General features: G+C 73.6%; 52 protein-coding genes and 2 pseudogenes (2 of these 54 only partly in view). 30 read left to right on the top strand and 24 right to left on the bottom strand.

All coding sequences use genetic code 11. The features are described from left to right. Window positions 1-576, top strand: partial view of a rifamycin-inactivating phosphotransferase gene (gene rph / locus SM573_RS00795; RefSeq protein ID WP_474615186.1) — the 3' portion only. Its footprint begins 2022 nt before the window's first position; 576 of the gene's 2598 nt are visible here — the last part of the coding sequence; the start codon falls outside the window, past its left edge; the stop codon is at window positions 574-576. Between the two features lie 94 nt (window positions 577-670). Here rph and SM573_RS00790 read toward each other — a convergent pair whose 3' ends face one another. Both SM573_RS00790 and SM573_RS00785 read right to left on the bottom strand, forming a co-directional pair. After that, complete coding sequence (locus SM573_RS00790; RefSeq protein ID WP_474615710.1) at window positions 671-1564, bottom strand: alpha/beta hydrolase; 894 nt, start codon at window positions 1562-1564, stop codon at window positions 671-673. Window positions 1565-1786: 222 nt separating this feature from the next. After that, the gene (locus SM573_RS00785) at window positions 1787-2548 is read right to left on the bottom strand and encodes a helix-turn-helix domain-containing protein (RefSeq protein ID WP_474615185.1); all 762 of its coding nucleotides are present in this window, start codon (window positions 2546-2548) and stop codon (window positions 1787-1789) included. Window positions 2549-2838: 290 nt separating this feature from the next. On the opposite strand from SM573_RS00785, the gene SM573_RS00780 reads away from it, so the two are divergent. From SM573_RS00780 to SM573_RS00755, 6 genes are all read left to right on the top strand, one after another. Continuing rightward, complete coding sequence (locus tag SM573_RS00780) at window positions 2839-3711, top strand: alpha/beta fold hydrolase (RefSeq protein WP_474615184.1); 873 nt, start codon at window positions 2839-2841, stop codon at window positions 3709-3711. 174 nt (window positions 3712-3885) lie between these two features. Then, the gene (locus SM573_RS00775) at window positions 3886-4188 is read left to right on the top strand and encodes an ArsR/SmtB family transcription factor (protein WP_474612470.1); all 303 of its coding nucleotides are present in this window, start codon (window positions 3886-3888) and stop codon (window positions 4186-4188) included. Next, window positions 4185-4571 carry a VOC family protein gene (locus tag SM573_RS00770; protein ID WP_474612208.1) on the top strand — a complete coding sequence of 129 codons (387 nt, stop codon included), beginning with the start codon at window positions 4185-4187 and terminating at the stop codon, window positions 4569-4571. The genes SM573_RS00775 and SM573_RS00770 overlap by 4 nt, the downstream gene beginning before the upstream one ends. Window positions 4572-4698: 127 nt before the next feature. Further along, the gene (locus SM573_RS00765) at window positions 4699-5427 is read left to right on the top strand and encodes a tetratricopeptide repeat protein (RefSeq protein WP_474612207.1); all 729 of its coding nucleotides are present in this window, start codon (window positions 4699-4701) and stop codon (window positions 5425-5427) included. Window positions 5428-5551: 124 nt separating this feature from the next. After that, complete coding sequence (locus SM573_RS00760; RefSeq protein WP_474615183.1) at window positions 5552-6286, top strand: GNAT family N-acetyltransferase; 735 nt, start codon at window positions 5552-5554, stop codon at window positions 6284-6286. A 110-nt stretch (window positions 6287-6396) separates the two neighbouring features. Beyond that, window positions 6397-6840: an OsmC family protein gene (locus SM573_RS00755; protein WP_474612205.1), complete on the top strand. Its 444-nt coding sequence runs from the start codon at window positions 6397-6399 to the stop codon at window positions 6838-6840. 51 nt (window positions 6841-6891) lie between these two features. Here the strand turns inward: SM573_RS00755 and SM573_RS00750 are convergent, their stop codons facing one another. Genes SM573_RS00750 through SM573_RS00740 form a run of 3 tightly spaced genes read right to left on the bottom strand, consistent with a single transcriptional unit; the run spans window position 6892 to window position 10082 of the window. Then, complete coding sequence (locus SM573_RS00750; RefSeq protein WP_474615182.1) at window positions 6892-8631, bottom strand: multicopper oxidase family protein; 1740 nt, start codon at window positions 8629-8631, stop codon at window positions 6892-6894. Continuing rightward, window positions 8628-9083, bottom strand: a complete 456-nt coding sequence (locus SM573_RS00745) for a DUF6220 domain-containing protein (protein ID WP_474612203.1) — start codon at window positions 9081-9083, stop codon at window positions 8628-8630. The genes SM573_RS00750 and SM573_RS00745 overlap by 4 nt, the downstream gene beginning before the upstream one ends. A 9-nt stretch (window positions 9084-9092) precedes the next feature. Continuing rightward, a complete protein-coding gene (locus SM573_RS00740; RefSeq protein WP_474615181.1) occupies window positions 9093-10082 on the bottom strand; it encodes a carboxymuconolactone decarboxylase family protein in 990 nt (329 codons plus the stop codon). 144 nt (window positions 10083-10226) lie between these two features. Here SM573_RS00740 and SM573_RS00735 point away from each other — a divergent pair, with 144 nt between their 5' ends. The 5 genes from SM573_RS00735 (at window position 10227) to SM573_RS00715 (ending at window position 15209) form a co-directional block, all read left to right on the top strand. Then, on the top strand, window positions 10227-11357 hold the full coding sequence (locus SM573_RS00735) for a sensor histidine kinase (RefSeq protein WP_474612201.1): 1131 nt from the start codon (window positions 10227-10229) through the stop codon (window positions 11355-11357). 38 nt (window positions 11358-11395) lie between these two features. After that, the gene (locus SM573_RS00730; protein WP_474612469.1) at window positions 11396-12058 is read left to right on the top strand and encodes a response regulator; all 663 of its coding nucleotides are present in this window, start codon (window positions 11396-11398) and stop codon (window positions 12056-12058) included. A gap of 285 nt (window positions 12059-12343) precedes the next feature. Continuing rightward, the gene (locus tag SM573_RS00725) at window positions 12344-13252 is read left to right on the top strand and encodes an aminoglycoside phosphotransferase family protein (RefSeq protein WP_474615180.1); all 909 of its coding nucleotides are present in this window, start codon (window positions 12344-12346) and stop codon (window positions 13250-13252) included. Between the two features lie 67 nt (window positions 13253-13319). Beyond that, complete coding sequence (locus SM573_RS00720; protein ID WP_474612199.1) at window positions 13320-13973, top strand: GNAT family N-acetyltransferase; 654 nt, start codon at window positions 13320-13322, stop codon at window positions 13971-13973. A gap of 213 nt (window positions 13974-14186) precedes the next feature. Beyond that, a complete protein-coding gene (locus SM573_RS00715) occupies window positions 14187-15209 on the top strand; it encodes a zinc-dependent alcohol dehydrogenase family protein (RefSeq protein ID WP_474615179.1) in 1023 nt (340 codons plus the stop codon). Window positions 15210-15280: 71 nt separating this feature from the next. On the opposite strand, the gene SM573_RS00710 is transcribed toward SM573_RS00715, so the two are convergent. Further along, window positions 15281-15820: a sigma-70 family RNA polymerase sigma factor gene (locus SM573_RS00710; RefSeq protein ID WP_474615178.1), complete on the bottom strand. Its 540-nt coding sequence runs from the start codon at window positions 15818-15820 to the stop codon at window positions 15281-15283. A gap of 194 nt (window positions 15821-16014) precedes the next feature. Between SM573_RS00710 and SM573_RS00705 the strand changes: the two genes are divergently transcribed. Next, window positions 16015-18000: a copper resistance CopC family protein gene (locus tag SM573_RS00705; protein ID WP_474615177.1), complete on the top strand. Its 1986-nt coding sequence runs from the start codon at window positions 16015-16017 to the stop codon at window positions 17998-18000. A 19-nt stretch (window positions 18001-18019) separates the two neighbouring features. Here the strand turns inward: SM573_RS00705 and SM573_RS00700 are convergent, their stop codons facing one another. The 6 genes from SM573_RS00700 to SM573_RS00675 form a co-directional block, all read right to left on the bottom strand. Then, complete coding sequence (locus SM573_RS00700; RefSeq protein ID WP_474615176.1) at window positions 18020-20101, bottom strand: bifunctional copper resistance protein CopD/cytochrome c oxidase assembly protein; 2082 nt, start codon at window positions 20099-20101, stop codon at window positions 18020-18022. Between the two features lie 98 nt (window positions 20102-20199). After that, complete coding sequence (locus tag SM573_RS00695) at window positions 20200-20790, bottom strand: copper resistance CopC family protein (protein WP_474615175.1); 591 nt, start codon at window positions 20788-20790, stop codon at window positions 20200-20202. A 25-nt stretch (window positions 20791-20815) separates the two neighbouring features. After that, window positions 20816-22039 carry a Dyp-type peroxidase gene (locus tag SM573_RS00690; protein ID WP_474615174.1) on the bottom strand — a complete coding sequence of 408 codons (1224 nt, stop codon included), beginning with the start codon at window positions 22037-22039 and terminating at the stop codon, window positions 20816-20818. Further along, window positions 22036-22644, bottom strand: coding sequence for a copper chaperone PCu(A)C (locus SM573_RS00685; protein ID WP_474615173.1), 609 nt, complete (start codon window positions 22642-22644; stop codon window positions 22036-22038). Before SM573_RS00685 ends, SM573_RS00690 begins: the two co-directional genes overlap by 4 nt. Before the next feature lie 132 nt (window positions 22645-22776). Next, window positions 22777-23562, bottom strand: coding sequence for a zf-HC2 domain-containing protein (locus tag SM573_RS00680; RefSeq protein WP_474615172.1), 786 nt, complete (start codon window positions 23560-23562; stop codon window positions 22777-22779). 70 nt (window positions 23563-23632) lie between these two features. Then, a complete protein-coding gene (locus tag SM573_RS00675) occupies window positions 23633-24202 on the bottom strand; it encodes a sigma-70 family RNA polymerase sigma factor (RefSeq protein WP_474612190.1) in 570 nt (189 codons plus the stop codon). 395 nt (window positions 24203-24597) lie between these two features. Here SM573_RS00675 and SM573_RS00670 point away from each other — a divergent pair, with 395 nt between their 5' ends. Then, window positions 24598-25965 (top strand): NAD(P)/FAD-dependent oxidoreductase, encoded by a 1368-nt coding sequence (locus SM573_RS00670; protein ID WP_474612189.1) that lies wholly within the window; start codon window positions 24598-24600, stop codon window positions 25963-25965. A 47-nt stretch (window positions 25966-26012) separates the two neighbouring features. Here the strand turns inward: SM573_RS00670 and SM573_RS00665 are convergent, their stop codons facing one another. The 5 genes from SM573_RS00665 to SM573_RS00645 all read right to left on the bottom strand — a co-directional run bounded on the left by SM573_RS00665 (window position 26013) and on the right by SM573_RS00645 (window position 29510). Continuing rightward, a complete protein-coding gene (locus SM573_RS00665; RefSeq protein ID WP_474612188.1) occupies window positions 26013-26384 on the bottom strand; it encodes an ArsR/SmtB family transcription factor in 372 nt (123 codons plus the stop codon). 104 nt (window positions 26385-26488) lie between these two features. Then, the gene (locus tag SM573_RS00660) at window positions 26489-26668 is read right to left on the bottom strand and encodes a hypothetical protein (RefSeq protein WP_474615171.1); all 180 of its coding nucleotides are present in this window, start codon (window positions 26666-26668) and stop codon (window positions 26489-26491) included. A 15-nt stretch (window positions 26669-26683) separates the two neighbouring features. After that, complete coding sequence (locus tag SM573_RS00655; RefSeq protein WP_474612187.1) at window positions 26684-27394, bottom strand: NADPH-dependent F420 reductase; 711 nt, start codon at window positions 27392-27394, stop codon at window positions 26684-26686. Window positions 27395-27436: 42 nt separating this feature from the next. Continuing rightward, window positions 27437-28468 (bottom strand): LLM class flavin-dependent oxidoreductase, encoded by a 1032-nt coding sequence (locus SM573_RS00650; protein WP_474612186.1) that lies wholly within the window; start codon window positions 28466-28468, stop codon window positions 27437-27439. After that, entirely contained in the window at window positions 28461-29510 is a 1050-nt protein-coding gene (locus SM573_RS00645) for an LLM class flavin-dependent oxidoreductase (protein WP_474612185.1), read from the bottom strand. Before SM573_RS00645 ends, SM573_RS00650 begins: the two co-directional genes overlap by 8 nt. A 113-nt stretch (window positions 29511-29623) precedes the next feature. On the opposite strand from SM573_RS00645, the gene SM573_RS00640 reads away from it, so the two are divergent. Beyond that, window positions 29624-30127 (top strand): MarR family winged helix-turn-helix transcriptional regulator, encoded by a 504-nt coding sequence (locus tag SM573_RS00640; protein ID WP_474612184.1) that lies wholly within the window; start codon window positions 29624-29626, stop codon window positions 30125-30127. A 471-nt stretch (window positions 30128-30598) separates the two neighbouring features. Here SM573_RS00640 and SM573_RS00635 read toward each other — a convergent pair whose 3' ends face one another. From SM573_RS00635 to SM573_RS00625, 3 genes are all read right to left on the bottom strand, one after another. Next, window positions 30599-30898 (bottom strand): hypothetical protein, encoded by a 300-nt coding sequence (locus tag SM573_RS00635; RefSeq protein WP_474612183.1) that lies wholly within the window; start codon window positions 30896-30898, stop codon window positions 30599-30601. Between the two features lie 114 nt (window positions 30899-31012). Continuing rightward, window positions 31013-31477 (bottom strand): hypothetical protein, encoded by a 465-nt coding sequence (locus tag SM573_RS00630; RefSeq protein ID WP_474615170.1) that lies wholly within the window; start codon window positions 31475-31477, stop codon window positions 31013-31015. 126 nt (window positions 31478-31603) lie between these two features. Continuing rightward, the gene (locus tag SM573_RS00625) at window positions 31604-32752 is read right to left on the bottom strand and encodes a M14 family metallopeptidase (RefSeq protein ID WP_474615169.1); all 1149 of its coding nucleotides are present in this window, start codon (window positions 32750-32752) and stop codon (window positions 31604-31606) included. Between the two features lie 535 nt (window positions 32753-33287). On the opposite strand from SM573_RS00625, the gene SM573_RS00620 reads away from it, so the two are divergent. From SM573_RS00620 to SM573_RS00600, 5 genes are all read left to right on the top strand, one after another. Beyond that, window positions 33288-34532: a phospholipase D-like domain-containing protein gene (locus SM573_RS00620; RefSeq protein ID WP_474612181.1), complete on the top strand. Its 1245-nt coding sequence runs from the start codon at window positions 33288-33290 to the stop codon at window positions 34530-34532. A 233-nt stretch (window positions 34533-34765) separates the two neighbouring features. Further along, window positions 34766-35059 (top strand): hypothetical protein, encoded by a 294-nt coding sequence (locus SM573_RS00615; protein WP_474612180.1) that lies wholly within the window; start codon window positions 34766-34768, stop codon window positions 35057-35059. Further along, on the top strand, window positions 35056-36699 hold the full coding sequence (locus tag SM573_RS00610) for an amidase (RefSeq protein ID WP_474615168.1): 1644 nt from the start codon (window positions 35056-35058) through the stop codon (window positions 36697-36699). Before SM573_RS00615 ends, SM573_RS00610 begins: the two co-directional genes overlap by 4 nt. A 246-nt stretch (window positions 36700-36945) precedes the next feature. Further along, window positions 36946-39498, top strand: coding sequence for a M14 family metallopeptidase (locus tag SM573_RS00605; RefSeq protein WP_474615167.1), 2553 nt, complete (start codon window positions 36946-36948; stop codon window positions 39496-39498). 209 nt (window positions 39499-39707) lie between these two features. Further along, window positions 39708-45356, top strand: a complete 5649-nt coding sequence (locus SM573_RS00600) for a GH92 family glycosyl hydrolase (RefSeq protein ID WP_474615166.1) — start codon at window positions 39708-39710, stop codon at window positions 45354-45356. A 70-nt stretch (window positions 45357-45426) separates the two neighbouring features. On the opposite strand, the gene SM573_RS00595 is transcribed toward SM573_RS00600, so the two are convergent. Continuing rightward, window positions 45427-46770 carry a glycoside hydrolase family 18 protein gene (locus tag SM573_RS00595; protein WP_474612176.1) on the bottom strand — a complete coding sequence of 448 codons (1344 nt, stop codon included), beginning with the start codon at window positions 46768-46770 and terminating at the stop codon, window positions 45427-45429. Between the two features lie 210 nt (window positions 46771-46980). Between SM573_RS00595 and SM573_RS00590 the strand changes: the two genes are divergently transcribed. Next, window positions 46981-47409, top strand: coding sequence for a VOC family protein (locus tag SM573_RS00590; RefSeq protein WP_474612175.1), 429 nt, complete (start codon window positions 46981-46983; stop codon window positions 47407-47409). A 45-nt stretch (window positions 47410-47454) separates the two neighbouring features. On the opposite strand, the gene SM573_RS00585 is transcribed toward SM573_RS00590, so the two are convergent. Then, window positions 47455-48741 (bottom strand): vanadium-dependent haloperoxidase, encoded by a 1287-nt coding sequence (locus SM573_RS00585; protein WP_474615165.1) that lies wholly within the window; start codon window positions 48739-48741, stop codon window positions 47455-47457. 279 nt (window positions 48742-49020) lie between these two features. Between SM573_RS00585 and SM573_RS00580 the strand changes: the two genes are divergently transcribed. Then, window positions 49021-50397, top strand: a complete 1377-nt coding sequence (locus SM573_RS00580) for an FAD-dependent oxidoreductase (protein WP_474615164.1) — start codon at window positions 49021-49023, stop codon at window positions 50395-50397. A gap of 54 nt (window positions 50398-50451) precedes the next feature. Here the strand turns inward: SM573_RS00580 and SM573_RS00575 are convergent, their stop codons facing one another. Then, window positions 50452-51324: a helix-turn-helix transcriptional regulator gene (locus tag SM573_RS00575; protein WP_474612172.1), complete on the bottom strand. Its 873-nt coding sequence runs from the start codon at window positions 51322-51324 to the stop codon at window positions 50452-50454. Between the two features lie 94 nt (window positions 51325-51418). Between SM573_RS00575 and SM573_RS00570 the strand changes: the two genes are divergently transcribed. Next, window positions 51419-51787: a nuclear transport factor 2 family protein gene (locus tag SM573_RS00570; protein WP_474612171.1), complete on the top strand. Its 369-nt coding sequence runs from the start codon at window positions 51419-51421 to the stop codon at window positions 51785-51787. Between the two features lie 20 nt (window positions 51788-51807). After that, window positions 51808-52152: a DUF1330 domain-containing protein gene (locus SM573_RS00565; protein WP_474612170.1), complete on the top strand. Its 345-nt coding sequence runs from the start codon at window positions 51808-51810 to the stop codon at window positions 52150-52152. Window positions 52153-52210: 58 nt separating this feature from the next. Here the strand turns inward: SM573_RS00565 and SM573_RS00560 are convergent, their stop codons facing one another. Then, window positions 52211-52540, bottom strand: coding sequence for a nuclear transport factor 2 family protein (locus SM573_RS00560; protein ID WP_474615163.1), 330 nt, complete (start codon window positions 52538-52540; stop codon window positions 52211-52213). Between the two features lie 267 nt (window positions 52541-52807). Here SM573_RS00560 and SM573_RS00555 point away from each other — a divergent pair. The 6 genes and pseudogenes from SM573_RS00555 to SM573_RS00530 form a co-directional block, all read left to right on the top strand. Next, window positions 52808-54442: pseudogene (locus tag SM573_RS00555) on the top strand (serine/threonine-protein kinase); the annotation flags it as partial. A 102-nt stretch (window positions 54443-54544) separates the two neighbouring features. Further along, window positions 54545-54919: pseudogene (locus tag SM573_RS00550) on the top strand (RICIN domain-containing protein); the annotation flags it as partial. 156 nt (window positions 54920-55075) lie between these two features. Continuing rightward, a complete protein-coding gene (locus SM573_RS00545) occupies window positions 55076-55504 on the top strand; it encodes a YbaB/EbfC family nucleoid-associated protein (RefSeq protein ID WP_474612168.1) in 429 nt (142 codons plus the stop codon). Further along, on the top strand, window positions 55501-55830 hold the full coding sequence (locus tag SM573_RS00540; RefSeq protein WP_474615162.1) for a hypothetical protein: 330 nt from the start codon (window positions 55501-55503) through the stop codon (window positions 55828-55830). The genes SM573_RS00545 and SM573_RS00540 overlap by 4 nt, the downstream gene beginning before the upstream one ends. A gap of 2 nt (window positions 55831-55832) precedes the next feature. Next, entirely contained in the window at window positions 55833-56327 is a 495-nt protein-coding gene (locus SM573_RS00535) for a WXG100-like domain-containing protein (RefSeq protein ID WP_474612166.1), read from the top strand. Next, window positions 56320-56341, top strand: partial view of an endonuclease gene (locus tag SM573_RS00530; protein ID WP_474612165.1) — the 5' end (the start) only. It continues 509 nt past the right edge of the window; only the first 22 of its 531 coding nucleotides appear in the window; the start codon lies at window positions 56320-56322; its stop codon lies beyond the right edge, outside the window. The genes SM573_RS00535 and SM573_RS00530 overlap by 8 nt, the downstream gene beginning before the upstream one ends.

Raw genomic sequence — 56341 nt, 5'->3', positions numbered from 1 at the left:
TACTTCGTCTACAAGCAGGCCCTGCTCGACGAGGCCGAGCGCCTCGTGCGCGCGGGCGTGCTCGCGGAGCGGGAGGACATCTTCTACCTCACGTTCCAGGAACTGCACGACGTCGTCCGCACCAATCGGGCGGACGCCCGGCTCATCCGGCAGCGCAAGGACGACTTCCGGTCCTACCAGGCGCTCACCCCGCCCCGGGTGCTCACCTCCGACGGCGAGGCCCTCACCGGCGCGTACCGGCGGGACGACGTGCCGGCCGGCGCCCTCATCGGCCTGCCGGTCTCCACCGGCACCGTCGAGGGGCGGGCCCGCGTCGTGCTCGACCTGACCGACGCCGACCTGGAGGCGGGCGACATCCTGGTCACGACCTACACGGACCCCAGCTGGTCGCCCCTGTTCGTCGGGATCGCGGGCCTGGTGACCGAGGTGGGTGGCCTGATGACCCACGGGGCGGTGATCGCCCGGGAGTACGGCCTGCCGGCCGTCGTGGGCGTGCAGCAGGCCACCCGGCTGATCCGGGACGGGCAGCGGATCCGCGTGCACGGCACCGACGGGTACGTCGAGATCCTCCCCTGACGGTCACCCGTGACCACTGCCGCCCCCGCGCGTGTCGCGGGCCAACCGGCGGCCGTCGTGCGGGGCTCCGCGCGGCGGCCGCCGCTGACCCGCCTCACCGGCCCTGGAGGTGGCCGCGCAGGAAGGCGAGGATCTCGCGGCGGGCGGGGCGGGCGGCCGGTACCAGGCCGGGGGTGCTGAGGAAGGTGTGGGTGGCCTTCGGATAGCAGGTCAGGCGGGCGTCGGTGCCGTCCTGGCGGAGCCGTTCGACGTACCGCTGTCCGTGGTCGGCCAGGGGGTCCAGCGCGGCGGTGACGACCAGGGCCGGCGGCAGGCCGGCCAGGTTCTCCACCTTGACGGGGGAGACGCGGCGCGGGTCGAGGGTCGGCGGCACACTCAGCGCGCGGCTGGCGCGCAGGCGGGACAGGGAGAGGGTGGGATTGTCGGCGTTCTCGGTGACCGACGGGTAGTCGGTCATGCTCTCCGTCCAGTCCGTGCTGGGGTAGTTGAGGACCTGGGCGCGTAGCGGCGGGCCGTCCTCGCGGGCGCGCACCGCGAGGAGCGCGGCGATCATGCCGCCGACGCTCTCGCCCATGACCGCCACCGCCGCGGGGTCGATGCCCCACTCGTCGTGGTCGCGGACGAGCCGTACGAGGGAGTCGTAGCCGTCCTCGATCGGGTGGGGCAGCGGGTGTCGCGGCGCGAGGCGGTACTCCACCGAGACGACCACCGCCGGGCAACGCGCCGCGAGGTGGCTGTTGAGCCAGTCGTTCTGCGCGGCGGTGCCGGCGATGAAGCCTCCACCGTGGAACGAGACGATGAGCGGCAGCCGCCGCGCGGCGTTCTTCGGGCGGTGCACCCGCAGCCGCAGGCGACGGCCGGGAAGCTCGACCGTGGCCTCACTGATCCGGGCGTCTCGGTCCGGCAGTCCGGTGACGAGGCGTGCGGCGGGCGACGACGCCGCGCGGTTGGCCTTCTCGCGGGCCGCGACCACCTCGTCGTCGGTCATCGCCTCCCAGTCCCGGGCGTCCCTGAGCAGACGTGTGCCCAGCGGGGCCCTGCCTCTCATGTCGTCCCTGCCCGGGGCGCGTGCGCTGCCATCGACTGCCTCCTACCGTCCGTGACGCGGCTCAGGGCCAGCGGTGATGACCGTCAGCATCGCCGGCCGGTCGGCGAGTGTCTTGGAGAAATGTTCCGCCCTGCCGGTCAGCGGCGACAGCGTCGGCCGGGCTCACCGCCCGAGGGCCGGCTCCCGCGTGGGCCATGCGACGTCGTCGACCGCGAGCCACGGCGCGACCGCCACGGCCGTCGGTGTCATCCCCGCGAAGGCCATGACGTCCCGGCAGAGGTGGGACTGGTCGGTGAAGCCACTCTCCGCCGCCACGAGCGCGACGCTGTGCCCCGCGGCGAGGCGGTGCACCACGCGGTCGAACCGGACCAGCATCGCGGCGCGCTTCGGCGTGAGACCGATCTGGGACCTGAACCGGGACCACAGCCGCTTACGGCTCCATCCCACCTCGGCGGCGAGCCGTTCGACCCGGATGCGCCCCTGGCTGGCGACGATCCGCGCCCAACTGAAGGCGACCTCCGGATCGACGGCCCGGCCCGCCTCACACCGCCGTGCGAGCGCAGCCTCCATGATCGCGAACCGGTCGTGCCACGATGTCACGGCGCGCAACCGCTCCTCGGCCCGCCCGGCGTCGCGGCCCCAGAGATCCTCCAGGGTGACCACGCCGGCGCCCAGCTCGGCCGAGGCGCCCAGCACCGCGTGCGCGACCACCGGCGAGAGCCGCACCTGGAGGAGGTCGGCGTCGCCTCCGCGTCCTCGCACGCTGCCGGGAGTCAGGCCGACGACGACACTGCCCCGCCTCCGCGCACCGCCGGCGTCGGCCACCAGCAGCGCGTCACCGAGGTCGATGAAGACCGTGAGCGCCGGGTACGGGATCATCTGGAGCGCGATCGGGCCCTCCGCCCGACCGCGGAACCCGGCCATGCTGATCCCCGCCGCGCGGCCCGGCCGGGCGGGGACCGCGATGTCCACCACGGCCCCAGCGACACGAACCCGCCCGTCAGGTCGCACACCGTGATGGTACGAGCCTTCCGCAGCGGCACAGCGGACGATCTCCGCAAGGGCGAGGCGCAGTGCTGAACTGGTCCATCCGGGCCCTTCGCGCCCGCCCGCACGGGTAGTGACGCTCACGGGGAGGGACGTCGGCGCACAGGATGCCGGCGGGTCGACCGGGCGCGCCGATGAGTTTGCACCGCGGAAGGAGTCAACACGTCATGACCAACACGCACACCCTGGAGACCCCCGACGCCGACATCGTCTACGACGTGCGCGGCCCCCTACCCACCGCCGACGGGCGCCCACCGCTGTTCATGATCGGCCAGCCGATGGACGCCGGCGGGTTCGCGGCGTTGGCTGCCCACTTTCCCGACCGGACGGTGGTCACCTATGACCCGCGCGGCCTCGGCCGCAGCCGTCGCAGGGACGGCCGGACCGACCACACCCCCACCGTCCAGGCCGGTGACGTGCACGCCGTCATCGAGGCGCTGGGTGCCGGTCCGGTCGACATGTTCGCCAGCAGCGGCGGCGCGGTGACGGCGTTGGCGCTGGTGGCGGCGTACCCGCGGGACGTGCGCACCCTGGTGGCCCACGAGCCGCCGCTCATCCCGGTGCTCCCCGATGCCGAGGCCGCCGAGCGCGCCCGGGCCGGCGTCCGCGACGCGTACGAGGCGAAGGGCTGGGGTGCCGGCATGGCCGCCTTCATCGGCATGACGTCGTGGCGCGGTGAGTTCACCGACGACTACTTCGCCCGGCCCGCACCGGATCCGGCGCAGTTCGGGATGCCGGGCGAGGACGACGGCTCCCGTGACGACCCGCTGCTCTCGGAGCGGTCCTGGGCGGTCAGCAGCTACCGTCCCGACCCGGGCGCGCTGGCCGCGGCGCCGACCCGCGTCGTGATCGCCGTGGGGGAGGAGTCCTCGGAGATCTTCACCGGACGCACCTCGGTGGCCACCGCCGAGCTGCTCGGCGGGCGGCCGACCGTCTTCCCCAGCCACCACGGCGGCTTCCTCGGTGCCGACTCCGGATATCCGGGCCAGCCGGAGGCCTTCGCGCGCAGGCTGCGCGAGGTCCTCGACGGCGACGACTGACCCGGGGGGAAGCCCACGGAGCAGGGGGCGGGTGCCGGCGGCCGGTGCCCGCCCTCGCCGCGCTCGCCCTGCTCTCCGTGCTGCTGGCCGTGCTGATCGGCTACGAGCGGGGGCCGGCCGGCGCGGGGTCGGCCTGAGCTGGTGGCGAGTTGATATGCAAGCCGTCACTTGCATATAGTGGTCGGTGTGGGTGACCTCTACCAGGCACTGGCCGACCCGACGCGTCGGCTGATCCTCGACGAGCTGACCGAGCGCGACGGTCAGACCCTGTTCGAGATCTGTGGCCGGCTGGCCACCCGGCACGAGGTCAGATCCTCGCGCCAGGCGATCTCCCAGCATCTCGACGTCCTGGAGGCGGCCGGCCTGATCGTCACGCGCCGGCAGGGTCGCTACAAGTTCCACCACATCGACACCAGACCCCTGCGGTCGATCGCCGAGCGATGGCTCGGATCCGAACCCGGACAGGAGAAGACATGAGGATCAACCTGACCAGCGTCTACGTCGACGATCAGGAGAAGGCGCTGCGCTTCTACACCGAGGTGCTGGGCTTCGTGAAGAAGGTCGACGTGCCGGTGGGTGAGCACCGCTGGTTGACCGTGGTCTCGCCCGAGGCGCCGGACGGGACCGAACTGCTGCTGGAGCCCGACGCGCACCCGGCCGCCAAGGTGTTCAAGGAGGCCCTCGTCGACGACGGCATCCCCCTCACCCAGTTCGCCGTGGACGACATCGCCGCCGAGTACGAGCGGCTGACCACGCTCGGTGTGCTGTTCACGCAGGAGCCCGCCGACATGGTCACGGTGCACACGGCCGTCTTCGACGACACCTGCGGCAACCTGATCCAAATCGTGCAGCACAAGTAGGGATCGACCCGTGTTCCACGCACGGTGACGGACGGCCGCCGGTGTGCCGGTCCGGGCGTACGAGCGGCCCCCGCCGCACCGCCCGATCCCGGGCCGGCCTCGACGATTGAGATGTGGAAAAGGAACCATGACCTTCAGTGAGAACGTTCGCTCGGCCTTCCGGCGCGGCGAGACGGACGCCGTGGTGCGGATGAGCGAGGCCGAGATCGAGCGGGCCCGGGCGGCCGGTGACCCGGCGGGCGAGGTGGAGGCCCGGTACAGCCTGGCCCGGGTCGCCATCCGCGGCGGTGACCTCGCGGAGGGCGAGGCCCGGGCCCGGGCGGCTCTCGCGGTCGCGGTGCGCTCCGGCGACCGTGGCCTCGAGGAGCGGCCGCGGCACGTGCTGGCCGCCGTGGCGCGGATGTCCGGCGACCTGCTCCGCGCCCGGGACCTGTACCGGGAGAGCATCGCCCTCAACGAGGCGCTCGGCCAACCGCAGACGGTGAACTCGGAGACGCACAACCTCGCGTTCTGCGAGCTGGGCCTCGGCAATCTCGACGCGGCGAGGCGTCTGTTCGCCGAGAGCCGCGAGCGGGTGTTCGGCAACGGCTGGGACGACTTCGTGCCGTACGTCTGCGTGGCCGGCGCCGCGGTGGCCTCCGCCGAGGGGGATCACGTGCGGGCGGCGCGGATGATCGGCGTCGCGGACGCCGCGTTCGGGTCGCTCGGCCAGGTGCCGGATCCGGACGACGCCGCCGACCTCGCCAGGGCGCGCGTCGCCGCGATCGAGGCGATCGGCCCGGCGGCCTTCGACCGGGAGTACGCGACCGGCCGCCTCCTCGACCCGCGGGCGGCCTTCGCCGACGAGGAACGCTGACACTCGGGGGAGGGCCGGCGGCCACCCGGCCCAGCTCGGTGACAGGCGGGCTTCCCGAGGTCGGGCGTCCTCGGGTTGACGCAGATCACCCGGCCCGCCGACGGACCGTCGATAAGATCAACAGATGGAGCCGCTCGACACACTGCTCGCCGCGCACCGCGCGTACCTCCTCGGCTGGAGCGACGGCCAGGCCGCCTCCCCCGACCTGGTGACGTACCGCAGCGGAGTGCCGCACCCGCCGCTCAACGGCGTGCTCCGCCTGGTCGGGCGCGATCCGGCGGACGCCCTCGCCGAGGCGCGCCGGCGACTCGACGGTGTGCCCCGGGTCTGGTGGGTCGGACCGGACAGCGACCCCGGCGCGGGGGAGGCCCTGGCGTCCCTCGGCGCGGTGCCGGTCCTCACCCTGCCGATCATGGCGGTGCCGATCGACCGGGCCACCGGCGCGCCGCCGCCGGCCGGGCTGCGCATCGCCGAGGCCACCGACGTGGCCGAGTTCGTCACCGCGTACGCCCGGGTGTCCGGCATCCCCGCGGAGGGTGTGCCGACGGCGATCGACCGGGAGCGGGCCTTCGCCGGTGACGGCACGGTGGTCCGGCTGGCCGGACGCCTCGGCGACGGCCGCATCGTCGGGACCGCGGTCGTCTGGCTGAGCCACGGCCTGGTCACCCTCTACTACGTGGGCACCCACCCCGAGCACCGGCGGCAGGGCATCGGGGCCGCGATGACGCGGGCCGCGCTGGACCTGGCCCGCGAGCGGGGAGTCCGCACCGCGGCGCTCACCTCCACCTCGGCCGGCGAGACGGTCTACCGGCGGCTGGGCTTCCAACCGGTCGGGCGGTTCCAGCTCCTGGCGTTCTGACCCGGGCGTCGAAGCGGCATCGGGCGCCGAGGCCGCATCGCCGGGTCGAACGTCACCCGACGACGACGCCCCGCCGGAGTACGCACGACGCCGCGGGTAGCGTGCCTGTCATGAGTGAGGACACCTTCCGGTCGGTGGAGATCGAGCGCACCAGCGTGGGGCGGTACGTCGTGCGCAACGTCCGCGGCGGGTCGTTGTCGGTGGGCACGGGCGAGGACGGCAGCTTCACGCCGGTGGAGCTGCTCCTGGCGGCCATCGGCGGCTGCACGGCGGTGGACGTCGACCACATCACGAGCCGCCGCGCCGAGCCGACCCGGTTCTCCGTGGCGGTCACCGGCGACAAGATCCGCGACGAGGCCGGCGGCAACCGGATGGAGAACCTCACGGTCACCTTCACCGTGGCGTTCCCCGAGGGCGCCGACGGCGACCGGGCGCGCGAGGCGCTGCCCCGGTCGCTCCAGCAGTCGCACGACCGGCTCTGCACGGTCTCCCGTACCGTCGAGCTCGGCACGCCGGTCTCGATCGTCCAGGCCGACGGCGCCACGGCCGACTGAGGCCGCCGGGTGGGCCGGCCCCCGCGGGCCGTCCGTGCCGACCCGCACGGCTCACGAGTACATCAGGTGCAGCGTCATCCCGGCGTCGGCGTGCGGCAGGTTGTGGCAGTGGTTGGCCCACGCGCCCGGGTTGTCGGCCCGGAACGCCACCTCCCAGACGTCCCCGGGGCGTACGTCGAAGGAGTCCCACCACAGCGGGCTTCCGGTCGCCGGTCTCCCGTTGCGGGAGAGCACCAGCACGTGATGGCCGTGCAGGTGCCACGGGTGCACCACCAGTGACCGGTTCACGATGGTGAACCGCACGACGTCGCCGAGGCGGACGACCTGCGGCGGGATGTCCGGGTCAGCCGCGCCGTTGACGGTGTGGGCGTACCGGGGGAGCAGCCCGCGCAGGTCGAGGCCCCGGTCGAGCACGAGGGTGAACGTCCGGTCGAACCGGGACCACGGCACCGGCGCGTGGTCGCCGTAGGTGAGCGGGTCCAGCACCGGCCACCCGTCGGTGGCCGTCGACACCGGCCCGGTGGACCAGACCGCCCGTCCGTCGACGAACAGCGCCACCGGTGCGGCGGGCGCCGAAAACACCAGGTCGTAGCGGCCACCGGCCGGGATCAGCACGGCGGTGTCCGTGAGCGGCGTCGGGCCCCGCACGTCGGACCCGTCGATCGCGGCCACCCGGAACGGCGTCCCGGCCAGGGCGTACCGGTGGGTGGTGTCGTCGGTGTTGAGCAGCCGCAGCCGTACGGGCACGCCGGCCCCGACCGGCTCCACCCGGGGTGTGGGCAGCGGAAGACCCGCGAGCGTGTGCACCGGGACCGTCACGTCCACGCCGGTCACCGGCGCCGGGCGCACCACCAGGACGCCGTAGAGCCCCATCCGCACGCCCACGTCGGACGCGGAGTGCGTGTGGTACCAGTACGTCCCGGCCTGGTCGGCGCGGAACCGGTAGACGAACTCCTCGCCGGGCGGCACCGCCGCCTGGGTCACGCCGGGCACCCCGTCCTGGCCGTTCGGCACGTCGTATCCGTGCCAGTGCAGCGTGACGCCGCGCGCGATGTCCCGGTTGCGCAGGGTCACCTCCAGCACGTCGCCGACGGTGGCGGTCAGCTCCGGCCCGGGGACCTGCCCGTCGAACGCCCACGCCGCGACGTCCCGGCCGCTCACGCGCACCGTGGTGGTGCCGGCCGTCAGGGTGAACCGCCGGGTCGGTTCGCCCACCGTCCGGGCGTCCCGGTAGTCGTGGTCGTGGGGCACGGCGGGAGCGGCGGCCGGTGCGACGACCAGGCCGGTCCCCGACACGAGTGCCGCGACCGCCACCGCGAGAGCCGTCCGGGACACCGCCCGGGACGGGTGCGCGCCGAGGACGCCCCAGGAGACGGCGGTCGCCGCGACGGCACCGGCGACCGCGAGCAGCGCCACGCCAGCCGACACCGGGTAGCCGTGCAGGACCGTCACGAGCAGGGCGCTGCTCGCGGCGTACCCGGCGAAGAGCAGCGGGACCGCGGCGGAGCGGATGTCGCCCCCCGCGCGCAGCAGGCGCGGCCCGGCGACGGCCACCCCCGCGAGCGAGAGGGGAGCGGCGACGAGAACCTTCTCGGCCGCGAACCACCAGCCGGCCCGGGCGAGCGCGGCGACGGCGACCGCGCGGGCGACCGTGGCGAGCAGTGCGACGGCGGCCAGCCCCAGCGCGAGTGGACGGCGCCGGGCGGCCGCCGCGGCGCCGCCGCCCAGCCACGCGGCGGCCACCAGGACCGCGATCACGAGGTCGGCCGCGAGCAGCGCGCCGGTGCTCATGCCGGCTCCGCTTCCCGCAGCGCCGCCCGCGGGGCGTCGTCGGCCGGTGCCGGCAGCCCCAGCTTCCGCGCCCCCCGCAGGACGGCGACCACCACGTGCACCGCGACGATGCCGTTGACCGCGTGCAGCCCGGCGACGGTCAGGCCGACCGGGGTGCTGCTGCCCGTGGCGTCGGCGGACGCGTTCGCGAGCATGGCGAGCAGCGCCTGCACGACGACCAGGCCGAGGGGCAGGACCGCCAGCCCGACGAGCCGGCCCGGCGCCTTCGCGAGCGCGGCGAACAGGACGGTGAGCAGCGTGAGCACGGGGATGACCGCCATTCCCGTGACGCTGTGCAGGACGTACGCGCCGTCGCCCGCGGGCTTCGTGAACGCGCCCACGGCGGCGAAGACGAACTGGAGCGCGAACGCGACGAGCAGCAGCGCGCTGACGACGACGAAGGCCTTGCGCATGGTGGTCTCCTAGGGACGAGCCGGGATCAGGGCCCGGGCGACGTGGTCGGTGGCCGCGATCGCGCCGTACGCGACCAGGCGCACGAGGTCGGCGTCGGCCGGATGGGACAGTCGCCAGAGGGCGACGTCCCCCTCGCGGATCGCGTGCGGCGCGAACGCCGCCAGCAGGGCGATCCGCGTACCGACGCGGTCCGTGCCGGGGACGTCGCGGACCAGTTCGACGGCCCACTCCGCGGGCCGGGCCGGGTGCCGCCCGTCCTCCCAGCGCACGGTCGCCGCGACGGTCTCCCGCGCCACGTCGCCCAGCAGCTCGCCGCCCCGGGAGGCCGCGTCCCGCAGCGCCGCGTACGCCACGCCGACCGGGCTCTCCCCGGCCCAGGCCGGTGCCGCCGCCGGGCCGGCGTCGAGCAGCGGGAGGCTGCGACCCGGCTCCTTCGGCTCGCGGGCCGTCCTGGCGTAGAGGCGGCCGCCGACCGACCGCACCACGGGGGCGCGTTGCAGCCCGCCCGGCAGCAGATCCGGGTCGAGCAGCGCCGAGACGATCCGGTTGACGAAGTGGAAGGCGAGCAGCGTGCCGGTCAGCTCCGCGGAGTGGGGGCTCGTCCAGCCGGTGCCCCCGGGGCTGCGGCTCGCCTCGGCCCAGCCGACCAACGCGGCGTGCCTCGGCGCCGGCGGCGTTCCGCCCTGGGCGACGACCTCGGCCAGCGCGTGCTCGCCCAGCGCGTGCAGCAGCATCACGTGGGCGTCCACACAGAAGCGGCAGCGGTTGGCGCGGGACACCGCCGACGCGACCAGTTCCCGCTCGACCCGGGACGCCTCCCCGGCGAGCAGGGCCTCGCGCATCAGCGCCCAGGTGGCGGCCAGCACCTCCGGCACGGCCGAGAGCACGCGGAAGGTCGGCACCGGCCCCAGGAACTCGTCCCGCGACTGCCGGAAGACCTCGGCGGTGAGCCCGGTCGCGGCCCTCGGCGGGGCGGGGGTGAAGAAGCGGTACGTCATGGGACCGATGCTCGCCAAGGCGGGCCGGGAAAGCGTCGTGCCGCCGCAGGCACTTGCCCCGGCGCGGATACCGCGTCCGCGGTACGCCGCACGTACCGCGGCCGCGGGATGCTCGCTGGGTGACCGCCGTTCTACAGTGCGGACATGCGCCGCGACCTGCCGTACGCCCTCGGCGGCCTCGCCCTCGCCGCCCTCCTGCTCACCAACGCCGCGCTCGCGCCGGACGCCGAGGCGGTGGGGGCGCTCGACGTCGCCCTCGTCCTCGCCACGGCCGCGGCCCTGGCGGTGTGCCGGCGGTATCCGGTGGTGGCGTTGGGCGTGGTCACCGCCGCCATGCTGGCCCTCCACATCCGGGTGCACGCCGGGGTGTCCGCCGCGTTCGCCGTCCTCGGCACCGTCTACGTCGCCGCCTGGCGGGGGCACCGGGCGGCCGCCGCGCTCGCCAGCGTGGTCTTCCTCGGCGGCTTCCTGGCCCGCGACGTCTCGGTCGCGCCCGCCGACCGGCCCGCCCAGCTGATCACCGAGCGGACCGCGCTGCTGCTGGGCTGGTTCGTCGCGGCCAACGTCGCGGGGCTCGTGGCGCGGCAGCGCCGGGCCTACCTGGAACAGGTCGAGCAGCGGGCCGTCGAGGCCGAGCGCACCCGCGAGGAGATGGCGTTGCGCCGCGCGGGGGAGGAGCGCCTGCGCATCGCCCGGGACCTGCACGACTCCCTGACCCACAGCATCTCCGTGATCAAGGTGCAGGCCGGGATCGCCGTGCACCTGGCCCGCAAGCACGGCGAGGAGCCGTCCGCCGCGCTGCTGGCGATCCAGGAGGCCAGCGGTGCCGCGATGCGGGAGCTGCGCTCCACGCTCGCCGTGCTGCGGTCACCGGCCGACGGGGACGGCGTCGGGCTGGCCCGGGTCGACGAACTCGCGGAACGGACCCGGGCGGCCGGCGTGCCGGTGCGGCTGAGCGTCACCGGCCAGCCCCGGGACCTGCCCGCCGAGGTGGACCAGGCCGGGTATCGCGTCGTCCAGGAGGCGCTGACCAATGTGGCCCGTCACGCCGGCCCCGCCACCGCAGAGATCCACGTCGAGTACGCCCCGGCGCAGCTGACCGTGTCGGTGACCGACGACGGCGCCGCGTCGTCGGTCCGGCCGGTGACACCCGGTGTCGGCCTGCGCGGCATGCGGGAACGGGTCACCGGGCTGGGCGGCACGCTGCACGCCGACGCCCGCGACGGCGGCGGCTTCGCGGTACGCGCCACGTTCCCGCTGGGCGGCGCGGCGTGAGCGAGCCCCCGCGGGACGTCGCGCCGGGCCGGAGCGGCGTGATCCGGGTCCTGCTCGTCGACGACCAGGCGCTGATGCGGGCCGGGTTCCGGGCCCTGCTCGACGCCGAGGACGACCTGGAGGTGGTCGGTGAGGCCGCCGACGGCGCCTCGGCCGTCGAGCTGTCGCGGCGGCTGCGGCCGGACGTCGTGCTGATGGACGTGCAGATGCCGGGACTCGACGGCATCGAGGCCACCGGGCGTATCGCCCGCGATCCCCACCTCGCCACCGTCCGCGTCCTCATCCTCACCAACTACGGGCTGGACTCGTACGTCTTCGCCGCACTCCGCGCGGGCGCCAGCGGGTTCCTCCTCAAGGACGCCGACCCCGCCGACCTGTTGCAGGCCGTCGCCGTCGTGGCCCGCGGCGACGCGCTGCTCGCCCCGGCGGTCACCCGCACGCTCATCAGCGAGTTCGTGGCCACCGCGCCACCGGCCGATCCGGCGGCCGGCCGGGACGTGCTGACCGCCCGCGAGCAGGAGATCGTCGAACTGGTGGCCCGGGGGCTGAGCAACGACGAGATCGCCGAACGCATGGTGATCAGCCCGTTGACCGCCAAGACGCACGTCAACCGGGCCATGACGAAGCTGCACTGCCGCGACCGCGCCCAACTGGTGGTGTGGGCGTACGAGTCGGGGCTGGTCATGCCGCGTCGCCGGTGACCGCCGCCGTCGGCGATCTCTTCCGGCCGGCCCAGCCGTTCGACGTCGTTGGGCACCATCTCGTCCGCGGCGTCCTGTTCGATCTGCTCCCAGGTCTCGCCCCAGCCGCGAGCGGGGGCGATCTCGGTCAGCAGGTCCTTCACGGCGTCGACGAGGATCGCACCGGGCGCGACTCGAGGAGGGGCGGCGGCCCGACGACGCGTCGCCGGTCCGGGACGAGTGCGTCGTCACATCCGCCGAAAACGACTGGCGGGCGGAGTGCCCGGGCGGGCAGGCTTGCCGCCCGTGAGGCTGCACGCGGACGAGATCGTGGCGGACGAGGCGGTCGTCCGGTCGTTGCTGGACGACCAGCGCCCGGAGTGGGCGTCCCTTCCGCTGTCACTCGCCGGCGCGGGCACCGACAACACGATGTACCGGCTCGGCGACGACCTGCTGGTGCGGCTGCCGCGTACGCCCGACAACGCGGCCACCCTGCGCAAGGAACAGGCGTGGCTGCCCCGGCTGGCGCCCGCGCTGCCGTGTCGCGTCCCGGAGCCCGTCCACGCCGGTGCTCCCACCGACTCCTTCCCGCTCGTCTGGTCCGTGTACCGCTGGATCGACGGCGTGGAGCCCGGCCCCGGCACGGTCAGCGACTGGTCCGCCCTGGGCAGGGACCTGGCGGAGGCGGTGCGCGGCCTGCACTCCGCCGACCTCATGGGGGCCGCCCGGGAGGGCGCTCTGAGCGGCTACCGGGGCGGTCCGCTCGCCCCCTGCGACGGGTGGATCAGCAGAAGCTTCGACAGCTGTCTCGGGCTCGCCGGTCTCGACCTCGACGTCGCGTTCCTGCGGGAGCTGTGGCGGGCGGCGCTCACGCTGCCCGAGTCCCGTGGCGCGCACGTCTGGCTCCACGCGGACCTCAAGCCGACGAACCTGCTGGTCAGGGACGGCCGGCTGCACGCGATCATCGACTTCGGTGGCCTCCAGGTCGGCGCCCCGGACGCCGAACACGCGCCGGTGTGGGATCTCCCGCCCGAGGCCCGCCGCGCGTACTGGGACGCCCTGAGCATCGACGAGGTGACCTGGCTGCGGGCGCGGGCCTGGGCGGTGGCCGTCGGGATCAGCGGGGTCGCCTACTACTGGCACACGTACCCGTCGTTCGTGAGCGAGTGCCTGGCGCGCCTGCGCGCGATCCTGGCCGACGCCGGTGCGCGGTGAACCGGCCGGGCGTCGCAGCGCCGGTGTCGGCCAGACGGCGTTCACATCGAGAACGGAAGGAGCCCGGGTGCTGACCGAGCACTGGCCCCTGCTCGGCCTGCGCCTGCGGACCGACCGCCTGGAGCTGCGCCTCCCGACCGACGACGAACTCGCCGACCTCGCCGACCTGGCGGTGCGCGGCGTCCACCGGCCCGACGAGCGGCCCTTCCTGACCCCGTGGACGGACCTGCCGCCGCGCGAGCTGGCACGGCGGGTGGTGCAGTGGCAGTGGCAGACCCGCGGACAGTGGACGCCGCAGGCGTGGACCCTGCAACTGGCGGTCTTCGCGGACGACCGGCCCGTGGGCGTGCAGCAGATGGCCGGCCGTGACTTCGCCGTGCTCCGCGAGGTGAAGACCGCGTCCTGGCTCGGCCTGGAACACCAGGGCCGGGGCATCGGGCGGGAGATGCGGGCGGCCGTGCTGCACCTGGCCTTCGCGGGGCTCGACGCCGCGTACGCCGTCACCGAGTCCTTCGCCGACAACCCCGCCCCACTCGCGATCTCCGAGCGGCTGGGCTACCGGCCGGACGGGATCAGCCGGGACGTCCTGCACGGCGAGGTGCGGATCTCGCAGCGGCTACGGCTGAGCCGGCCGGACTGGGCGGCGGCCGACCGACCCACCGTCACCATCGAGGGTCTGGACCCCTGCCGGGAGCTGTTCGGGCTGCCCGCGGCTGCCTGACGCGGCGTGGGGTGCGGCTGCGCACCGCGCCGTTGATCCGCGTCCGCCGGGCGAAAGATCAGGCGGTTGACGTCCCGACCGTACGTGTCGCGCCCGCGCTGTCGACAGGTTGCCCGCCTCGCGCGCGGTAGGTCCCGTGTTCCACCGGGTACGCCGCGGGGTGGGCATCCGGCCGTGCGTGGCCGGAGTCGTCACGACGAAAGGAAGAACCTGATGCGCGGTGCCGTTCTGCACGCTCCCGGTGACGTCCGGGTCGAGGAGCGCGACGAGCCCCGGATCCTGCTCCCGACCGACGCGGTCATCCGGGTCTCCGCGGCCTGCGTCTGCGGCTCGGACCTGTGGCCCTATCGGGGCGCCGAACCGATCAAGGGGCCTTCCCCGATGGGCCACGAGTACGTCGGGATCGTCGAGGAGGTCGGCAGCGAGGTCCGGAACATCCGACCCGGCCAGTTCGTCGTCGGCTCCTTCTTCGCCTCCGACAACACCTGCCCCATCTGCCGCGCCGGCTACCAGAGCTCCTGCATCCACCGGGAGCCCATCGGCGGGCTCGGCGCCCAGGCCGAGTACCTCCGCGTCCCCCTGGCCGACGGAACGCTGGTCGCCACCCCGGACATCCCCCCGGACGACCTGATCCCCGACCTGCTGACCGCCTCCGACGTGCTCGGCACCGGCTGGTTCGGCGCCGTGGCCGCCGAGGTCGGCCCCGGCAAGACCGTCGCCGTCGTCGGCGACGGCGCGGTCGGCCTGCACGCCGTGCTCGCGGCCCGGCACCTCGGGGCCGAGCGCGTCATCGCGGTGAGCCGGCACGAGCCGCGCCAGAAGCTCGCGGCCCACTACGGGGCGACCCACATCGTCACCGAACGCGGCGACGAGGGCGTGGCCCGGATCAAGGACCTCACGGACGGGCTCGGCGCGCACTCGGTCATCGAGGCGGTCGGCACGCAGGAGTCGATGATGCAGGCCATCCGCTCCACCCGCGCCGGCGGTCACGTCGGCTACGTCGGCGTCGCGCACGGCGTCCAGGTGCCCGGTGACGAGCTGTTCTTCTCCCACGTGCACCTGCACGGCGGCCCCGCTCCGGTGCGGCGCTTCCTACCCGAGCTGATCGACCTGATCTGGCACCGGCGGATCGACCCGGGCAGGGTGTTCGACCTCACCCTCCCGCTCGACCAGGCCGCCGACGGCTACCGGGCGATGGACGAGCGGCGCGCCATCAAGGTCCTTCTCCAGCCCTGAGGCACGCCGGTCCTCGACGGCGCCCGTGGGCGTCACCGGCCCGGTGACCGGTGACACCGACCGCCCGGGCGTCAGCCGGAGCGGCGATCGCGTCCCTCGGCGTCCGCGGCGATGAGGTCGTCGCGGGCGCGGGCGACCCGGGACCGCACGGTGTCGACGGGGCAGCGGAGGACCTGCGCGGCCTCGGCGTAGGAGAGGCCGAGCACCTGGGTGACCACGAACGCCTCCCGCCGCTCGGGTGAGAGGTGGTCCCGCAGCCGCCGCAGGACGACGTCGTCCTCCGTGGGGAGGTCACGGGCGGTGTGGGCGCCCGCGACGTCCGCTCCACGGCGGGGGCGGGGTGCGGCGGCGCGGTGGCGGTCGGCGACCACCCGGCGGGCGACCCCCAGCAGCCAGGTGCGGACGGTGGAGCCGGCGGCGAACGGGGGCACGTCGCGCAGCGCGCGCAGGTAGGTCTCGCGGGTGAGGTCGTCGGCGTCGTCCGGCCCGGCGAGGTGGGCGACGAACCGCCAGACATCCTGCTGGGAGAGGCGGATCAGCGCGGCGGCCGCGGCGCGGTCACCCTGGCCGGCGGCGACGGCCAGCCGGGTCGCCCACGCCCTGTCGTCCACGTGCGGCTCCTCCCTCCTGCTCGTGGCTCGCGGCCGGCGCCGCCACTTCGCAGCGGTGGGCTGGTGGGTCGGCGCCGAGGAAAGTTTCGTATCGATCGTCGGCACATTGATCAGGATGACGGCAGAACTTTTGCTATCTGTAAGAAAAGTTCGGGAACCCTTGATTGAAGCTCGCCGATCGTGAACATGTGCTGATGCGTCGTCTCCCTCCGGTCCTCGAGCGGGTGGTCACCGGCCTGCTCGCGTTCGTCCTCGCGTCGGCAACGGCCGTCCTCGCGTCCGCACCACCCGCCGCGGCCCACGGCACCCTGGCGACGACCAGTCCCGCGGAGGGCGCGACGGTGGGCGAGCCGCTGGCCGCCGTACGGCTCTACTTCACCGAGAAGGTCGCCGCCAACGCGTACTTCACGATCACCGCGCCCGGTGGTGGCCGGGTCGACAACGGCTGGTCGTACGGGGAGCCGAAGCCGCTGGACAAGCCGGTACGCGAGTACTTCCTGGTCGACGGAAAGTTCGAGCCGCGCGACTACACGACGGGCTTCCCGGCGGTGGTGAGCCTGGCCCACCTGCCGGCGGCCGGCCAGTACTCCGTGAGCTACCTCTCCGTCGCCTCGGACGGCGACACCGTGCGCGGCACCATGACCTTCCGCTACACGGGGCGCGCCACGGCGGCCCCGCAGGGCTGGAGGCCACCCACCAACCAGCCCGACCCGGCGCTGCTGGCCGCCGCCGAACAGACCACCGGACGCGGCTCCGGCACCGAGTCGGCCGCGCCGCCCTCGGTGACCGGACCGGCCGCGGCCGGTTCCGCGCCGGAGGACGGAGGCGGACGGGGCTGGGCGGCCTGGGCCGGCGGGGCGCTGCTCGCCGTCGCGGCGCTCGCCGGTCTCCTGGCCTGGCGTCGACGCCGCGCCGTGCCCGGCAGGGGCTCCCGTGGCCCCCGCCCGTCGGGCCCGGCCCGGCGCGGCGGCGGCTCCCGCTCCGGCCCCGGCCGGGGCGCCGCCGGCCGTACCGGCGCCGGCCGGAAGGCCCCCGACTCCGGAGGCAAGCGACGCGCCTCGCCCGTCCCCGCGGCGCGCGACGGTGGCGCGGTGGTCACCGCCGCCACGGCGGCCGCGCCCGGGAAACCGGTGCACGGTCGCGGGGTGGTGCCGGCGATCAGCGTCGCCGCGGCGGACGGCGACCCGGTGGCCCCGGACCGTTCGGCGGCCACCGCGGTCGACGGGCCGGCTGCGGCGGACGAGGCCCGCCTGACCAACACCCGTCTCGCGCTGGTGGTCGGCGGGCTGGTGGTGACCCTGCTGGCCGGCTTCGGGCTGGGACGCCTCGGCACGGGCGGCGGGACCACCGACGCCGGTGGACCGACCGCTCCCGCCGGGGGAGCGCCCGTCGCGGGCCGGGCGGTGTCGGCGGCGGACGGGCATCAACACCCCGCCGGTACCGGCCCGCACACGCACCCGGGCGACACGGGTGCGTCGTCGGCGACCGGGACGGCCGTCAGCTCCGGCGGGTACACCCTCCAACCGCTGGAGCGGTCGCAGCCCGCGAACGTGCGCGTGGACTACCGGTTCCGCATCGTCGGCACCGACCGGCGGGCGGTGACCCGGTTCGCGGTCGTGCACGACAAGCCGCTGCACCTGATCGTGGTAGGCCGCGACCTCGGCGGCTACCAGCATCTGCACCCCACGATGGCGTCCGACGGCACGTGGAGCGTCCCGTTGACGCTGGCCCGGGCCGGCGGCTACCGCGTCTACGCCGACTTCTCGGTCACCGGCGCCGGAGACACCCCACAGCCGCTGGTGCTGGGCGTCGACCACGTCGTGCCGGGGGCGCACACCCCCGTCCCGCTGCCGCCCGCGCAACCGCTGGCGACGGCGGGGCCCTTCACGGTGTCGATGGAGGGGACGGCCACGGTCGGGGTGACGACGCCCCTCGTCTTCCGGGTCGCTCGCGCCGGCACCGCGGCCCGCCTGGAGCGCTACCTGGGGGCGTACGGGCACCTCGTCGTCGTCCGCGAGGGCGACCTCGGCTACGTGCACGTCCACCCGGAGCCGGAGCTGGTCGACGGTGCGGTCAAGTTCTGGTTGACCGCACCGAGCCCCGGCCGGTACCGGGCCTTCCTCGACTTCCAGGCCGACGGGGCGGTGCACACCGCGGCGTACACGCTCGCCGTGGCCTGAACGAAGCCGCGTTACGGCGTCACCGTCGCGTCCGCTGCTCGCGGGCCCGCCGGCCGGCGTCGGCGAGGAAGGCGTTGTACCGCGCCAGGTCGTCGTCCTCGCCGTGCGCCTCGGCGCGGTCGGCCGCCCGGTCGAGGCGTGCCTGCTCCCGCTGGTCGGCGCGGATCCACTGCCGGACGAGCAGGACCATCACGAACGCCGCGGGAATCTCGCCGAACGCCCAGGCGATGCCGGCGCCCAGCCGCTGGTCCTCCAGCAGCGAAGACGACCACGCGGGGTGGACCGCGGTGTACCAGTCGGCGGCGATGACGGTGGTGGTCTGCATGAGCGCCAGCCCGAAGAAGCCGTGCGCCATCATCGCGACCAGGTGGACGAGCACCAGCAGGGGGTGGGGGACCCGGCGGCGGCCGGGGTCGACGCCGATCAGCACCCAGAACAGCAGGTAGCCGGAGGCCACGAAGTGGGCGACCATGGCGAGGTGCCCGAGGTGGGAGCGCATGAGGGCGCCGAGCAGGTCGCTGAAGTACAGGCCGAACAGGCTGCCGCTGTAGACCCCGAGCGCGACCACCGGATGGGTCAGCACCCGGGCGGGCCGGCTGTGCAGGCCGCGCAGCAGCCACTCCCGGGCGCCGCGCACCTGCGGGTCGGTGGGCCGGCGCAGGGCGCGCAGGGCGAGGGTCACGGGGGCGCCCCCGACGAGCAGGATGGGCACCAGCATGGAGAGCACCATGTGCTGGGCCATGTGGGCGCTGAACAGGACGTACGCGTACCGGGCCACGCCGAGGCCGGTGAACGCGGCGAACAGCAGCAGGCCGGCGAGCCAGCTGACGGTCCGCGTGACCGGCCAGCGGTGCCCGGCCCGGCGCAGCCGCCGCACACCGGCCAGATAGGCGTACGCGCCGACGGCGGTCGCGGTCAGGAAGAACAGGTCCGGCAGGGGCTGGCCGAGCAGGTTGCCCGGTGTGGGCGCCGCCGGCATGGGGAAGCCGAGCAGCTCGGTGATCGGGTCGGGGTCGGCCGGGTCGGTCGCGGTCGGGGTGGGGCTTCGCGACAGCGCCACCGCCAGGCCGACGGTGGCCGCGAACACCACCAGCTCACCGGCGGCCAGCCGGCCGAACGCACCCCGCCGCCCGGCCCGCAGCGCCGGCAGGGTCCGGGACCGGTGCGCCGCGCCGACGACGCCCAGGATCACCAACGCGAGGAGCTTGCCGCAGACGAGCCACCCGTACCGGGACTGCCAGAGCTGGTCCACGGCCCCCAGCCGTACGGCCGCGTTGGCGAGGCCGCTGACCGCGACGGCCAGGAAGCACCCCAGTGCGAGGCGGCTGTACCGGGCGGCCGCGCCGGGGAGTTGCCGGCTGCGGCGGATCACCAGCAGGGCGGCGAGCCCGCCGACCCACAGCGCGGCGGCCACCATGTGCAGCACGAGACTGCTCACCGCGGTCTGGTGATTGCCGGCGCCGGCGGCGTGCCCCGTGAACGCCGGCGGCGTCACCGCGACCAGCGCCAGCGCTGCCGCCGTGGCCGCGACCGCCCGGGACACGCCCACCCGGGCCAGCGCCGCCACGGCCACCGCGAGCCCGGCCTGCAGCAGTAGGGCCTGCCCCTGGCCGATGGCGGAGGCGAAGCTGAGCACGGCCGCCGTGTTCAGCCGCTGCGGCGGGACGCCGAGGATGTCCGAGACCGTCAGCACGATGAGGACGAGCGCGGCGGCCGCCCACCCGGCGGCGAACAGCCCCGCCCGCCGCAGCAGCAGCCAGCCGTGCGGGGACACGCTGGGTCCGTCCCCGGGCAGCAGGAACGCCGCGGCGACCACCGTGCCGACGGTCAGGGTGGCGAGCGCGTCCGCGAGCAGGCGGACCGCGGGCAGCGCCCAGGTGGTGACGGGTCCGGGATCCGGCAGGCCCGGGATCGCGACCGCGAGCGCGCCGCCCACCCGCAGGGCGATCAGGAGCGCCGCCGCGGCGGTCGCCGCGACCACGACCGGGACCAGGACGGCGCCGGCCCGCCGGCCGGCGGCGGCTTCGGGGAGGGCGGGGCTGGTGGGTGCGGTGTCCGGGCCGCACGTGGGCCGAGCCTCGGGCGGACGGGTTTCGGGCATGACGTGGGACCTCGGCAGGTAGGGGGACGGCGGGGAGCCGGCCGGTGCGGCCGGTCGGGCTGTGGCGCGACTCCGGAGCAGCGCCGCGGCCCCCGGGGTCAGGGTGCGGGGCGACGCCGCCGGAGCAGCGCCACGCCCCCGGCGACGGCGATCACCAGAGCGCCGGTCACCACCACCCAGAGCCCCGGCCCGCCGGGCCGGCGGGAGGAGGCGGCCGGCTCGGCCGCACGGGTGGCGACGTCCGGGCCGGCGGCAGCCGACGCGGACCCGTCCGGGGCGACGTCTGCCGCGGGGTCGCCGGCCGTCGGGCCGTCGACAGTGAAGGAGTACGAGCCCTGCACGGGGTGCCCGTCGGCCGAGACGACCCGGTAGGCGACCGTGTAGGTGCCGTTCGCGAGGGGCTGGTCGATCGTCACCGTCCCCGTCGCCGCGGTGACGTCGGGCTGACCGGTCGGGAGCCTCCGTCGCCCGGCGTCGCTCAGCACGATGGTGGTGAAGGCCGGGTCCAGGTTCTCCAGGAACGTGAGGCTGATCCGCGTCGGCGGTGCGGACAGGCGGGCGGCCGCGGCGGGTTCGGCCGCGCGCAGCGTGTTGTGCGCGGCGGCCGGCGAGGCGGGCGCGCCCAGCACCGCCACGGCGGCCAGCAGGGAGGCGACGCAGGCGGCGGGGTTCGGGCGTCGAGAGCGCATGTCGGGTCTTTCCGGGTCGGGTTTCTCAGTCGAGTAACTGCTGGCCGATCCAGCCACCCTCGCGGCAGCCGGGCGGGACGGCGAAGACGGCGGAGCCGATCGGGGTGGTCCACTCGTTGAGGAGGTCCCGTTCGGCGAGCCGTCGCTGGATGGGCAGGAACTGGCGGGTGACGTCGGCCTGGTAGGAGACGAAGATCAGGCCGCTGTCGGCGTGCCCGTCGGCCGTCGGCGTGCCGTCGTAGTTGTACGGGCGGCGCAGGATCCTCAGCCGGTCGTCGGTCACGCGCGCCCGGGTGAGGTGGGAGAAGTCGGGGATGACGGTGAGCCCGTCGGCGCCCGTGGCGGCGAAGTCGGGCTCGTCGTGCTCGGCGGTGCCGGTGAGCGGCGCGCCGGTGTCGAGGCGCCGGCCGACGGCGAGTTCCCGTTCGGCGCGGCCGAGCAGGTCCCACGTCTCCAGGTTCATCCTGATGCGGCGGACGACCAGGGTGGTGCTGTCGCGCAGCCACGCCGGCCCGTCGGGCACCCACACGGCCGCGTCCAGGGCGGTGCCCGGTGCGGGGTTGGCGGTGCCGTCGAGCTGTCCGAACAGGTTCCGTTGGGTGCGGCCCGGTTCGGCGCCCGCGGCGCGCCGGAAGCCCTGCTGCACCCAGCGGACGGTGGTGAACGGCCGGCTGTCCTTGATCAGGACGCGTTGGGCGTGGGCGACGGTGAGGGGGTCGTCGGCGCAGATCTGCGTCAGCAGGTCACCGCCGGACCACCGGGGTTGGAGCCGGTCGACGCGGAACGCGGGCAGGTCGGCCACCGACGGTGGTCGCCGTTCGTCGAGGCCGGCGGCGGCGTAGAGGCCCGGCCCGAAGCCGAAGGTGACCGTCAGCCGGGCGGGAAGCAGGCCGAGTTCGGGTTCCGTGTCGGCCAGGGCGGGCCGGCCCTGGGTCAGGCGGGCCGCGTCGTCGGAGAGCAGGCGCAGCATCCTGCCCAGCGCGGCCCGGTCGGTCCCGGGCCGGAGGGTGAGCGCGACGAACGACGCGTACGCCTGCGGGTCGGTGGCGACCCCGGCCTGCCGTACGCCGTGGAACGCCTCGACGGCCGTACCCACCTCCGCGACGGGCACCGGGTCGGCCGGTCGTGACGGCCGGTTCCCGGAGTGGGCGACGGCGACGGCGGCGCCGGCGAGGGCGCTCCCGGCCGCGACGGCCCCGCCGGTGAGCAGGCCGCGCCTGCTGACCGGCGGGATGGTCGACGGGGTCACGCGGCCGGGCTCACGCTCGGCGCCGGCGTGCCGCTCGTCCCCCCGGGGGCGTCAGCGTGACCGGGCGCGTACGTCTCCTGCGCGCCGGTGAACGGCTTGGCGACGGCGGTGAACGTCTGCGTGCGTCCGTCGGCGAAGGTGAGCGTGAACGTGAGCGCGTCACCGGCCCGCACCGGCTGCTTCAGGTCCATGAGCATGAGGTGGTCGCCGCCCGGCTGGAGCACCGTGCTGCCGTGGGCCCTGACGACGAGGCCGCCCTGCCTGGGTCGCATGACCATCGCGCCGTCCTTCATGGTCATCTCGTGCAGCTCCATGGGGGACACGTCGGTGGCGGCGGAGGTGATCGTCACGTCGACGTCCCCGTCGTTGACGAGGGTGCCGAACGCCGCGGTCATCCCCCGGTCGGCGGCCTTCACCCAGGGGTCGCGGACGCCGAGCACGTCGGTGGAGGTGCTCGCCGACGCCGACGCCGACGCCGACGTCGACGGGGCCGGGTCGGCAGACGAGGACGACTCGGCGCACCCGGCGACGGCGAGGGAGGCCGCGGCGGCGGCGAGTAGGACGGCCGGGTGGCGGTGACGCGCGGCGACGGTGGTGCGAGGCATGGCGATCCCTTCGCTGATGGGTCTGTCGCCTGTTGGTCGAAGGTGACAAAAGGAAAGTTCCGGGACAAAGGTGACTTAACTCACGAGTGGTGGGTTTCGGGGTGCGCGCCGGTCCGCGCGCCCCTGTGCGACTCAGGCGGCCCGGGAGCCGCGGGAGCCACCCACCCCGCCGGCCCGGCGGATCCGGGCCTCACCCGGGTGCGGCGGCACCAGCCGGAGCGGCGTCCGCGCGGCGTCCGGTGCCTCGTCGAGGCGCAGCCGCCAGCCCGGGCGGTCACCGCGATCGCCCGACCGTGGGTCGTCGGGCTCGCGGCGGGGCCGCGACAGCGCCACGACCACCAGGTATCCGCCGAGGAGGAAACCGTGGCTGACCAGGCGGGCGAGGTCGACCCGGCCGAGGAGCAGATCGTTGATCGACAGCAGCACCAGCGTGCCGACGAACGCGGTCAGCATGGGCACCAGGCCGGTCGGACGCGTACGCCGGGCCGCCACGAACAGGAATCCGGCGCCGACGGCGATGTTCCAGGCCGCCGACTCGTGCCAGAGGTGTCCCGACGTCAGCACGCCCGCGTGGTTGTGCCCGGCCGCGGGGCTGCGGCCGATCTGCGCCAGGCCGAGCACCAGTTGGAGGGCGCCGATCAGCCCCAGCGCACCCCGCAACGTCAGCACGACGTGCGCCCGCAGGCCACGACGGGGCGGCGCGGGAGCCGGTAGCGCCCCGAGGATGTCGGCGGTGAGATCGGGCGCGTGCCCCGTGACGGTCAGCCGGGAGCGTCGCGTCACCGCCGCGGCCTGGTCCAGCCAGTCGCGGCAGCCGGCGCACCCGTCGAGGTGCGCCTCGGCGCCGGCCTGCTCGGCGGCCGTCGCCTCACCGTCGAGTTGTGCCGACAACACCTCACGCCACTGCTCACACCCCATGTACCGGTAGTCGGACCGCGGGGCGGCCTGGTTCCCGGAGGATCGCAACTCCGTCCAGGTCAGGGGCGGTTCAGCCGGCGACGCTGCCCGGTCTGCGCCGGTTCGACACTGATCGGCCGTCGAGGGCGGCGACGAGGTCCTCCCGGGCCCGGGCCACCCGGGAGCGGATGGTGCCCACCGGGCAGTCGCACACCTCGGCCGCCTCGGCGTACGACAGCCCGAGGATCTGGGTGGCGACGAACGCCTCCCGCCGGTCCGCCGGTAGCGCCGCGATCAACCGCTCCAGCACGACCTCCCGGTCGAATCCCTCCCGGCGCGCGTCCGGGACGTCGTGCTCGACCGCCATCGGGACGGTGCGGGGCCGGGCCGTGACCGCGCGGACGTGGTCGACGGCGACTCGCCGGGCGATGGCGAGCAGCCACGTCAGCGCGGACGAGCGCGCCGCGAACGACGGGAGTGACCGGACCGCCCGCAGGTAGGTCTCCTGCGCCAGGTCGGCCGCCTCCTCGGGTGAGACGAGCGTGGCGAGGAACCGGTGCACCCGGGCCTGGGTCGCGCGGATGAACCGGGTGGCCGAGTCCCGGTCACCCCGGCCAGCGGCGAGCGCCCACGCGGTGATGTCGGCGTCCTCGTCGGCCACCCGCCCACCTCCGTGATCCGGCCCGCCGCTTGAACGACAAGCTGTAGTAGTCGTGCGCCAGCGTACGGCACCGGAGACGTTCCGTGTCGCCCTCCGGTCCGGGTGGCGGGCGGGATCACGGCTGCGGGGTAACCGGGGTCACCCCGCAGGGCTGTCACGGATCGCGCAGCCGCCCGGTCGTACCTGTGAGGGACCGTCCGTGCCCGGCCGCGGGCGGTCGTCGGCGTCCCACAGTGGAGCCGATCCGGCCCTCTCGGGAGGGCCGCGCGCATCGGCGGAGATCGACGCCGCGGTCACCGGTCCGCGGGTGGTGCGCCCCGTCACCATGCGCCGTTGGACGGCACAAAGCCGGGGCTCGGATGGTTTCAATAGATAGCAGTCCCTTGGAGGTTGCCATGCGCAGGATCCTGATCGTCGGCGGCGGCTATGCCGGCTTCTACACCGCCTGGCGGTTGGAGAAGAAGCTCCGTCGCGGGGAGGCCGAGGTCACGCTCGTCGATCCCCGGCCGTACATGACCTACCAACCGTTCCTGCCGGAGGTCACCGCGGGCTCGGTCGAGGCGCGCCACGTCGCCGTCTCGCTGCGCGGCCACCTCCGCCGGACCACCATCATCGCGGGCAGCGTGACCTCGATCGACCACGCGCACAAGACCGCGACCGTCCGGCCGCTGGTGGGCCCCGACCGCCAACTGACGTACGACATCATCGTGGTCACGGCGGGCGCGGTGACCCGTACCTTCCCGATCCCCGGCGTCGCCGAGGGCGCGATCGGCCTCAAGCACGTCGAGGAGGCCGTCGCGATCAGGGACCGGCTGCTCACCGCGTTCGAGCGTGCCTCGACCCTTCCGCCCGGTCCCGAGCGGAGGCGGCTGCTGACCGTGACCGTCGTCGGCGGCGGGTTCACCGGCGTCGAGGGCTTCGGCGAGCTGCTCTCGCTCGCGACGGCACTGCTCAAGCGGTACCCGGAGCTCACGTTCTCGGATCTTGACTTCCACCTCGTCGAGGCGCAGGGCCGCATCCTCCCCGAGGTCACCGACGACGTCGGGCGGTGGGTGGTCCGCCACCTCGAGGAGCGCGGCGCCCACGTCCACCTCGACACGCAGCTCGTCTCGGCCAAGGACGGGCACATCGTGCTCTCCACCGGTGAGGAGTTCGACACCGAGCTGCTGATCTGGACCGCGGGCAACGGCGCGAACCCGGTCGTCGCCAAGCAGACCGACCTGCCGATCGACGAGCGGGGCCGCCTGCAGGTGCGAGCGGACCTGCGGGTCGGCACGGAGGACGCCCCGGTCCCCGACGCCTGGGGCGCGGGCGACAACGCGGCGGTGCCCGACCTCGCCTCCGCGGTGCCGGGCGCCCTCACCGTGCCGAACGCGCAACACGCCGTACGCCAGGGCAAGCTGCTGGCCGCGAACCTGGTCGCCGACCTCCGCGGCGGGCGGGTCAAGCGGTACGCGCACCACAGCCTCGGGGTGGTCGCGACCCTCGGCCTGGGCCGCGGGGTCTTCCAGTACCACCGCCTCGTCGTCAAGGGGTTCCCGGCCTGGGTGATGCACCGCGGCTACCACGTGCTCGCCGTGCCCACCTGGGAACGCAAGGTCCGCGTCCTGCTGGTCTGGCTCAGCGCCGTGGTGTTCGGCCGCGACATCGTCTCGCTGCAGTCGGTGCAGCAGCCGCGGGCCGCCTTCACCGCGGGGGGCACGCCGCGCCCGGCCACCGGCGAGGCCCCGCACCGGCCCGTGGAGATCGCGGCACCCCGGTGACCGATCTCCTGTCGGCCCGCCACGGCATCGGGCGTCGCCGACGCCGGTCAGCGCACCCGCTTCGTCGCCCGCTTTCGGGGCGGCGTCAGCAGGTCGGCGATCGCTGAGATCGCGGCCGGCACCAGCCGGTAGTACGCCCAGACGCCCCGCTTCTCGCGCTCCAGCAGCCCGGCCTCGGTGAGGATCCGAAGGTGGTGGCTCACGGTCGGCTGGGAGAGGTTGAGCGGCGCGGTGAGGTCGCTGACGGACGCCTCGCCGTTCGGGGCGGACTGGATCAGGCTGAGCAGTCGCAGCCGGGCCGGGTCGGCGATGGCCTTGAGCACTCCCGCGAGCCGCTCGGCATCGGCGCGCTTGATCGGCTCACCGGCGAGCGGCGAGATAACAGGCATGGCAGTTTTCGCAGTTCCCACGTTCTCCATGGTTCCACGAACGGCATCGATAGGACGGTCGATCCGGACGAGTACCCCGATGGCGACCGTGGGGCGACGCGGGGAAGCGCGCACCGCCCACGGTCGCCGTGGGATCAGGCGCCGGCGAACTGCTGCTGGCGATCGCGGGCGAACTTGGCGATGCGCCACGGCGACCGGCCGGTGACCCGGGGCACGCGGTCGTTGGTGAAGTCACCCCCGGAGCCGTAGGCCACCCGGTACCCGGTGCGGGCCTCGCGGCGTGGCCGAGTGCCGGGCCGGTGGGGCTTCAGCACGGGCCGGCGGTCGGCTCATTCGGTGGGGCGTTCGCTCTCGGCTCGGGCGCGGGCGACGGCCCGTCCGCGTTCCGACTCCGGGAAGCGGTCCAGCATCGCCCGGATCTCGTCGGCGGCCACGTTGGCACCGAACAGTTCGCTGCCCGGCTCGAGCCGTACGCCTTCGGCGAGGGGACCGGCGACGACCGGGTCGAAGCCCAGGGCATCGACCAGGGCGGCGACGGTCGCCAGGTCGTCGGGGTCGTCGCCGGCGATCGCGATGGCCTTGCGGCCGGGGGTTCCGGCCGGCCTCGCCTCGTCCTCGAGGTCGTGGTAGCCCATGTGGTTGAACGCCTTCACGACCCGGGAGTCGGGCAGGAAGGCGCGTACCGTCTCGCTCGACGAGGTGCGCGGGTCGGTCAGGTCGTCGCGGATGCCGTCGATCTCCCACCAGTAGTTCATGGCGTCCACGACGAGCTTGCCGCGCAGCTCCTCGGCGGGAATGCTGCGGTACTTGCCCAGCGGGAGGGCGAGGATCACGATGTCGGCGCCGGTCACGGCGTCGGCCGCGCTGGTGGCGACCGCCCCGGGCGTGAGCACCTCGATGGTCAGGGCGATCTTCTCGGGATCGCCCGAACCGGCGATGCGCACACGGTAGCCGGCGGCGACGGCGAGGCGGGCGAGCACCGTCCCCACCTTGCCGGCGCCGAGGATCGCGAGGGTCTGGGGCCGGGCGCTGTCGTTCATGTCCTTCCTTCCGCGAGAGAGGTGCCTGGTTCGCCGGTGTGATCAGCTGGCCAGGATGTCACGGACCATCGGGATCACCCGGGTGCCGTACAGTTCCACGGCCCGCATCCGGGCGCTCACCGGCTGCGCGCCGGCCGTGTAGATGAGGTCGAAGCGCCCGACGCCGATGCTGCGGATCGCCTGGGCCACCCGGCGGGCCACCGTCTCGGGCGAGCCGATGTAGAGGGAACCGTGCTCCACCTCGGCGTCGAACTCCTCCCGGCGGATCGGCGGCCACCCGCGCAGCGCGCCGATCCGGTTCCGCATGACCCGGTAGTGCGGCCAGAAGATCTCCTTCGCCTCCTCGTCGGTGTCGGCGATGAAGCCCGGCGAGTGCATCCCGACCGGGTGCGCCGTGGTGCCGAACTTCTCGGCCGCCCGCCGGTAGAGGTCGATGTAGGGGGCGAAGCGGTCGGGAGCCCCGCCGATGATCGCCAGCATGAGCGGCAGGCCGTAGTGGGCGGTGCGGACGACCGACTGCGGCGAGCCGCCGACGCCGACCCACGTGGTGAGCCGCCCCGACTCCGTCTTCGGGAAGACGTCGGCGTTCTCCAGCGGGGCGCGTACGGTGCCGCTCCAGGTGACCGGCTTCTCGTCCAGGAGCTTCACGAACAGTTCGATCTTCTCCTCGAACAGCACGTCGTAGTCGCTCAGGTCGTAGCCGAACAGCGGGAACGACTCGGTGAACGACCCGCGCCCGAGGATGACCTCGGCACGGCCGTGCGACAGCGCGTCCACCGTCGCGAAGCGCTGGAACACCCGGACCGGGTCGTCGGAACTCAGCACGGTCACGCCGGAGGCGAGCCGGATGCGTGAGGTGCGCGTCGCGATCCCCGCCAGCACGGTCTCGGGCGTCGACACGGAGTACTCGGGCCGGTGGTGCTCGCCGAGGGCGATGACGTCGACGCCGAGGTCGTCGGCCAGCACCGCCTCCTCGACGACCTGCCGGATCGCCGCGCCGTGCGAGACCGGCCTACCGGAGTCGTCCTCCGGCACGTCGCCGAACGTGTCGAGGCCGAACACGAGATCAGACATGGGTGGGCTCCTTCGCGAGCAGCTCCCGGACTCGCGGCGCGACCTCACTGCCGAGCAGTTCGATGGTGCGCGCGCGTGCCTCGCGAGGCAGGTGCATGATGTCGTACTTGAGATCGAAGCGGCTCAGCCGCAGATCGCGGGCCATTTTCGCGATCTTCCGCGCCACCGTCTCCGGCGACCCGACGAACAGCGCGCCCTGGTCGAGCTCGACCTCGTAGCGCGCGCGGTCCGGCTTGTAGAAGCCACGCTCCTCGGCCAGCGCCGCGACGACCGGCTGCCAGTACCGCCACCAGGTCTCCACCGCCTCCTCGTCGGTCTCCGCGACGAGGCCGAGCGAGTGCATCCCGACCGGTTGCACGGGGTTCCCGAGCTGTTCGAGCGCCTGGTGGTAGAGGTCGACGTGGCCGGCGAACCGCTGCGGGCGCCCGCCGATGATCGCGAGCATGAGCGGCAGTCCGTAGCGGGCGGCGCGGATCACCGACTTCGGGCTGCCGCCGACGCCGATCCACGTCGGGATGCCGCCCTCCCGCATCCGCGGGTGCAGCCGCTGCGCGACCAGCGGGGCGCGCACGCTGCCGGACCAGGTGACCTCCTCCTCCCGCTGGAGCCGGACGAACAGGTCGAGCTTCTCCTCGAACAACCGCTCGTAGTCGGCCAGGTCGTAGCCGAACAGCGGGAACGACTCCGTCGCCGACGCGCGCCCGAGGACCAGCTGGGCGCGACCGTTCGACACCGCGTCGAGCGTGGCGAACTCGTGGTAGAGCCGTACCGGGTCGTTGGTGCTGAGCACCGTGACCGAGGTGCCGAGGCGGATCCGGTCCGTCGCCGTCGCGGCGGCCGCGAGCAGCACGGGCGTCGCCGAGTCGTTGTGGCCCGCGCGGTAGTGCTCACCGACGCTGAACACGTCCAGCCCGACCGACTCGGCGAGCCGCGCCTCGTCGACGAGCAGCCGCACGGTCTCGGCGTCGCTCAGGACCCGGTCGCCGTCCGTGGCCACCTCGCCGAACGAGTTGAGCCCCAGTTCGAATCGTGCCGCTGTCATCGTCTCCTCCTCACGTTCGCTTCGCGTCGGGCGGGCCGCGCCCGCGGCCGACCTCGACGATTGACATGTCAAACATGCTAGCCTGTTGTTGACATGTCAATCGGGAGGGGAAGATGACGAACGCCACACCCGAGCGACGGAGAGGCCGTCAGCTGCCGACCGCGGAGGAGCTGCGGATCTGGCGGGACTTCATCGAGACGACGGAGGTCCTCCGGTCCCGGGTCGGCTCCCGCCTGCAGAGCGAGTCCTCGCTCTCGACCGGCGACTACGCCGTCCTGCTCGCGCTCACCGAGGCGCCCGACCAGGGGATGCGCTCCTCGGAACTCGCCGCCCACATCGGCTGGGAGCGCAGCCGGCTCTCCCACCACCTCGGCCGGATGGAGCGGCGCGGACTGATCCGCCGGCAGGAGTGCGCCACCGACCCGCGAGGGGCGGAGGTGCTGCTCACCACGGCCGGAGCCGACGCCTTCCGAGGGGCCACCGTCCCGCATCTGCGGGCCATCCGCGAGCACTTCGTGGACGCCCTCACACCGGAGCAACTGCTCGCGGCGGGCGAGATCGCCGCGGCGCTGCGCGCACGCCTGGACCCGGCGCGGCCCGGTGACGCGCGAACGTGACGATCGGCGCCCGAGGGGACGGGCCGACCGAAAGCGGTCCGGTGATCGCTCGGCGTGTGGAGCCTCTCACCCGATCTGGCCGATCGACCGGTATGGACGCCCCGACCGCCCGGGCAGACTCGCACGGGTGACCAACCCCCCGCCCCCGAACCCCTGGCAGCAGGGTCAGCCCTCGTACCCGCCGAGCCAGCCGTTCCCGGTGCAGCCTCCGCCCCCGTACGCCCCGAACCCGCATCTCTCGGGCCACCCGTCGCCCTCCGAGGCGCCGACCCAGCAGATCCCGGTGGTGCCGCCGGCGGCCGGGCACCCGGTCCCGCCGACGGGCCCGAGGCGGTCGCTCAGCGGCGGCAAGAAGGCACTCGTGGGCGTCACCGCGCTCCTGCTGCTCTGCTGCTGTGGCGGCGGCGTCGGTCTCGGCGTCGCCCTGACCGACTCCGGGGACAAGCGACCCGGGCCGACGGTCACCGCGGCTCAACCGGCCCCGGAGCCCACCGCCTCCCCGGAGCTCACCGCACCGACCAGCTCCGCGGTGCCCACGCCGACGCGGTCGGCGACCCCGAGGCCCACCCGGACGGCGAGCCCGAGGCCGACGCGGACGGCCCGGCCGACGCCGCGGCCGACCCGGTCCAGCCCGAGACCGACGCCCAGGCCGACCACCGGCACGCCGCGGACGCCGGAACCCACCCGGTCGACGGTGCTGCCCGTCGTCCGCGCGGGCGCGTTCTGCAAGACGGCGGGAGCGCTCGGGCGTACGAGCAGCGGGAAGCTCATGGTGTGCAGGGCGTCGGCCGACGACAGGCGGCTCCGCTGGCGCGCCCTCTAGCCGGCGAGCGGGGAGCGGCCCGGGGAAGCCCCGCCCGGCGGGCGGGGCCTCCCCTCGCGCGGTCAGCCCAGGCGGGCCGAGGCGGAATCCAGACCGCCCCGGACGCTGACGGCCTTCACGGTGACCGTGTCGCTCGCGGCCTTGACCACCCGGAGACGGACCTTGCGCTGGTCGCCGCCGTCGAGGTGGAACTGCGGTGCGGCGCCGACGACCCGGGCGCCCTCGACCGCCACGGTGTCCGGAGCGACGATCTTGATCTCCTTCGCCTGCTCCAGAGCGGTCGGGATGCGGCCGGTGTTGCGGACCGTCGCCGTGATCTCGTGGGTCGCCCCGTCGCTCTGGGTGCCCCGCAGCTTCTTGACCTTGACTCCGCTCAGGTCGACCTGCGGCAGCGACTGGGTGAGGTACAGGTTGAACCGGGCCTGGTTGGCGGCCCACCTGCCGATCAGGTCCGCCGAGGGGTTCTGTGACCAGAACTTGGGGTTGATGCCGCCGACCTCGACCGTCCCCAGGTCGGGGTGCTCCACCTTCGTCCACGGCAGGAAGCAGTTCGTCCGGCCGTTCTCCGCGCACCAGCGCGACCGCTCCCAGTCGGCGTACCGGCCGTCCTCGTCGTAGTCGACGTAGTCGCCGCCGTTCCAGATCTCGTCGCCCTACCAGACCGCGCCGTACTGGAAGTAGCCGAAGTCAGGGCCGTGCCCGAACAGGGGCTCCGGCTCGCCGCCGTTGCGGGTCGCGTAGTCGATGTAGACGCTGCCCGCGTTCCGGTAGCCGGTGAACGAGACGCCCGCCTTGTCGAAGTGCTCGTAGAGCTTGCGGTCGCTCGTGTACATGCACTCGACGGGATCACACGTCGAGGGGCCGCGCAGATGCATGGGCACGCGGGTGTCCATGCTGTTCACGGCGGCGATGTTGGTGTGCGACATCAGCCAGGTGTAGACGTGCCGGGTCTCCGGCTCCGACAACGGGTACTCGCCGGCGCCGACCTGGGTCAGGTTGCGGCCCGTGGCGTCGTCCTCCGCCATGACGTGCCAGTTGTAGGGGTAGTTGCGGTGCAGGTCGAGGCCGCCGACGCCGTCCTCGTTGTAGCGACCGTCGCCGTCGCTGTCGACGCCCTCCGAGAAGAGGAGGTAGTCGCCCTTGCCGGCGCCGACGCTCAGCATGGCGTGGCGGGCGGGGTCCCGCTCGTCGACGACGTGGGTGCCCTTGCCGGCGCCCACGTACTGGCGCATCTGGCTCAGGTAGCCGTCGTCGTTGAGGTCCTCACCCGGGTCGTCGTCGCGCTCGCCGTCCCCGTCGTTGTCGTACGGGCGCACCGTCGACCGGTTGGTCTGCGCGGTGTAGAGGTACATGTCGTGGCCGTCGGGGTTGTTGACCGGGCGGATGTAGACGGTCTTCTCGTCGAGGAGCTTGTCGACGGTCCGGTCCTTGCCGGCCCGGGTGATGAGGTGGTGCGCCAGCCAGAGGGAGCTCTCGGCCGACGACACCTCGCCGGAGTGCCGGTTGCCCTCGAAGTAGGCCGCCGGCTTCTCGGTGTCGGCGCCGGTGGACTTGTCGGTGACGGTCAGCTGGTAGATCGGTTGGCCGCTGAAGCTCTCCCCGACGATGTGCAGGTCGACGATGTCGGGCCGCTCGTGGGCCCACTTCCGCAGCCACCACTGGATCTCGATGCCGGTGTGGAAGTGGTCGAAGTCCATCTGGCCGGGGACCTTCGGCCGCACCTGGTCGTACCTGACGACCTTGAACGTGCTCTCCCCGTCACGCTGACCCGCGATCGTGATGGTGGGGGAGGTCGGTGTCACGCTGGCGGGGAACGGCCCCGGGTCCTGGGGCGGCTGCAGGCCGACCGTGTGCGTGGGCGTCGCGGACAGCGCCACGTCGAGGTGGCCCGCTCCGCCCGCTCCCCACAGCGGTGCGGTGCCGACGGCGAGGGCGCCCGCCGTCAGGATCGCGAGCAGTGTGGTCGGGCGCCGGAGAAGGCGTCTCGTCCGGGGCGGGGGAGCGGTCGTGTCGTGCGGCGAGGTCTGGTGCTGAGCAGGCGAACGTCGTGCAACGTCGGAGCCCAAGGCGAATCTCCCGATGTCACGTCGGTGGTCGCCCGCGGCCTACGGGCATCCACCCTGTGTGAGGGGGCTGCCACCCAATGGGTACTCGAGTTGGGATCACCGTAGTCAACGGTTCCATGGATGTAAATATCCGATGCTCGGTTGGTCCTTACCCGCCGCGCGGGCGGGGCTTGCGCCGGACCGGCGGGTGCGGTGTCGACCGTCGCCGTTCACGGGGAATTCCGCCGCGTGCCGTTGACCGGCCGAAGGTGACCTACAACGATCACTGTCTATGACTCTGACCCGTCTGGGCGCCGCGCTCCGCCGTGCCCTGGTGTGCTCCCTGGTCGCGTTCTGCGCGGTGACGGCATCGGCCGCGGCGGCGCCGGCCGCGCCCGTCGCCGCCGGCGTCTCCGCCGCGTCGGCCACCCTCGCCGGTCACCCCGTGTGGGCGCACTTCACCGACCCGACCGCCGGACGCGACTACACGATCATCAACGAGCTGCAGCGGTTGATCGACGCCGCGCCCGCCGGATCCACCGTCCGGGGAGCGATCCACTCCCTCAGCATCGACTCGGTGGCCGAGGCGTTGCTGCGTGCCCAGAACCGCGGCGTCACCGTGATGGTGCTCATCGACGGGAAGAACGCCACCTCGACCGACCCGGGCATCGCGACGCTCCGGCAGCTGACCAACCACCAGTTCTGCCTGAACGGCAGTGGCGGCCACGGCTGCATCAGCACCAGCGCCGACGGTGACATGCACACCAAGCTGTTCACCTTCACCGCCACCACCGATCCCACCGGCGTCGCCCGCGGCAACGTCGTCTGGTTCGGGTCGAGCAACCTCACCTACGCCACCGGCCCGGACGCGTTCAACAACGCCGTCACCGTCTACGGCGACGCGGCGCTCGCCGCCGGCCTCAACGCCAACTTCACCGACATGTGGAACCGCCGGCACTACAGCGGCAACGACTACTACGACTCCGCGTCCGGGCGCGGCTACTACCAGGCGGCCGCGGCCGACGCGTACGCGTCCCCGGAGGGCGCGGGGCAGACCGACACCATCGTCACCCGCCTCAACGACCTCACCCCCGACGCCGACTGCCGGCTGCGGGTGGGCATGGCGGCGGTCACCACCGGGCGGCCGCAGCTCGTCAGCCTCGTGACCCGGTTCCGCGCCGCCGGCTGCAAGGTCTGGATGGTGATCGGCACCAACGCCGACGGCGGCATCGCGATGAGCCAGTCGGTCTACAACCAGCTGCTGGACGCGGGCGTCGCCATCCGCCGCAAGGACAAGGTGCACGACAAGTTCTTCGCGGCGTACGGGAAGTACGGCAGCGCCTACCAGTACCGCGTCTACACCGGCTCGCAGAACTGGACGCAGGACGCCCTCAGCGAGAACGACGAGCTTTTCGTGAAGATGGCCCCGGAGAGCGGCGCCACGCACCCGCTCTACGACGCGTACTACACGCACTTCAACGACGCGTACAACGTCGGGGTGACCTGCTCGAAGAGCAACTTCCCCTGCCGCTCCTGACCGGACGGGCCGGGGCGGGAGGTGCGAGGGGCGGGTGGCCGGCGACGGTCAGCCGCCCCTCGTCCTCGACCGCCCCGTCCACGCGACGGTGGCGCGCCGGCGCGGAGATCAGCGGACTCAAATATTGCTCAACTTTTACGTGCGTGGCGCTGCCGTGAACAGCCGGCAGCCTAGGTTCGGCTCACCTCGACCGGACACGCGACAGCCCTCCAGTCGCCCGACCTAGGAGCGTCATGGCACCTACTCCGCCGACGGATGCCGAACTGAACGTCCTGATCCGCGCCCGGCTCGCCGCGCTCGGCATCGACCTCGACCAACTCCCGCCCGGCACCGCCGCCGACCCGGAGACCGGCTCGCCCGGGCGGGACTCCGTGCTCGCCTCGCTGCGCTCCTTCGTGCGGGGCACCGTGACGGCGCTCGCCGCCTACCAGCTGCCCGCTCCCGACGGCGCCGACCCCAGGGCGCTGTCCCAGCAGCACGTACCGGTCCTCTACCCCTCCAACAGCGCGGAATGGCGGAAGGCATGACACCGGAACCCCTCGACCGTACGGTGGACCGCCGGGCGTTCCTGGCCCGCGCCGCCGCGCTCGCCACCGCGTCCGCCGTGGGCGCCACCGTCGCGCTGCCCTCGACCGCGCTGGCGACCGGCACCCCGTCCAGCACCGGCAAGGCGGGCCCGGGGAATCGCGCGCTGGACCACCCGCGCGCCTACGTCGAGCCCCGGCCGGAGGCGCTCGCCGACCCGACCGAGCTCACCATCGCCGAGGCGGCCTGGCTCATCCGCGCCGGCAGGCTCACGCCGCAGCGGCTGGTCGAGGCGTACCTGGCCCGCATCTCGACGTACGACGGCGTCTACCAGGCGTTCAACCTGGTGCTCGCGGACGCGGCGCTCGCGGCGGCGCGCGCCGCCGGACGCGGGCCGCGGCGGGGGGCCCTGCACGGCATCCCCCTGGCGATCAAGGACAACTACTACACCGAGGGCGTACCCACCACCGCGAACTCGTTCCTGTTCGCGGACTTCGTGCCCCCGTACGACGCGACTGCGGTGGCCCGGCTGAAGGCGGGCGGCGCCATCGTGCTCGGCAAGACCCAGATGGGCCCGCTCGCCACCACCCGCGCCACGACGCCGGCCGGCGTGGTCACCACGGTCAACGCGTGGACGCCGACCAACCCCGGCACCGACCCGGGCGGCTCCTCCACCGGCACCGCCACCGCGGTGGCCGGTCGGATGGCCACCTCCGGCATCGGCACCCAGACCGGCGGCTCGATCACGTCCCCGTCCAACGCGCAGAACCTCACCGGTCTCAAGCCCACCATGGGCCGGGTCTCGGCGGCCGGCATCATCCCGCTCAGCTACACCCGCGACCACCCCGGGCCGCTGGCCCGGGACGCGAAGGACGCGGCGATCATGCTGACCGCGATGGCCGGCGCGGACCCGCTCGACCCGCGCAGCCAGGGGCTGCCCCACGTGCCCGACCTGATCGAGGCGGCGACCCCGGTGCGGCGCGGGAAGCGCGTCACGCTGCGGTGGGAGACCCGCGTCGGCGTGCTGCCGGGGTTCGCCGACGGCACCTCGGCGGCCGCGGTGGCCCGCCGGGCGTACCTGGCGCAGCTCGCCGCGATCCCCGGCGTGACCCTGGTCGACGTGTCGCTGCCGGAGGACTGGAGCCAGCTGACCGGCGGCACCTTCAACAACATCCGGCTGCCCGAGCGCAGCGAGCCCTTCATGCCGTACCTGCGCACGGACCTGCGTGGTTTCGGTGTGTCGGTGACGAGCTGGCTGCAGGGGGCGCTGCTCGGCGGCAACGAGTTCCTCACCGGTCAGCGGGCCAAGCTGCTGCTCATGGAGCGGGTGCTCGACCAGCTCTTCGACGTCTGCGACGTGGTCGTGCAGACCGACCCCGTGCCGTTCGACATCCTCGGGCTGCCGGAGATCGCCTTCCCGATCGGGGCCTCCGCGGCCGGCGTGCCGATCGGCACGATCCTGGGCGGCCTCCCGTACGCCGAGGACCGGCTGTTGTCGGTGGTGGCCGCGTACCAGGCGGTGACGGACTGGCACCTGCGGCGGCCGGCCGATCCGCCCACGGACGCCGCCGGTGCGCGGGCCGCGGCCCCCGCCGAAGCGCTCCGGCTGACGGCCGAGCAGGTCGCCGAACTCACCCAGTGACGAGACGGGAGGCGGGGGTTCGGCTCCCCGCCTCCCGTCAGGTGGGGGTCGCCGGCCGGCGGCCCCGGCCAGCCTCAAGATTTCCTCAATTGTTGATATTGCGGTTCCGGACATCGACGACGACCTGTTGAATCGATGACATCCGATCCGGCGCGGCCGCCCCCTTCGGACCCTTTTCCGTCGTGCGACGTCCCGTGGAAGGGGTACCAGGTGAACCGAAGACTGTCTCGGACAGCACTGCCGGTCGTGACCGCACTGGCACTGCTCGGCACGCCGGTGCTGACGTCGGCGAGCGGCGCCACCGCCGCGAACCGCGTCCCGAAGCCGGAGTCGGTGATCGGCTGGGTGCCGTGCACCGACTACAAGCTGGCGACCTACGAGCAGATCGCCGACTACTACCGCAAGCTCGACAGGGCCAGCGACCGGATGAAGCTCGTCGAGATCGGCAAGACCAGCGAGGGGCGGCCGCAGCTGATGGCCATCGTCTCCGCGGAGAAGAACCTCAAGGAGGCCGACCTCCGGCGCTACCGGGAGACCTCGGTGCGGCTGTCGCAGGGCGACCGGCTCTCCGAGGCGGAGGCCCGTGCTCTGGCCAAGAACGGCAAGGCGATCGCCTGGGTCGACTTCGGCATCCACTCGACCGAGGTGGCCGGGCACCAGACCGCGCCGCAGTTCGCGTACGACCTGGTGACCAGCGAGTCGCCCGAGGCGCGGGCGATCCGCGACAACGTCATCACGCTGCTGGTGCCGAACGTCAACCCGGACGGCGGCACGAAGGTAGCCGAGTGGTACCGGAAGAACCTGGGCGGGCCGTACCAGGACGCCGGCTACCCGGAGCTTTACCAGAAGTACGCCGGGCACGACAACAACCGCGACTGGTACATGTTCAACCTGCAGGAGACCCAGAACGTCGGGCGTCAGCTGTTCCACGAGTGGATCCCGCAGGTCATGCACAACGTGCACCAGACCGCCGTCTTCCCGGCCCGGATCAGCATCCCGCCCTACGAGGACCCGCTGAACCCGAACATCCACCCGCAGGTGGTCCGGGGCGTCAACATCGTCGGTGACGCGATGGGGCAGCGCCTGGAGCGCGAGGGCAAGGGCGGCGCCCTGGCCCGCCAGTCGTACGACATCTGGTGGAACGGCGGCGCGCGGACCGCGCCGTACTACCACAACCAGATCGGCATCCTCACCGAGACCGCGCACGCCTCGGCGACCCCTCGGGTCTACGACCCGGCGACCTTCCCGAAGACCTTCGCGGACGGCACCTCGACCAGCCAGCCCTCCGTCTTCTACCCGAGCCCCTGGAAGGGCGGGGAGTGGCACCTGTCGCAGAGCTGCGACTACATCAAGACCGCCTCGTGGGCCATGCTGCGGGTGACCAGCGACGACCGTGAGTCGCTGCTCTACGGCGTCTACCAGATGGCCCGTGACGGCGCGCGCGACGGCGGGGGCACCACGTACGTGATCCCGGCGGACCAGACCGACTTCCCGACCGCCACGAAGCTGGTGGACAAGCTGCGCTGGAACAACATCCGGGTGGAGCGGGCGGTGGACTCCTTCCGGGTCGGCAACCGCACCTACCCGGCCGGCAGCTACCTGGTGCGGGAGGCCCAGCCGTACCGGGCGGCCGTGTTGGACCTGCTCAACCCGCAGGTCTACCCGGACCGCAGGCTCTACCCGGGCGGGCCGCTGGAGCCGCCGTACGACATCACCGGCTACACCCTCTCCTTCCAGATGGGCGTCACCGTCGACAAGCTCGACCAGGCGGTGCGGGCCAGGACCGTCGAGGTCGACCGGCCGAGCGTGCCGCGCGGCGTGGTGGCCGGTGCGCCGCGGTACGCGTACGCCCTCGCCCCCGGCGTGAACGACAGCTCGGCGGCGGTGAACGCCCTGCTCGCGGCGGGGGAGAAGGTCTTCCGCAGCGCCGGCGAGGTGACCACCCGCAGCGGCAGGCTGCCCGCCGGCACCTTCCTGGTGACGCCCGGCCGGGGCACCGACGACCGGGTGCGGGAACTCGCCACCCGGTTCGGCCTGAGCATCGCGGCGGTCGACGCGAAGCCGGCGAGGGTGACGGCGCTCGTGGCGCCCCGGATCGGCCTGTACGACGGGTTCAACAACTACGACGAGGGCTGGACCCGGCTGATTCTGGAGCAGTTCGGCTTCCGGTACGAGAAGCTGACCAACGCGGCGGTGCGGGCCGGTGACCTGCGGGCGAGGTTCGACACCATCGTGCTGCCCGACGCCACCTACAACGCGATGCGCAACGGCCGGGCGGCCGGCTCGCTGCCGCCGGAGTACACCGGTGGGATGACCGACGCCGGTGTGGCCAACCTGAAGGCGTTCGTCGAGGCGGGCGGCACCCTGGTGACGCTGAACAAGGCGGCCGAACTGCCGATCAAGGCGCTCGGCGTGCCCGTCCGGGACGTCACCGAGGGGGTCGAGGAGACCCGCTACAACATCCCCGGCTCGGTGCTGAACCTCGACGTCGACGCCGACGACCCGGTCGCCGCCGGGTTCGGCGAGACCGCGTCGGCCTTCGTGGCGGACGGCCCGGCGTTCGAGGTGGCCGACGGCGCCGAGAGCGTCACGGTCGCCGCGACCTGGCCGAAGACCGACCTGCTGAAGAGCGGCTTCCTCCTCGGCGAGGACGTCATCGGCGGCAAGGCGGCCGTGGTGACCGCGACGGTGGGTGACGGGCAGGTGGTGATGATCGGCTTCAAGCCGCAGCACCGGGCTCAGTCGCACGGCACCTACCGACTGCTGTTCAACGCGATGTACCTGGGGGGTCAGCGCTGACTGACCTCGCTCGTGGTGGCCGGGCGCGCGGACGCGCCCGGCCACCGCGTCGTCGTGCGGCCGCCGACCGTCCATTTCGTTTTGATCAACCCGTTGACATCGTCGTCGTCCGGGCGAAACCATCAGCGACAGTCCACACCCCCTCCTGCCCTCGTAGGTCACCAGCACGTATGACAACGATGTCAGGCCGCGACTCCGAAGGAGCGTGCATGGCCGAGTCCGGCGCGGCCCCCGCCACCAGATCCCGTCCCGTCGCCGCGCGTCCGCTGTCCCGCCGGCTGCTCGCCGCGACGGCGGCCCTCGCGCTGCCGGCGGGCCTGCTCGCCGCCACACCGACGGCGAGCGCCGCGGCCGCCGCGGCACCCCCCGGCAACTTCAGGTCCTCCTTCGAGCCGGCCGACCCGCCGCCCGCCGCGAGCACCGTCGAGGTGGACGCGAGCGGCCGGCCCGTCCAGGGGAACCTGAGCGGGTCGAACCGCAACGCGCTGCCGGGCAGCCTGCTCGGTCAGGTCGCCGCGGTGACCGCGAGCGCCGAGAACCCGCCGGGCGAGACCGCCGCGAAACTCACCGACGGGGACCCCTCGACCAAGTGGCTCGCGTTCAGCCCGACCGGGTGGGTCACCTACCGGCTGGCCACGCCGGCGGCGGTGGTGAAGTACGCGCTCACCTCCGCGAACGACGCCCCCGCGCGGGACCCGAAGGACTTCACGATCCAGGGCTCCGCCGACGGCAGCTCCTGGACGGACCTGGACCGGCGGACGGGGCAGAGCTTCGGCGGCCGGTTCACCACGAAGACCTACACCGTCGCCAACACCACCGCGTACGCCTACTACCGGCTGAGCGTCACCGCCAACTCCGGCGACGCGCTCGTGCAGCTCGCCGACTGGGACATCAGCGACGGCTCCGACGTGCTGCCGCCGGCCGCCCCGATGGTCAGCGTCACCGGGCCGGGCCCGGTCAGCGGCTACAACATGAAGCCGGCCGCCGGGTTCACCGGCCTGGCGACGCTGCGGTACGCCGGTGGCGCCCTGGCCGACGGCCGCTCGTACGCGACGAACAAGCTGTTCGACGTGGACATCCCGGTCGGCCCGAGGACCCGGCTGTCGTACACGGTCTTCCCCGAGTACACCGGCCAGGACGCGCGCTACCCGTCCACCCACGTGGCCGTCGACCTGCACTTCACCGACGGCAGCTACCTGAGCCGCCTCGCGCCCGTCGACCAGCACGGCTACCCGCTCACGGCCGCCGGCCAGGGCGCGTCGAAGGTGCTCTACGCCGACCAGTGGAACGCCGTCCGGGCCGACATCGGCGCCGTGGCGAACGGCAAGCGGATCGACCGCATCCTGCTCGCGTACGACGACCCCGGCGCCACCGCCGAGACCCGCTTCCAGGGGTGGATCGACGACCTGACGATCGCCGGTGTCACGACGCCCATCGACGGCTCCGTCCGCACCAACTACGTCGACACCCGCCGGGGCACCAACGCGTCGGGCTCGTTCTCGCGCGGCAACAACCTGCCGATCTCGGCGGTGCCGAACGGCTTCACGTTCTTCACCCCGGTCACCAACGCCACCTCGGACTCCTGGGAGTACGAGTACCAGCGGGCCAACAACGCCGAGAACCTGCCGCTGCTGCAGGGGCTGGCGATCTCGCACCAGCCCAGCCCGTGGATGGGTGACCGCAACCAGATGTCGGTCATGCCGGTGCCGGCCGGCGGATCGCTCTCCGGGGCGCCGAGCAGCCGCGCCCTCGCCTTCAGCCACGACGACGAGATCGCGCGGCCGGACCTCTACCAGGTCACCCTCAAGAACGGCCTGGTCGCGCGGATGTCGCCGACCGACCACGGCGGTGTCATGTCGTTCACCTTCCCGGCCGGGTCCGCCACCGGAAGCCTCGTCTTCCACAACGGCACGTTCACCGTCGGCGCGGACGGCACCGTGACCGGTTGGGTAGACAACGGCAGCCCGCTGTCGGCCGGCCGCAGCCGGATGTTCGTGTCCGGCGCGTTCGACCGGGCGCCGACGGCGTCCACCGCCGCCTCCGTGACCTTCGACACCGCCACGGAGCGCGAGGTCACGCTGCGGCTCGCGACGTCCTTCATCTCGGTCGACCAGGCGCGCAGGAACCTCGACCTGGAGGTCACCGGGCGCAGCTTCGAGCAGATCCGGGCCGCCGCCACCGCCGCCTGGGAAGAGCGGCTGCGCCGGGTCGACGTGCAGGGCGCGACCGAGACGCAGCTGGTGACGCTCTACTCGAACCTCTACCGGCTGAACCTGTACCCGAACTCCCAGTCGGAGAACACCGGCACGGCCCGGTCCCCGCGCTGGCAGTACGCGAGCCCGGTGTCGGAGCCCACCGGCGCCTCGACCCCCACCCACACCGGCGCGAAGATCGTCGACGGGCAGATCTACGTCAACAACGGGTTCTGGGACACCTACCGCACGGTGTGGCCCGCGTACGCGCTGCTCTACCCCGACGTGGCGGCCCGGATCGCCGACGGGTTCGTCCAGCAGTACCGCGACGGCGGGTGGATCGCCCGCTGGTCGTCGCCCGGCTACGCCGACCTGATGACCGGCACCAGCTCCGACGTCTCCATCGCCCAGGCGTACCTCACAGGCGTGAAGCTGCCCGACCCGCTCGGCGCGTACGACGCGGCGGTCCGGAACGCGACCGTGGCCTCCGGGCGCGGGGAGGTCGGCCGCAAGGGCATCGAGACCTCGCTGTTCCTCGGCTACACGCCCACCTCGACCGGCGAGTCGGTCTCCTGGGCGCTGGAGGGCTTCATCAACGACTACGGCATCGGCAACATGGCCGCGGCTCTCGCCAAGGACCCGGCCACGCCGAAGTCGCAGCGCGCCCGGCTCAAGGAGGAGTCGGAGTACTTCCTCCAGCGCGCCCGCAACTACGTCAACCTCTTCGACCCGGAGACGAAGTTCTTCCAGGGGCGGGACGCGTCCGGCACCTTCCTCGCCGGCGACCCCCTCGACTGGGGTGGCGTCTACACCGAGACCAACGGGTGGAACTTCGCGTTCACGGCGCAGCAGGACGGCCAGGGCCTGGCCAACCTGCACGGCGGGCGGAAGGCGCTGGAGCGCAAGCTCGACGAGTTCTTCGCGACGCCGGAGAACGCCGACCGCCCCGGCGGGTACGGGCGCACCATCCACGAGATGCTCGAGGCGCGTGCCGTGCGGATGGGTCAGCTCGGCATGAGCAACCAGCCGTCGCACCACATCCCCTACATGTACGACTTCGTGGGCGCGCCGGCCAAGACCCAGGCGCTCGTGCGGGAGATCCTCCAGCGCCTGTACGTCGGCAGCGAGATCGGTCAGGGCTACCCGGGCGACGAGGACAACGGCGAGATGTCGGCGTGGTACGTCCTCAGCTCGCTGGGCATCTACCCGCTCCAGGCCGGCTCGACCGAGTGGGCCGTCGGGTCGCCGCAGTTCACGCGGATGACCGTCCACCGGCAGACCGGGGACATCGTGGTCAACGCGCGGAACAACAACACCCGCAACGTCTACGTGCAGAGCGTCAAGGTCAACGGGAAGACGCAGCGCGGCGTCTCCATCGACGCGGCGGAGCTCGTCCGGGGCGGCACCATCGACTTCCAGATGGGCCCGAAGCCGTCGAGCTGGGGCACCGGCAGGAACGACGTGCCGCCGTCGCTGACCAAGGGCGACGAGGCGCCGAAGCCGTTGCAGGACACAACCGGCCCCGGCCTCGGCGCCGCCAGCGTGGACGGCGGTCAGGACGCGGCCAAGCTGTTCGACGACTCCTCGACCACCCAGGTGACCTTCACCTCCGCGACCCCGCAGGTCGGCTGGGCCTTCCGGGGAGGCAAGCAGCGGCCGACGTACTACACCCTCACCTCGGGTGCGAGTGCGGGCGACCCGGTGGACTGGCGGCTCCAGGGCTCGAACGACGGCATCACCTGGACGACGGTCGACTCCCGCAAGGGCGCCGAGTTCACCTGGCGCAACCAGACACGACCCTTCAAGATCAGCAATCCGGGGCGGTTCGCCCAGTTCCGCCTCGCCGTCACGCGGACGGCCGGCGCCGCACAGGCCAACCTCGCGGAGATCGAGCTGCTCGCCGGAGGCGACCTCGACCTGCTCGGGGGCGACATCACGGTGACGGCCGCGGACGGCGGGCACGCCACCTCCGGCACCGAGGCGTCGGTGTCGCTGGCCACCGTCACCGGCGGCGACGCCACCGGTTACCGGGCCACGATCGACTGGGGTGACGGCTCGCCGGTCACGGCGGGCACGCTGGCGCCCAGCTCGCGGGGCGTGTACCGGGTCACCGGCTCGCACACCTACGCCACGCCGGGCCACCACCAGGCCACCGTCACGGTGACCGACGGCACCAGCCAGAGCGTGGCGACCGTCGGCGTCGACGTCTCCTACGTGCCGGCCGACAGCCTCGCGGCGGCGTACGACACCGTGTGCGTCGGCGACGAGGGCACCCTCGCGGCGAACTGCGACGCGAAGTCGTGGGCGTACTCGCGGGCGGCGCTCGCGGACGCCGGCGTGGTGCAGGGCCGGCGGCACCAGGTGCCGGGGACGGACCTGCACTTCACGCTGCCGGCGGTGCCGGCCGGCCAGCCGGAGAACGCGACAGGCAACGGGCGGACGATCGCGCTGCGCCTGCCGGCCGACACCCGCACCATCTCGTTCGTCGGTGCCGGCACGCAGGGCAACCAGAGCACCACCGGCACGGCGACGTTCAGCGACGGCACCACCACCACCATCCCGATCCAGATGAGCGACTGGACGCTGGGCGGCAACGCCAACGGCACGCCGTCGTACGGCAACATCGTCGTCGCCCAGGCCGCCTACCGGTTGAGCGGCACGAGCCGGGACGGCGCCCAGCCGTTCCTCTTCGCCACGGCGCCGTACCAGATCCCCGCCGGCAAGACGCTCGTCTCGGTGACCCTGCCGACCCAGACCGGCGACCCCGGCTCGACCGGCCGGATCCACGTGTTCGCCGTGGCCGACGACGGCACCCCGGCCCCCGCGCTGGAGACCACCGCCCCGAAGGACCAGGCGGCGCACGCCGGCACGGCCCTCACGGCGGACCTCGGCTCGGTGACCGGCGGCGCCCCAGACGCGTCGGGCTATCGCGCCCGCGTGCAGTGGGGTGACGGCACGGTGCCGGAGGACGTCACGATCAGCCCGTCCGGAGCCATGAGCGGCCGGCACACCTACGCGCAGGCGGGCAGCTACACGGTGCACGTCACGGCGTGGGACACGCTGGCCAGCACCACCCGGACGTTCACCGTGACCGTGACGCCGGACGGGCTCCAGCCGACCGTCGCCCTGTCCCCGGCCGTCGCGGCCGGCGACGCGATCACCGTCGACGGCAGCGGGTTCGCCGCCGGCGAGACGGTGACCGTGGCGCTCGGCACCGACCCGGCACGGGCGGCGACGGTGGCCGCGTCGGCGACCGGCACCGTCCGCGCGTCGATCGCGACCTCGGGCGACACGCGACCCGGCCGCTACGCGGTCACCGCCACCGGCGCGTCGTCGTGCACGCCGGCCACGGCCACCGTCCAGGTGACCGACCGGCCGCAGGCGCCGGCGTACCACCCGCAGGCGGCGCTGTCTGCCACGTCGGGTCGCGGCGGCTCGTCGGTCACGGTCGACGGGTCCGGGTTCGCGCCGAACGAGGCGGTCACCGTCCGCTTCGGTGCGGGCCTCGCGCCTCGCACGGTGAACGCGAACGGCGACGGCGTCATCCCCGGCGCGCCGGTCAGCGTCCCGGGGACGCTGCGGACGGGGCCGACCAGCATCACGCTGACGGGCGCCGACTCGAAGGCGACGGTGGCGCTTCCCTTCACCGTCACCGGAGCGAACTGAACCAGGAGCAGGAGCCGCACTGGGCGGGCCGTGGTCACGGCCCGCCCAGTGCGCTGTCCGGAGCGTACGGCTAGCGGGTCGTGAGCCCCAGGCTGATCGTGCGGGTCAGGGTGGCGTTGTCGTCGTCGCCGTCCAGCGACCAGACCATGGCGCCGCCGAGGCCGGCGCGCCGGATGTAGAGGGTCTTCTGGAGCACGACCAGCGGGTCGTCGTACGTCCAGAGGGTCGTGCCGTCGAACAGCCAGGCGTGCCCGGCGCGGAGATCGCGGTGGACGGTGAACCCGTTGCCGACCAGCGTCTTGAGCTTCTTGTAGTCCTCTGACCCGGGGGCGTGGGTGCCCGGTGCGGGCCCCGCGACGGGCTGGAACAGACCGTCACCGCCGCCCGTGACGCCGGTCCAGCCCTGGCCGTAGTACGGGATCCCGAGGACCAGCTTGTGGCGCGGCGCACCGCGGTCGATCCACCCGTCGATCGCCACCTCGACCGAGAAGTCCGGGTCGTCCGGCGCGCCCGCCGGCACGCGCAGCGCCGACTGCTGGTTGGTCACCGTGTCCCAGGAGCCGTGGAAGTCGTACCCCTGCACCGTCGCGAAGTCGAGGTACTTGAAGATCTTGCGGCCCTCGTACCCGGCGTCCATGGCGGCGGGGTTGGCCGGCAGGAAGGCGGTCAGCTCGTAGTGCTTGCGGGTCGTCCGGCCGTACGCGTCGAGCTGCCGGCGGAACTCGGCGAGTAGCTTCGTGAAGTTCTCCCGGTCCTCCGGGCGGACGACGTTGCCCGGCTCGCCCGGCCAGTTCGGCCACTCCCAGTCCAGGTCGACGCCGTCGAAGACACCCGCCGCGGAGCCCGGCCCGCCGCTGCCGCCGTCCAGGACCGGCAGGTTCCCCTTCAGGTAGAGGTCGATGCAGGAGGCCACGAACGCCTTGCGGGAGGCGTCGGTGCGGGCGGCGTTCGAGAAGTACGTCGACCAGCTCCAGCCGCCCAGCGAGATCATCACCTTCAGATCCGGGTGCTTGGCCTTGAGCTTGGCCAGCTGGCCGAAGTTGCCGTTGAGGGGCTCGCCCCAGGCGTCGGCGACACCGTCGACGCTCTCCTCGGCCGGCACCGGTCGCTGGTAGTCGGCCCAGGCGTCACCCTCGCCCGGCCCACCGTCGACGAAGCAGCGACCGTCCTCGCTCACGTTGCCGAAGGCGTAGTTGACGTGGGTGAGCCGGCTGGCCGCCCCGGAGGTGTCGAGCTTCTTCACCGGGAACGCCCGGCCGTAGATGCCCCACTGGGTGAAGTAGCCGACCCGGTGGTAGCCGTCGCGGCGGTCGGGGGTGTGGGCGGCGTTCGCGGCGGCCGGCGGTGCGGCGGTGACGAGCACGGTCGCCAGGGCGACCAGTGCGGTGAGACGGCGGTGGCGGAATGGTCGCATCGGCACTCCCACGAGGGACGGGGACGAATAGTTAAGAGACCTTTCTGATCGATGAAGCTAAGGCCGTCACTCTGTGCGGTCAAGAGCCGGACGAGGGGTTCCGAGCCGCCGCTGGGGCCGCCCGGCGCCGGCGGGGGAGGCCCACCTGGGCGGCGTGCGGGTGGTTGGGACGGGCCCGGACGGGGCATCGGGCTCTCGGAGGTGATCCATGTGGATGGCGGGCAGAGCGTGCCCCGGCTGTGCCAGGTCGTGCTCGACAGCACCGACGCCAGAGCCCTCGCGGAGTTCTACCGGTCCCTGCTGGGCCTGGTCTACCGACCGGGTGACGAGCCGCCGCCGGCCGGCGGGGAGGCGGAGCGGCCTCCCGGGTGGCTCGTGCTGCGGACGCCGGACGGCGCGTCCCAGATCGCCTTCCAGCGGGTCGACGACCTGCCGGAGGTGACGTGGCCGGACGGTGGGGTGCCGCAGCAGCTGCACCTGGACCTCACCGTGGCCACGGTCGAGGAGCTGCGGGCACAGCACGAGCGGGTCCTGCGGCTCGGTGGCCGGCTGCTGCGCGACCGCATCGACGACCCCGTCGAGCCGCTGCGGGTGTACGCCGACCCCGCCGGCCACCCGTTCTGCCTCTTCGTCGCCTGACGCCCCGACCCCGACGGGTGGGTGCCCGCCCGTCCCCGCCGGCGGTCACCGCCGGGGACGGAAGTGGTGCCGGACCGCGTAGGCGGACACCGCCTCGCCGAGGGCCGCGCCGTCGACGTCCGCGCTGCGGAAGTGCACCCCGCCCCAGACGCGCGCGCCGACGAGCTCGTCGAGGGCTTGGGAGAAGCTGGTGAAGTGCCGGGTCGTGCCGGAGTCCACGCTGGACCCGCTGAACGAGACGTGGTCCGTGCCGAAGAACCACCGGTACAGCGACATCCGCGCCCCGGTGCCGCAGGCGTGACCCGACGGGTACTCGGGAAAGGGCGGCGTGACGAGCAGCGGCGTCCAGGCCGGGTCGGGCGCGGTGCGGGGATTGCCGTCGGTGTCGGCCCGCTGGATCGCGGTGACCGGCCGCCAGTAGGCCCACCGCTCCTTCTGGCTGAAGCAGGCCACGCCCGCGTCGGCCACGACGAGGTCGGTCATCGCGAAGAGGCGCGCGGTCTCCAGGACGCTGAGCCCTCGGCTGGTGGCAAGCTGGCGCTTGATCTCCCAGGACGCGGACCGCCGGTCGTGCCACCAGAGCGCGGCCTCCGTCTGGTCCTGCGTGCGGGCCGTGCTCGACGCCGAGCCGAGCGCCCTGACCTCGGCGACCTCGCGGGCGTAGGCCCGGCCGCCGAGCGGTGGCGGCCCGGGAGCGCGCAACAGCGAGGCGTGGGGGAGGAGGAACGGCCTCATGTGCCCCGTCCAGGCCCCCTGGGAGAGGAAGAGCGGCGGGGTGGGCCGCCATTGGCCGGGGCCGGTGCCCGTCGTCCACTGCTGGTCGCCGAACGCGCCGTCGTCCTGCCGCGCCTCGACCATGGCTTCCGCGGCGCGGGAGCCGACCGCGACGCCGCCCCGCTTCGGCGGCCCGTCGGGGATCGCGGCGAGCGCCTCGTCGTACTGCGCCCGGAGCCGGTCGCCCTGGGCGGGAAAGAGTGCGGTGAGCACCTGGTGGGCGGCGGTGGCGACGGCCGCGTCGACCGACTCCGTCCCGCGCGCCGGGGGAGCGACGAGATACGGCTCGTACGGCCTTCCGGCGATCGCGTTGACCGCGTCGTAGACCGCCCCGTTCACCATCGCGAAGCTGCGGACCTGTTCGTTCGGCTGCTGCGCGGCGACGTCCCAGATCGCCGTCTGCGCGTGGAGGTCCCACGTGACGACCGGGTTCGCGCTGCCGCCCTCGGTGATCCCGGCGGCCGTCGCCGGGAGCGCGACGGTGGGCGCGAGCAGGGCACCGACCGCGAGCGCAGCGAGGCGCCGGCGCGTACGGCGGGTCGGGCTGGCACTTCTCATGTCTCCCCCGTTCGTGACGTCGGTGTCGGCGCTCGACGCGCAGCCGTCGACGGTGCCCGGCGGCACGGGAGAAGGGCCGACCACGGCGACGATAGCATCGAAGATGGCCAATTGGTTGCGTCGTCCGCACTCCGACATCCCACCGACACGCCCCCGGGCGGTTCCGGTTCCTGTGCGACGATCGTCGGGGCGACAGCCGGCCGGCCCGCGCCGTCGACCCGTCCGGTCACCGGCATGCCCGCCCGACGGCGACCCGGCGCGTACCCCTTTGGAGACAGCATGTCCCGCTCCCCTGCCCGGCTCTTCGCGGCGCTGAACGCCGTACGCCCGCCCGACCACGCGATCCCTGTCCTGGGCAAGGCCGTGGTGCTCGGCGGCAGCGTCGCCGGGCTGATGGCCGCCCGCGTCCTGTCCGACCACGCGGAGCGGGTCGTGGTCATCGATCGCGACGACCTGGACGTCACCGGCCCGCGGCCCGGCGTGCCGCAGGGGACGCAGCTGCACGCGCTGCTGCCGGGCGGCTTCCTCCAGTTCGAGCGGATGTTCCCGGGCTTCCGCGAGCAGGCCCTCGCCCAGGGAGCGATCGAGGCGCCACCCGCGTCCCGACGGAACTACCTGGACGGCCGGCTGAAGGTCGTCGTCCCCGACGACGCCGACAGCCTCGCGGGCAGCCGGCCCCTCCTGGAAGGGCTGATCCGGCACCGGGTGCTCGGGCTGCCCAACGTCGAGGTGGTCGCCGCGCGAGCCACGGGCCTCGTCTTCGACGGCGCCGTGACCACCGGCGTCCGCTACGACGTCGACGGGGAGCCTGGCGTGGAGAGCGCCGACCTCGTGGTCGACGCCATGGGCCGGTCGAGCCGCCTGTCCGACTGGCTGGAGCAGGCCGGCTGGGACCGGCCGACCATGCGGCGGATGACCGTCCACCTCAACTACGCGACGGCGCTGTTCCGGCGTACCGAGCCGAAGCCGGATCCCACCCTCGTCCTGGCGCTGCGCAGCCCCAGCAGGTCGTCCGACGTGGCCGGCGCCGCGTTCTTCGCCATCGAGGACGACCGGTGGATGGCCATGATGGCCGGCTACGGCGACAACCGCCCGGGCCACACCGCCGACGACTTCCTGCGCCGGCTGCGGGAACAGTTCCCACCCGAGTTCGGCGAGCTGGCCGGCAACCCGCTGCTCGGCGAGGTGCGGACCTACCGCCACGCCGACAGCCGGCGGCGCGACTTCCACGCGCTGAGACGGTTCCCGGCCCGGCTCGTCAGCGTCGGGGACGCGGTAGCGTCGTTCAACCCGGTGTACGGGCAGGGGATGACGGCCGCCGCCCTGCACGCCGCCTGCCTGTCGACGTACCTGCGGTCGCGGCCCGACCTCGACGTGCCGGCGCGCGAGTTCCTCGCCCTGCAGAAGGTCGTGGTCGACGCCGCCTGGTCGACGTCGACCTCGGCCGACCTGGCCCTGCCGCACGTCGACGGTCCCTACCCGCGCGGGCACCGGCTCCTGAGCTGGGCCAGCGGCCAGATCGTCGCCGCGACCGTCACGGACGTGCCGACGGCCCGGCGGTTCAACGCGGTCGTCTCCATGCGGGAACACCCGAGCTCCCTGGCCCGGCCCGGCGTCCTCCTGGGCGCCCTGCGGGCCAACCGACGGTCCCGCTGACCGGGGCGCGGGCCGCCCCGCCGTCGCGCCTGCCGCCCCGGCGGCGGCGGTAAATCAGGACGGTTGCGGCCGGGCGTCCGAGCCGGCGGCCCGGTCGGCCAGGTGCCGCAGCGCCTCGGCGGTCGCCGGATCGGCCGGGAAGAACGCCTCGACGGCGAGGCCGGCGACGGTGACGTCGAGGGGAGTGCCGAACACGGTGGTCGTGCTCAGGAAGGACAGGTCCCGGTCGCCGTGCCGGTACCGCAGCGGCACGACGACCGAGCCCGCCGGCCCCCGGGCCGCCGGGTGGTCCTCCCCGCCGGGATAGCCGCGCAGCTCCTCGTACAGGTCGCGGAGCGTGGCGTCGTCGGTGCCCGCGACCTGGTCCCGGAGCCGGTGCAGCAGGTGGGCGCGCCACTCGGCCAGGTTGCGGATCCGCGACGCCATCCCGTCGGGATGCAGGCTGAGCCGCAGCACGTTGACCGGCGCCGCCAGCAGGTGGGGCGCGGCCCCGGCGGTGAACAGGTCCACGGCGGCGTTGGACTCCACGAGCTGCCAGTGCCGGTCGACGAGCAGCGCGGGGAACGGGCCGTGCCCACGCAGGATCAGCCGGGCCGCGTCGCGCACCGGCGCCAGCTCGGGACCGTCGAGCCGGTGCTGCGAGTAGGCGGGCGCGTAGCCGCCGGCGAGCAGCAGCGCGTTGCGCTCCGCGAGGGGCACGTCCAGGTGCTCCGCCAGCCGACGGATCAGGTCCGGGCTCGGGCGGGACCGGCCCGTCTCGACGAAGCTCAGGTGCCGGGTCGAGATGCCGGTGTCGGCCGACAGGTCGAGTTGGCTGAGTCGGCGGCGTCGACGCCAGTCGCGCAGGAGCTCGCCGACGGGCGTTGCCGCCCTCGTCACCGTGGTCACGGCACCCGACCCTAACGGCCGCCCGCGCACGGCGGCCATTACCTGCGAGGTAATCGACGCGCCGCCGCCGGGCCGCGAGGATTCCGTTCCGAGGGCGCCGCAACCGGCGCCGACGGTCGATGGGAGTGGAATCGTGACGACAGTCTTCGAAGAGCTGGCCGGTCGGTACATCGCGATCTGGAACGAGACCGACCCGCGGCGGCGGCGCCGGGCCATCGACGAGTTGTGGGCGCCCGACGCCCGCTACGTCGACCCGCTCGGCGTGGCCGAGGGCAGGGAGGCCGTCGACCGGCTGGTCGCGGCGGTGCAGGACCAGTTCCCCGGCATGCGCTTCCGGCTGGCCGGACCGGTTGACGGACACCACGACCAGGTCCGCTTCACCTGGGAGCTGGGCCCGGACGAGGGGGAGGCGCCCGTCGTCGGCTTCGACGTGGCGGTCACCGACGGGGACGGAAGACTGCGTCAGGTCTTCGGCTTCCTGGACCGCGTCCCGGCCGCCTGACCACACGGGGAGGAGGAGGCATGACCGCGTACGCGCTGGCCCACCTGCGTCGGGCGCCCGTCCACGACGAGGTGCTGGAGTACCTTGAGCGCATCGAGGCGACCCTCGCGCCGTTCGGCGGCCGGTTCATCGTGCACGGCGGCGCCGTGGAGGTGCTGGAGGGCGACTGGCCCGGTGACGTGGTGATCGTCGAGTTTCCCGACCTGGCGGCGGCGCGGTCGTGGTACGCGTCGCCCGGCTACCAGGAGATCAAGCCGCTGCGTACGAGACACCTGGCCGGCGAGGTGATCCTCGTCGACGGGGTGGAGCCGGGTCGCGACTCGTCTCGGATGGCGGCGGACCTGCGGCGAGCCACCGGCCGCTGAGGGCGGGTACGGGGTGCGGGGCCGCGAGGTCCCCGCGCCCCGCCCGCCGTCGCGGTGGTCAGCTGATCCGCAGGCTCGCGATCAGGCCGTCGCGCAGGTGGAAGGTCATCGGCCCGGTGCCGTTGAAGCCGTTGCCCGACACCTTCAGGGTGACGACGTAACTGTCGGGGTCGGCGCCGGGCTCGATCCCCAGGAACTCGAAGTGGGACTGCACGCCGATGTTGTCGGTGCGGTCCCAGGAGCGGACGCCGTCGCGCCCGTGGAACTCGCGGCCCCAGTCGTTGAGGTACGCGTCGTCGGTGAACGCGGCCGCGAAGGCCTCCGGGTCGGCGGCGTTGGTGGCGTCGATGAAGGACCGGATGGCGGCGGGGATCTCGGTGCTGCTCATGTCCGCAGAGCCTAGATGATTGCCTCGCGGCCGCCCCTCGAATGTGGTTTCTGTGACCGCTGGTGACGTTACTTCCGCGTATTGTTCGGTCATTCGGAAGCGGTACGTCGACGGGGGTCCAAATGGTCTCCACCGCCCGAGCGCGGTAACCCGACGCGCTATTGGCCACTGTCGTGTTTCCGACCCGGACCTGCATGATCCATCTCACAGGCCAGGCGTGCGGCCTGCGGGAAAGCATTCGTTAGCCCTACCGGTAACCTCTCCGCCGTGCCGGAGTTCGCATCATTTCCTGTTACCGATCGGTATGAAGTCGTGGAGCTCCTCGGCCAGGGCGGAATGGGTCGGGTGTGGAAAGCCCGCGACGGGATGCTTCATCGCGACGTGGCCATCAAGGAAATTGTCCCGCCACCCAACCTGACCGATCAGGCGCGACAGGAATTGCGGGTGCGGTCGCTCCGTGAGGCACGGGCGATCGCGCGGCTCGACCACGCCAACGTGGTCAGGGTCTTCGACGTGCTCCTGAGTGCCGACGGCGATCCGCGGATCGTGATGGAGTACGTCCCGTCCCGCTCGCTGCACGACCTGCTCGCCGACGACGGCCCGGTCAGCCCGGTGCGGGCCGCCGAGATCGGCCTGGCGGTGCTCGGAGCGCTCCGCGCCGCCCACCGCGCCGGCGTGGTGCACCGGGACGTCAAGCCGGCCAACATCCTCATCGGCACCGACGGCCGGATCGTGCTCACCGACTTCGGCCTGGCCACCGCCGTCGAGGATGCCCATCTCACGCTCACCGGCATCGTCCTCGGTTCCCCGGCGTACGTCTCTCCCGAGCGGGCCATGCGCGGCACCGTCGGCCCGGCCGGGGACCTGTGGTCGCTCGGCGCCACGCTGTTCGCCGCCGTCGAGGGGCAGTCGCCCTACGCGCGGCCGTCCAGCATGATGAGCCTCACGGCGCTCGCCACCGAACCGCCGCCGGCACCCCGCCGGGCGGGTCCGCTCGCCCCCGTGCTGGCCGGGCTGCTCCGAAAGGACCCGGCCGAGCGGATGGACGCCGACACGGCCGAGCGGCTGCTCCGCCGGGTACTCGCCGAGGCGCCGCGGCAGACTGCGCTCACGGCCGAGACGCAGCCCATCCCGCGGCACCCGGGGCCGGCGGCTCCGGCCATCCGACCCGCGGGCGCCGCGGAGTCGCCGGCCGCCGCCGTCCCGCCGGCTCCGGTCGCGGTCGGGCCGACCGGGTCCGCCCTGCCCGGGGTGGGCCCCGCCGCCGGCCCGGGGACGCCCGCGCTCCGGCGGCGGGCGTGGGCGATCGGCGCCGCCCTCGCCGTCGTGCTGCTCCTCGGGCTCGGGATCGGCATCCCCCTCGCCACCGTCGAGTCGCCCGACGGTGCCGCGAGCGCTCCGGCGCCGGCGGACGAGGGTCCGTCGGCGCCGCCGTCGAGCCCCGGCTCGCCACCGACCCCGGCGGCCCCCGCGCCGCTCGCCTGGTCCACCTACCGCGACCGCAGTGGTTTCACCGTTCCGGCGCCCCGGGACTGGCGGATCGAGCGGCGGGGCGGCGCGGTCGAGTTCCACGAGCCCGACGGCGCGCGGATGCTCGCCGTGACATGGACCGACTCCCCCCGTGACCCGCTGACCGAGCTGACCAGCCGGGAGAAGGACCCGGCCGTCGGTGGGCGCTACCGCGACTACCGCCGCATCGCGCTCGTCGCGGTCAACTACCAGGTGAACGCCGCCGACTGGGAGTGGCTCTACACCAGCGACAGCGGCACCGCGACCCACGTCCGCCAGCGCGCGTTCACCACGGCGGCGAAGCGGGGCTACAGCCTCCTCTGGTCGACGCCCGAGGCGTCGTGGGCGCGCGACGCGAGCGCCTTCGGGAAGGTCACCGACGGGTTCCACCCGGCGGCCACCCCTGCCGGGACCACCACCGGCCCGACGGCCCCCGACGCCCCGCCGTCGGTCAGGCCGAGCGCTACGCCCACCGTCGCGGGGCACCGCCTCGTCGGCGTGGCCAGCAACCGGTGCCTCGACGTGAGCGCCCCCGACTCGCCCGACCCCGTCCGGCTCCGCATCTGGGACTGCCGGGACGACCGCGACCGCAACCAACGCTGGACGTTCGGATCGGACGGCAGCGTACGGCTCGACGGGCGCTGCATGGACGTGGTCGGCGCGTCGAGCGCCGACGGCGCGGCGATCCAGCTCACCACGTGCAACGGCACCCCGGCGCAGAAGTTCACGCTCGACGAGCGCCGCCACCTGGTGAACGCCCACAGCAGGATGTGCCTGGACGTGCTGGACGAGAAGACCGCGAACGGCGCGCTGATCCAGCAGTGGACCTGCAACGACGGGGCCGACCACCAGAAGTGGACACGGAGCTGACGGAGTGTCCCGCCGTGCCGCGGCCGGCGAGCGTCCACCGGGCACGGCGTCGGGTGCCGTCCACAATGCCGCTCCGTCGGCGCCCTGACTGGAACAGGGCGGATTCGGTTGGTCTGGTCCGTTAGGCTCGGAGCCGCTTGGCCTTGGGGAGGGCGCATGACGGCGGATTCTTCGATGAGCGGCGAGTTCACTCGCATGCTGGACCTGACGATGAAGGCGCTGGGGACGGTCGGTCCTCCGCCCGACGCCGACGCGGACGCCGACGCGGGGTCGCCGGCGGTCGGCGAGGCGGCCGACGGTCAGGTGCGCGCCGAGATGACCTCCGACGGCCGGTTGCGGTCGCTCTCCGTCGAGCCCCGGCTGATGCGACTCGGCTCCGAGGAGTTGACCGCGCACATCGTGACGGCCGTCAACGCCGCGATCGACGCGATGCGCAGCGGGCCGGCCGCGCCGCAGGTGGGTGACCTGTCGGAGCTGCGCGAGCAGTTGCAGGAGGTCCGCGACAGCGCCGTGCCACGGCTGGGGTCGTTCCTCGAGGCGCTGACCGAGGCACAGGAACGGTTGGCGCGCGGCGGCCCGCGATGACCGACAAGGGCTTCGAGGTGCATCCGCCGCTGATCCGTGAGGCCGGGCGGGGCGTCGCCGACCTCGGCGAGCGGTTCGCCGGGGAGTTGGCGGCGTTCGAGGCGCGGATGCGGGGCTACGGAGAGCCGTGGGGGGCCGACGACATCGGCTCCCTGATCGGCATCGCCTACACCGAGGTCGCCGCCTGGATCCTCGACTGCGTCGGGACGGCGGCCGACGAGATCAGCGCGGCCGGAGAGGACGTGACGGGCATGGCCGACGCGTACGAGCGGGTGGACGAGGACGGCGCGAGCACGATGCGCTCGCTCTCCGGCGGGCTGGGGTAGCGATGGGTCTGCAACTACCGGGCGAGCTGATCACCGCGCTGGGTTGGATCGGTTACACCTGGCCGGAGTCCGACGAGGAGAAGCTCTTCGAGATGGGGCAGGCGTGGATCGAGTTCGCCGGCCGCATCGGCAGCGCCGCCGGCGAGGTGGACGCGGTCGCCGGCCAGGTCTGGTCGCAGAACGTCGGGCCGGCCATCGCGGCGTTCCAGAAGTGGTGGACCGGTGAGCAGCACGGGCCGCTCGTGCTCCGCGACGGCGCCCAGGCGGCCGTCATCCTGGGCGCCGGGCTGATCATCTGTGCGGCGATCGTGCTCGCCCTGAAGATCGCGGTGATCGTGCAACTGGCGATCCTCGCCTTCCAGGTGGCCCAGGCGATCGCCACGGCCGTGGTCACGTTCGGCGCCTCGCTCGCGGAGATCCCGATCTTCCAGCTGATCACCCGGGAGATCGTCGGAGCGCTGATCGACCAGGTCATCGGGAAGCTGCTCGATGCCTAGCAAGCCGAGGCGCA

Source organism: Micromonospora xinjiangensis, from assembly GCF_056150165.1.
Note: the sequence above shows the minus strand (reverse complement) of the source record. Positions and strands in the feature narration are given on the sequence as shown.

What these genes read in the sequence shown, in the direction of transcription:
- SM573_RS00790 (WP_474615710.1), bottom strand. Translation starts at nt 1,564, where the DNA reads ATGACCGACGACGAGGTGGTCGCGGCCCGCGAGAAGGCCAACCGCGCG.
- SM573_RS00785 (WP_474615185.1), bottom strand. Translation starts at nt 2,548, where the DNA reads ATGGCCGGGTTCCGCGGTCGGGCGGAGGGCCCGATCGCGCTCCAGATG.
- SM573_RS00780 (WP_474615184.1), top strand. Translation starts at nt 2,839, where the DNA reads ATGACCAACACGCACACCCTGGAGACCCCCGACGCCGACATCGTCTAC.
- SM573_RS00770 (WP_474612208.1), top strand. Translation starts at nt 4,185, where the DNA reads ATGAGGATCAACCTGACCAGCGTCTACGTCGACGATCAGGAGAAGGCG.
- SM573_RS00765 (WP_474612207.1), top strand. Translation starts at nt 4,699, where the DNA reads ATGACCTTCAGTGAGAACGTTCGCTCGGCCTTCCGGCGCGGCGAGACG.
- SM573_RS00760 (WP_474615183.1), top strand. Translation starts at nt 5,552, where the DNA reads ATGGAGCCGCTCGACACACTGCTCGCCGCGCACCGCGCGTACCTCCTC.
- SM573_RS00755 (WP_474612205.1), top strand. Translation starts at nt 6,397, where the DNA reads ATGAGTGAGGACACCTTCCGGTCGGTGGAGATCGAGCGCACCAGCGTG.
- SM573_RS00750 (WP_474615182.1), bottom strand. Translation starts at nt 8,631, where the DNA reads ATGAGCACCGGCGCGCTGCTCGCGGCCGACCTCGTGATCGCGGTCCTG.
- SM573_RS00745 (WP_474612203.1), bottom strand. Translation starts at nt 9,083, where the DNA reads ATGCGCAAGGCCTTCGTCGTCGTCAGCGCGCTGCTGCTCGTCGCGTTC.
- SM573_RS00740 (WP_474615181.1), bottom strand. Translation starts at nt 10,082, where the DNA reads ATGACGTACCGCTTCTTCACCCCCGCCCCGCCGAGGGCCGCGACCGGG.
- SM573_RS00735 (WP_474612201.1), top strand. Translation starts at nt 10,227, where the DNA reads ATGCGCCGCGACCTGCCGTACGCCCTCGGCGGCCTCGCCCTCGCCGCC.
- SM573_RS00715 (WP_474615179.1), top strand. Translation starts at nt 14,187, where the DNA reads ATGCGCGGTGCCGTTCTGCACGCTCCCGGTGACGTCCGGGTCGAGGAG.
- SM573_RS00705 (WP_474615177.1), top strand. Translation starts at nt 16,015, where the DNA reads ATGCGTCGTCTCCCTCCGGTCCTCGAGCGGGTGGTCACCGGCCTGCTC.
- SM573_RS00700 (WP_474615176.1), bottom strand. Translation starts at nt 20,101, where the DNA reads ATGCCCGAAACCCGTCCGCCCGAGGCTCGGCCCACGTGCGGCCCGGAC.
- SM573_RS00695 (WP_474615175.1), bottom strand. Translation starts at nt 20,790, where the DNA reads ATGCGCTCTCGACGCCCGAACCCCGCCGCCTGCGTCGCCTCCCTGCTG.
- SM573_RS00685 (WP_474615173.1), bottom strand. Translation starts at nt 22,644, where the DNA reads ATGCCTCGCACCACCGTCGCCGCGCGTCACCGCCACCCGGCCGTCCTA.
- SM573_RS00680 (WP_474615172.1), bottom strand. Translation starts at nt 23,562, where the DNA reads ATGGGGTGTGAGCAGTGGCGTGAGGTGTTGTCGGCACAACTCGACGGT.
- SM573_RS00670 (WP_474612189.1), top strand. Translation starts at nt 24,598, where the DNA reads ATGCGCAGGATCCTGATCGTCGGCGGCGGCTATGCCGGCTTCTACACC.
- SM573_RS00665 (WP_474612188.1), bottom strand. Translation starts at nt 26,384, where the DNA reads ATGGAGAACGTGGGAACTGCGAAAACTGCCATGCCTGTTATCTCGCCG.
- SM573_RS00655 (WP_474612187.1), bottom strand. Translation starts at nt 27,394, where the DNA reads ATGAACGACAGCGCCCGGCCCCAGACCCTCGCGATCCTCGGCGCCGGC.
- SM573_RS00650 (WP_474612186.1), bottom strand. Translation starts at nt 28,468, where the DNA reads ATGTCTGATCTCGTGTTCGGCCTCGACACGTTCGGCGACGTGCCGGAG.
- SM573_RS00645 (WP_474612185.1), bottom strand. Translation starts at nt 29,510, where the DNA reads ATGACAGCGGCACGATTCGAACTGGGGCTCAACTCGTTCGGCGAGGTG.
- SM573_RS00640 (WP_474612184.1), top strand. Translation starts at nt 29,624, where the DNA reads ATGACGAACGCCACACCCGAGCGACGGAGAGGCCGTCAGCTGCCGACC.
- SM573_RS00635 (WP_474612183.1), bottom strand. Translation starts at nt 30,898, where the DNA reads ATGAGCTTCCCGCTGCTCGTACGCCCGAGCGCTCCCGCCGTCTTGCAG.
- SM573_RS00620 (WP_474612181.1), top strand. Translation starts at nt 33,288, where the DNA reads ATGACTCTGACCCGTCTGGGCGCCGCGCTCCGCCGTGCCCTGGTGTGC.
- SM573_RS00615 (WP_474612180.1), top strand. Translation starts at nt 34,766, where the DNA reads ATGGCACCTACTCCGCCGACGGATGCCGAACTGAACGTCCTGATCCGC.
- SM573_RS00610 (WP_474615168.1), top strand. Translation starts at nt 35,056, where the DNA reads ATGACACCGGAACCCCTCGACCGTACGGTGGACCGCCGGGCGTTCCTG.
- SM573_RS00600 (WP_474615166.1), top strand. Translation starts at nt 39,708, where the DNA reads ATGGCCGAGTCCGGCGCGGCCCCCGCCACCAGATCCCGTCCCGTCGCC.
- SM573_RS00595 (WP_474612176.1), bottom strand. Translation starts at nt 46,770, where the DNA reads ATGCGACCATTCCGCCACCGCCGTCTCACCGCACTGGTCGCCCTGGCG.
- SM573_RS00585 (WP_474615165.1), bottom strand. Translation starts at nt 48,741, where the DNA reads ATGAGAAGTGCCAGCCCGACCCGCCGTACGCGCCGGCGCCTCGCTGCG.
- SM573_RS00580 (WP_474615164.1), top strand. Translation starts at nt 49,021, where the DNA reads ATGTCCCGCTCCCCTGCCCGGCTCTTCGCGGCGCTGAACGCCGTACGC.
- SM573_RS00575 (WP_474612172.1), bottom strand. Translation starts at nt 51,324, where the DNA reads ATGGCCGCCGTGCGCGGGCGGCCGTTAGGGTCGGGTGCCGTGACCACG.
- SM573_RS00565 (WP_474612170.1), top strand. Translation starts at nt 51,808, where the DNA reads ATGACCGCGTACGCGCTGGCCCACCTGCGTCGGGCGCCCGTCCACGAC.
- SM573_RS00560 (WP_474615163.1), bottom strand. Translation starts at nt 52,540, where the DNA reads ATGAGCAGCACCGAGATCCCCGCCGCCATCCGGTCCTTCATCGACGCC.
- SM573_RS00545 (WP_474612168.1), top strand. Translation starts at nt 55,076, where the DNA reads ATGACGGCGGATTCTTCGATGAGCGGCGAGTTCACTCGCATGCTGGAC.
- SM573_RS00540 (WP_474615162.1), top strand. Translation starts at nt 55,501, where the DNA reads ATGACCGACAAGGGCTTCGAGGTGCATCCGCCGCTGATCCGTGAGGCC.
- SM573_RS00535 (WP_474612166.1), top strand. Translation starts at nt 55,833, where the DNA reads ATGGGTCTGCAACTACCGGGCGAGCTGATCACCGCGCTGGGTTGGATC.